This window comes from Nocardioides lianchengensis (assembly GCF_900101465.1).
Taxonomy (GTDB): domain Bacteria; phylum Actinomycetota; class Actinomycetes; order Propionibacteriales; family Nocardioidaceae; genus Nocardioides; species Nocardioides lianchengensis.
Genome location: NZ_FMZM01000009.1, coordinates 66358 through 122652, shown reverse-complemented (window position 1 = coordinate 122652; position 56295 = coordinate 66358). Strand labels below are relative to the sequence as shown.

51 protein-coding genes and 1 tRNA gene are annotated in these 56295 nt (G+C 72.4%); 42 read left to right on the top strand and 10 right to left on the bottom strand.

Annotation, left to right across the window (positions count from 1 at the left end; translation table 11 throughout):
- From BLT76_RS16900 to BLT76_RS16890, 3 genes are all read left to right on the top strand, one after another.
- The coding region (locus BLT76_RS16900) for an HNH endonuclease signature motif containing protein (protein ID WP_211753023.1) at positions 1–1118 on the top strand (1118 nt) is incomplete at its 5' end.
- A gap of 73 nt (positions 1119–1191) precedes the next feature.
- Positions 1192–1632, top strand: coding sequence for a MarR family winged helix-turn-helix transcriptional regulator (locus BLT76_RS16895; protein WP_090858745.1), 441 nt, complete (start codon positions 1192–1194; stop codon positions 1630–1632).
- Positions 1629–2225, top strand: coding sequence for a hypothetical protein (locus BLT76_RS16890; RefSeq protein WP_090858742.1), 597 nt, complete (start codon positions 1629–1631; stop codon positions 2223–2225). The genes BLT76_RS16895 and BLT76_RS16890 overlap by 4 nt, the downstream gene beginning before the upstream one ends.
- Here the strand turns inward: BLT76_RS16890 and BLT76_RS16885 are convergent.
- Positions 2218–3729, bottom strand: a complete 1512-nt coding sequence (locus BLT76_RS16885) for an FAD-dependent oxidoreductase (protein WP_090858739.1) — start codon at positions 3727–3729, stop codon at positions 2218–2220. The two genes, BLT76_RS16890 and BLT76_RS16885, sit on opposite strands and share 8 nt — an antisense overlap.
- Before the next feature lie 82 nt (positions 3730–3811).
- Here BLT76_RS16885 and hrpA point away from each other — a divergent pair, with 82 nt between their 5' ends.
- The 4 genes from hrpA to BLT76_RS16865 all read left to right on the top strand — a co-directional run bounded on the left by hrpA (position 3812) and on the right by BLT76_RS16865 (position 10253).
- On the top strand, positions 3812–7585 hold the full coding sequence (gene hrpA, locus BLT76_RS16880) for an ATP-dependent RNA helicase HrpA (RefSeq protein WP_090858736.1): 3774 nt from the start codon (positions 3812–3814) through the stop codon (positions 7583–7585).
- Between the two features lie 23 nt (positions 7586–7608).
- Entirely contained in the window at positions 7609–8196 is a 588-nt protein-coding gene (locus BLT76_RS16875; RefSeq protein ID WP_244509447.1) for a hypothetical protein, read from the top strand.
- A 135-nt stretch (positions 8197–8331) separates the two neighbouring features.
- A complete protein-coding gene (locus BLT76_RS16870) occupies positions 8332–8784 on the top strand; it encodes a type II toxin-antitoxin system PemK/MazF family toxin (RefSeq protein WP_090858733.1) in 453 nt (150 codons plus the stop codon).
- 74 nt (positions 8785–8858) lie between these two features.
- Positions 8859–10253, top strand: coding sequence for an ABC transporter substrate-binding protein (locus BLT76_RS16865; RefSeq protein WP_139175625.1), 1395 nt, complete (start codon positions 8859–8861; stop codon positions 10251–10253).
- 6 nt (positions 10254–10259) lie between these two features.
- Here BLT76_RS16865 and BLT76_RS16860 read toward each other — a convergent pair whose 3' ends face one another.
- Positions 10260–11564, bottom strand: coding sequence for an HRDC domain-containing protein (locus BLT76_RS16860; RefSeq protein WP_090858727.1), 1305 nt, complete (start codon positions 11562–11564; stop codon positions 10260–10262).
- On the bottom strand, positions 11564–12190 hold the full coding sequence (locus tag BLT76_RS16855) for a DUF3000 domain-containing protein (protein WP_090858723.1): 627 nt from the start codon (positions 12188–12190) through the stop codon (positions 11564–11566). The genes BLT76_RS16860 and BLT76_RS16855 overlap by 1 nt, the downstream gene beginning before the upstream one ends.
- Before the next feature lie 32 nt (positions 12191–12222).
- On the opposite strand from BLT76_RS16855, the gene hemE reads away from it, so the two are divergent.
- The gene (gene hemE, locus BLT76_RS16850) at positions 12223–13308 is read left to right on the top strand and encodes a uroporphyrinogen decarboxylase (RefSeq protein WP_373366989.1); all 1086 of its coding nucleotides are present in this window, start codon (positions 12223–12225) and stop codon (positions 13306–13308) included.
- 128 nt (positions 13309–13436) lie between these two features.
- Here hemE and BLT76_RS16845 read toward each other — a convergent pair whose 3' ends face one another.
- A complete protein-coding gene (locus tag BLT76_RS16845; protein WP_090858717.1) occupies positions 13437–14369 on the bottom strand; it encodes a DUF4349 domain-containing protein in 933 nt (310 codons plus the stop codon).
- Positions 14366–15301 carry a LysR family transcriptional regulator gene (locus BLT76_RS16840; RefSeq protein WP_170867107.1) on the bottom strand — a complete coding sequence of 312 codons (936 nt, stop codon included), beginning with the start codon at positions 15299–15301 and terminating at the stop codon, positions 14366–14368. Before BLT76_RS16840 ends, BLT76_RS16845 begins: the two co-directional genes overlap by 4 nt.
- Positions 15302–15398: 97 nt before the next feature.
- On the opposite strand from BLT76_RS16840, the gene BLT76_RS16830 reads away from it, so the two are divergent.
- The 8 genes from BLT76_RS16830 (at position 15399) to BLT76_RS16795 (ending at position 25119) form a co-directional block, all read left to right on the top strand.
- Complete coding sequence (locus BLT76_RS16830) at positions 15399–16418, top strand: acyl-CoA dehydrogenase family protein (protein WP_090858711.1); 1020 nt, start codon at positions 15399–15401, stop codon at positions 16416–16418.
- Positions 16419–16554: 136 nt separating this feature from the next.
- A complete protein-coding gene (sfnG, locus tag BLT76_RS16825) occupies positions 16555–17670 on the top strand; it encodes a dimethylsulfone monooxygenase SfnG (protein ID WP_090858708.1) in 1116 nt (371 codons plus the stop codon).
- On the top strand, positions 17667–18872 hold the full coding sequence (locus BLT76_RS16820) for an SfnB family sulfur acquisition oxidoreductase (protein ID WP_090858705.1): 1206 nt from the start codon (positions 17667–17669) through the stop codon (positions 18870–18872). Before sfnG ends, BLT76_RS16820 begins: the two co-directional genes overlap by 4 nt.
- Before the next feature lie 59 nt (positions 18873–18931).
- Entirely contained in the window at positions 18932–20095 is a 1164-nt protein-coding gene (locus tag BLT76_RS16815) for an LLM class flavin-dependent oxidoreductase (RefSeq protein ID WP_090858701.1), read from the top strand.
- The gene (locus BLT76_RS16810) at positions 20092–20619 is read left to right on the top strand and encodes a flavin reductase family protein (RefSeq protein WP_170867106.1); all 528 of its coding nucleotides are present in this window, start codon (positions 20092–20094) and stop codon (positions 20617–20619) included. Before BLT76_RS16815 ends, BLT76_RS16810 begins: the two co-directional genes overlap by 4 nt.
- A gap of 22 nt (positions 20620–20641) precedes the next feature.
- Entirely contained in the window at positions 20642–22009 is a 1368-nt protein-coding gene (gene hemG / locus BLT76_RS16805) for a protoporphyrinogen oxidase (protein ID WP_090858698.1), read from the top strand.
- A 52-nt stretch (positions 22010–22061) separates the two neighbouring features.
- Positions 22062–23495: an MFS transporter gene (locus BLT76_RS16800; protein WP_211753021.1), complete on the top strand. Its 1434-nt coding sequence runs from the start codon at positions 22062–22064 to the stop codon at positions 23493–23495.
- Positions 23496–23637: 142 nt separating this feature from the next.
- Complete coding sequence (locus BLT76_RS16795; RefSeq protein WP_090858695.1) at positions 23638–25119, top strand: Ig-like domain-containing protein; 1482 nt, start codon at positions 23638–23640, stop codon at positions 25117–25119.
- Here the strand turns inward: BLT76_RS16795 and BLT76_RS16790 are convergent.
- The gene (locus tag BLT76_RS16790) at positions 25098–25988 is read right to left on the bottom strand and encodes an AraC family transcriptional regulator (RefSeq protein WP_090858692.1); all 891 of its coding nucleotides are present in this window, start codon (positions 25986–25988) and stop codon (positions 25098–25100) included. The genes BLT76_RS16795 and BLT76_RS16790 overlap by 22 nt on opposite strands.
- Positions 25989–26094: 106 nt before the next feature.
- Between BLT76_RS16790 and hemQ the strand changes: the two genes are divergently transcribed.
- Both hemQ and BLT76_RS16780 read left to right on the top strand, forming a co-directional pair.
- Entirely contained in the window at positions 26095–26796 is a 702-nt protein-coding gene (hemQ, locus tag BLT76_RS16785; protein ID WP_090858689.1) for a hydrogen peroxide-dependent heme synthase, read from the top strand.
- Positions 26797–26937: 141 nt separating this feature from the next.
- Positions 26938–27579, top strand: a complete 642-nt coding sequence (locus BLT76_RS16780; protein ID WP_139175619.1) for a hypothetical protein — start codon at positions 26938–26940, stop codon at positions 27577–27579.
- A 47-nt stretch (positions 27580–27626) separates the two neighbouring features.
- Here BLT76_RS16780 and BLT76_RS16775 read toward each other — a convergent pair whose 3' ends face one another.
- Positions 27627–29399: an FAD-binding protein gene (locus BLT76_RS16775; protein ID WP_211753019.1), complete on the bottom strand. Its 1773-nt coding sequence runs from the start codon at positions 29397–29399 to the stop codon at positions 27627–27629.
- 137 nt (positions 29400–29536) lie between these two features.
- Here BLT76_RS16775 and BLT76_RS16770 point away from each other — a divergent pair, with 137 nt between their 5' ends.
- Positions 29537–30661 (top strand): response regulator transcription factor, encoded by a 1125-nt coding sequence (locus BLT76_RS16770; protein ID WP_090858683.1) that lies wholly within the window; start codon positions 29537–29539, stop codon positions 30659–30661.
- Positions 30662–30782: 121 nt separating this feature from the next.
- Here the strand turns inward: BLT76_RS16770 and msrB are convergent, their stop codons facing one another.
- Positions 30783–31187: a peptide-methionine (R)-S-oxide reductase MsrB gene (gene msrB / locus BLT76_RS16765; protein WP_090858681.1), complete on the bottom strand. Its 405-nt coding sequence runs from the start codon at positions 31185–31187 to the stop codon at positions 30783–30785.
- Between the two features lie 83 nt (positions 31188–31270).
- Between msrB and BLT76_RS16760 the strand changes: the two genes are divergently transcribed.
- The 5 genes from BLT76_RS16760 to BLT76_RS16740 all read left to right on the top strand — a co-directional run bounded on the left by BLT76_RS16760 (position 31271) and on the right by BLT76_RS16740 (position 35751).
- Positions 31271–32344 (top strand): ferredoxin reductase, encoded by a 1074-nt coding sequence (locus BLT76_RS16760; protein WP_090858678.1) that lies wholly within the window; start codon positions 31271–31273, stop codon positions 32342–32344.
- 72 nt (positions 32345–32416) lie between these two features.
- On the top strand, positions 32417–33634 hold the full coding sequence (locus BLT76_RS16755) for a fatty acid desaturase family protein (RefSeq protein ID WP_090858676.1): 1218 nt from the start codon (positions 32417–32419) through the stop codon (positions 33632–33634).
- A complete protein-coding gene (locus BLT76_RS16750; RefSeq protein WP_090858673.1) occupies positions 33631–33954 on the top strand; it encodes a hypothetical protein in 324 nt (107 codons plus the stop codon). Before BLT76_RS16755 ends, BLT76_RS16750 begins: the two co-directional genes overlap by 4 nt.
- Before the next feature lie 451 nt (positions 33955–34405).
- Entirely contained in the window at positions 34406–35491 is a 1086-nt protein-coding gene (locus BLT76_RS16745; RefSeq protein ID WP_090858670.1) for a DNA polymerase domain-containing protein, read from the top strand.
- 26 nt (positions 35492–35517) lie between these two features.
- Positions 35518–35751 carry a hypothetical protein gene (locus tag BLT76_RS16740; protein WP_139175617.1) on the top strand — a complete coding sequence of 78 codons (234 nt, stop codon included), beginning with the start codon at positions 35518–35520 and terminating at the stop codon, positions 35749–35751.
- A gap of 302 nt (positions 35752–36053) precedes the next feature.
- On the opposite strand, the gene BLT76_RS16735 is transcribed toward BLT76_RS16740, so the two are convergent.
- Together BLT76_RS16735 and BLT76_RS16730 are read right to left on the bottom strand one after the other, a co-directional pair.
- Complete coding sequence (locus BLT76_RS16735; protein ID WP_090858665.1) at positions 36054–36590, bottom strand: hypothetical protein; 537 nt, start codon at positions 36588–36590, stop codon at positions 36054–36056.
- A 10-nt stretch (positions 36591–36600) separates the two neighbouring features.
- Positions 36601–37695 (bottom strand): ATP-dependent DNA ligase, encoded by a 1095-nt coding sequence (locus BLT76_RS16730; RefSeq protein ID WP_090858661.1) that lies wholly within the window; start codon positions 37693–37695, stop codon positions 36601–36603.
- A gap of 96 nt (positions 37696–37791) precedes the next feature.
- Between BLT76_RS16730 and BLT76_RS16725 the strand changes: the two genes are divergently transcribed.
- The 18 genes from BLT76_RS16725 (at position 37792) to BLT76_RS16640 (ending at position 56220) form a co-directional block, all read left to right on the top strand.
- Positions 37792–37873, top strand: a tRNA-Gln gene (locus BLT76_RS16725).
- Between the two features lie 22 nt (positions 37874–37895).
- Positions 37896–38654 carry an SDR family NAD(P)-dependent oxidoreductase gene (locus BLT76_RS16720; RefSeq protein WP_090858658.1) on the top strand — a complete coding sequence of 253 codons (759 nt, stop codon included), beginning with the start codon at positions 37896–37898 and terminating at the stop codon, positions 38652–38654.
- Positions 38655–38712: 58 nt separating this feature from the next.
- Positions 38713–40188: a bifunctional UDP-N-acetylglucosamine diphosphorylase/glucosamine-1-phosphate N-acetyltransferase GlmU gene (gene glmU / locus BLT76_RS16715; RefSeq protein ID WP_090858655.1), complete on the top strand. Its 1476-nt coding sequence runs from the start codon at positions 38713–38715 to the stop codon at positions 40186–40188.
- 44 nt (positions 40189–40232) lie between these two features.
- Complete coding sequence (locus BLT76_RS16710) at positions 40233–41204, top strand: ribose-phosphate diphosphokinase (protein WP_090858654.1); 972 nt, start codon at positions 40233–40235, stop codon at positions 41202–41204.
- Between the two features lie 191 nt (positions 41205–41395).
- A complete protein-coding gene (locus BLT76_RS16705) occupies positions 41396–42067 on the top strand; it encodes a 50S ribosomal protein L25/general stress protein Ctc (protein WP_090858651.1) in 672 nt (223 codons plus the stop codon).
- Between the two features lie 38 nt (positions 42068–42105).
- Entirely contained in the window at positions 42106–42705 is a 600-nt protein-coding gene (gene pth, locus BLT76_RS16700; RefSeq protein WP_090859169.1) for an aminoacyl-tRNA hydrolase, read from the top strand.
- Between the two features lie 52 nt (positions 42706–42757).
- Positions 42758–43165 carry a hydrogenase gene (locus BLT76_RS16695; protein ID WP_090858648.1) on the top strand — a complete coding sequence of 136 codons (408 nt, stop codon included), beginning with the start codon at positions 42758–42760 and terminating at the stop codon, positions 43163–43165.
- 30 nt (positions 43166–43195) lie between these two features.
- Positions 43196–43993 (top strand): 3'(2'),5'-bisphosphate nucleotidase CysQ, encoded by a 798-nt coding sequence (locus BLT76_RS16690; RefSeq protein WP_090858645.1) that lies wholly within the window; start codon positions 43196–43198, stop codon positions 43991–43993.
- Positions 43990–44604, top strand: coding sequence for an HAD-IA family hydrolase (locus BLT76_RS16685; protein WP_090858642.1), 615 nt, complete (start codon positions 43990–43992; stop codon positions 44602–44604). The genes BLT76_RS16690 and BLT76_RS16685 overlap by 4 nt, the downstream gene beginning before the upstream one ends.
- 140 nt (positions 44605–44744) lie before the next feature.
- The gene (locus tag BLT76_RS16680) at positions 44745–45158 is read left to right on the top strand and encodes a VOC family protein (protein ID WP_090859166.1); all 414 of its coding nucleotides are present in this window, start codon (positions 44745–44747) and stop codon (positions 45156–45158) included.
- A gap of 212 nt (positions 45159–45370) precedes the next feature.
- The gene (gene pstC, locus BLT76_RS16675; protein WP_244509446.1) at positions 45371–46387 is read left to right on the top strand and encodes a phosphate ABC transporter permease subunit PstC; all 1017 of its coding nucleotides are present in this window, start codon (positions 45371–45373) and stop codon (positions 46385–46387) included.
- Positions 46387–47562 carry a phosphate ABC transporter permease PstA gene (pstA, locus tag BLT76_RS16670; protein ID WP_090858639.1) on the top strand — a complete coding sequence of 392 codons (1176 nt, stop codon included), beginning with the start codon at positions 46387–46389 and terminating at the stop codon, positions 47560–47562. Before pstC ends, pstA begins: the two co-directional genes overlap by 1 nt.
- A complete protein-coding gene (locus BLT76_RS16665; RefSeq protein ID WP_090858636.1) occupies positions 47559–49208 on the top strand; it encodes a phosphate ABC transporter substrate-binding protein PstS in 1650 nt (549 codons plus the stop codon). Before pstA ends, BLT76_RS16665 begins: the two co-directional genes overlap by 4 nt.
- Positions 49205–51820 carry a hypothetical protein gene (locus tag BLT76_RS16660; protein WP_090858633.1) on the top strand — a complete coding sequence of 872 codons (2616 nt, stop codon included), beginning with the start codon at positions 49205–49207 and terminating at the stop codon, positions 51818–51820. Before BLT76_RS16665 ends, BLT76_RS16660 begins: the two co-directional genes overlap by 4 nt.
- On the top strand, positions 51817–52788 hold the full coding sequence (locus BLT76_RS16655; protein WP_090858630.1) for a sortase: 972 nt from the start codon (positions 51817–51819) through the stop codon (positions 52786–52788). The genes BLT76_RS16660 and BLT76_RS16655 overlap by 4 nt, the downstream gene beginning before the upstream one ends.
- A gap of 125 nt (positions 52789–52913) precedes the next feature.
- Positions 52914–54536 (top strand): Ig-like domain repeat protein, encoded by a 1623-nt coding sequence (locus BLT76_RS16650; RefSeq protein ID WP_090858627.1) that lies wholly within the window; start codon positions 52914–52916, stop codon positions 54534–54536.
- A gap of 80 nt (positions 54537–54616) precedes the next feature.
- The gene (locus BLT76_RS16645; RefSeq protein WP_090858623.1) at positions 54617–55471 is read left to right on the top strand and encodes a phosphate ABC transporter ATP-binding protein; all 855 of its coding nucleotides are present in this window, start codon (positions 54617–54619) and stop codon (positions 55469–55471) included.
- Positions 55468–56220, top strand: a complete 753-nt coding sequence (locus tag BLT76_RS16640) for a lytic murein transglycosylase (protein WP_090858620.1) — start codon at positions 55468–55470, stop codon at positions 56218–56220. Before BLT76_RS16645 ends, BLT76_RS16640 begins: the two co-directional genes overlap by 4 nt.
- The last annotated feature ends 75 nt before the right edge of the window (positions 56221–56295 follow it).

Below are 56295 nucleotides of genomic sequence, written 5' to 3'. Positions count from 1 at the left end.
CCGACTCCCTGTCAGATGCCGCCGCCGTCTGGGTTCCCGGCTGCGAGGACGAGATGGCCATCGCCGGCCCCGGCGCACCGTTGATCGCCGAGTTCAGTGTGCTGGAGTTCTCCGCCGCACTCGGTCTCTCCTCCGACTCCGGTCGGATCTACCTCGGCCACGCCGTCGAGCTCGCCCACCGCCTGCCACGCGTCTACGAGCGCGTGCAGTCGTTGGACCTGCCGGTGTGGAAGGCCCGCCGCATCGCCGCCGAGACCATCGACCTCCCCGAAGACGGCGCCGAGTTCGTCGACACCCACGTCGCCTCAGTCGCGCACAAGATCTCCATCGCCCAACTCGACCGCACCATCGAAGAAGCCCGGGTCCGCTTCGACCTCGAGACCGCGGCCCAGCGGGCGCGGGATGCGGCCGAGGTGCGGCACTTCGACATCGAGACCCAGCAGGTCTCCTACGACGGTCACGTCGAAGTCCGCGGCACCCTCGACCTGGTCGATGCCCTCGACCTCGAGGACGCCATCGCCCGGGGTGCGTCCCACCTCGGCACCATCGCAGACGGGTTGTCACTCGACGCGCGTCGCTCGATCGCGGTCGGTGACCTTGCCCGACGCCAGCTCGCCCTGGACCTGAACGCCGAACCGGACCCGGACCGCCAACGCCCCCGCCAGGTCGTGGTGCACGTGCATCTCGCCGACGCGGCCATCGCCCGCGTCGAGAACACCGGCACCCTGATCTCGGTGGAGCAGGTCAAGGGCTGGTGCCAGGACAGAGACAGCCAGGTCGTCATCAAGCCCGTCATCGACCTCGCCGGTCACGTGCACGTGGATGCCTACGAAGTCCCCGACCGGTTGAAGGAACGCCAAGCGCTGCTCCAGCACTCCTGCGTGTTCCCGTGGTGCCGACGCCGCGCCAGGTCGTGCGACCACGACCACAGCGACCCAGCCGCCAACGGCGGCAGCACGTGCGACTGCAACATCGCACCCCTGTGCCGACGACATCACCGCGCCAAGACACATACGCGGTGGCGCTACGACAAGATCGACGACACCACCTTCATCTGGCGATCACCCAACGGACTGACGTTCGTCCGCGACCACACCGGCACCACCCCGCAGCCCTGACGGCCAGCCCGATCAGGGCCACGGGCGCGCTCAGAGCTAGATACTTCAGTTCATAGTGAAGTAGACTCACGATATGCCGGACGCCCCGACCGCCGCTCTCGACCTGGTCCTTGAGCTCACCGTGCTGCTCGGCGAGGACATGCGCCGCGGCCTGGGGGAGCTCGGGCTGACCGAGACCAAGGCGCACCTCGTCTTCGCCGTCCAGCACGCCGGGCCGTCCACCCAGCGGGTCCTGGCCGACATGCTGGGCGTCACGCCGCGGACGGTCACCACCCTGGTCGACGAGCTCGGCGCTGCGGGGGTGGTCACGCGGGAGTCGCACCCGACCGACCGGCGGGCGACGCTCGTGACGCTGACCGAGGACGGGGCGGCCCTGGGCGCCGGGCTGGTGGCCGGGCAGCGGGAGCTCGCCGGCCGACTCTTCGCCGGCCTCGACGAAGACCTGCCCGCCTTCACGCGGGTCCTCGGCGAGGTCGTCGCACGGCTCCGCGCGCTGACGGAGGAGTCGGCATGAGGCGGGTCCGGGACCTCGTGGTGCTGGTCGTCCGCCTCGAGCTCCAGATGTACGGCGGCCTGCTCCGACTCGTCCGCCGCCGGCCCGACGTGCCGCCGGGGACGACACCCGTCCGCTACGTCGGCGCCGTCGCGGCGCTGCTCTGGGGCATCACGATCGTCTCGGCGGTCGAGCTCGTGGTCCTGCACCTGATCATCCCGTGGCACGCCGTGCGACTGGCCGCCGACGTGGTCGGGATCTGGGGTCTGGCCTGGTGCCTCGGGATGACCGCGTGCCACTACGTCTACCCGCACCTGCTCGACGACGCCGGCCTCCGCCTGCGTACGGCGAAGCGCACGCCCGCGGTCGAGGTGCCCTGGTCGCAGGTCGCCGCCGTCGTCGTCGCCGAGAAAGGGCGTGAGTCGTCGCGCAGCCTGCAGGTCGAGGACGGCGTCCTGCACGTCGTCGTCGGCAGTCGCACCAACGTCACGCTCCGGCTCGCCGCGCCGCTGGTGGTCGAGGTCCGCGGGGCGTCGTACGGCGTCGGCGAGGTGCGCTTCTTCGCCGACGAGCCGCGCGAGGTCGTCGCGGCGATCCGCGAACGGGTCAGCTGAGCAGGTCCCGCACGGCGAGCGACGCGAAGACCATCGCGCTGCCCAGGGGGGCGCCGGGGCCGGGGTAGACGCCGCCGAAGAGCGAGGCGGCCGAGTTGGACGACGCGTAGAGGCCGTCGATGGCCGAGCCGTCGGGGCGCAGCACCCGGCCGGCTGGGTCGGTGACCAGGCCGCCCTTGGTGCCGAGGTCGGAGAGGACGAAGCGGGCGGCGAAGTACGGCGCCTGGTCGCACGGCACCAGCGCGGTGCCCGGTCCGCCGGTGAAGAAGGTGTCGTACTCGTCCTCCCCGCGCCCGAAGTCCTCGTCGACGCCGTCGGCGCAGAGCTTGTTGAACCGCTCGACCGACGCGACGAGGTCGGCGGCGGGCAGCCCGGTCGCGGCGGCCAGGTCCTCGAGGGTGTCGGCCCGGACCCACGTCCCGGCGGCCAGGTGCTCGGCCGGGTCGCCCTCGGGCATCGCGATCGCCGGCAGCCGGCCGCCCTCGCGGGAGTCGAAGACGAACCACGACGGGATGCGGTCCTCGGAGGCGGCCATCTCCCGGCCGAACCGGTCGTAGGGCAGGCACTCGTTGGCGTAGCGGCGGCCGTTCGCGTCGACCATCAGGCCGCTGCGGAAGCCGAGTGTGAACGACCCGCCCCCGTCCGGCTGCTCCAGCCCCGGGCAGAACCAGCCCACCCCGCTGAAGTCGCCGGCCGCCCCGAGGGCCAGTCCGGCCTCGATCGGCTCACCGGTGTTCGTGTCGCGCGGGGCCATCGTCCACGCCACCTCCCCAGGTACGGCGTGGGCCGCGCGCAGGGCCGCGTTCCCCTCGAACCCACCGGCCGCGACGAGCACGCCCCGCGAGGCGTGCAGGACGACCGGCCCCTCCGGGGTCATGGCGGCCACGCCGACGACCCGGTCGCCGGAGTCGTCCAGCACGAAGCCGGTGACCGGCAGGTGGGTGCGCAGCTCGCCCCCGGCCTCGACGTACAGCGCCGCGAGCCGGGCGATCAGCGCCTGCCCGCCGCTCAGCGTGTTGCGCCCGCCCTCGCCGGCCCGGTCGCGCTCGACCGGCGGGCGCACCAGCGCCGCGACCTCGGCCGGCAGCTCGCCGCGCTTGATGCTGACCGGCTGGATGGAGCGGCCCATGGGGACCCGCCCGGGGGCGTCGTAGTACTCCGCGAACGGCAGCCACTCGAAGGGCAGGCCCGCCTCCTCCAGTGAGGCGACCAGCTCGGGGGAGTGCGCCAGGAAGGCCTCGACCTTCGCGGCGTCGGGGGAGGAGAGGATCGCGCCGAGGTAGGACCGCGCCCCCTCGGTCGAGTCGCCGATCCCGGCCCGCTGCTGCACGGCGCTGCCGGGGAGCCAGCAGGCGCCTCCCGAGTACGCCGAGGTGCCGCCGATCAGGTCGGTCTTCTCGACGACCACCGTCCGCAGGCCCGCCCGGGCCGCGAGCAGCGCCCCCGTCATCGCCCCGCCGCCGGACCCGACCACGACCACGTCGTACTGCTGCGTCTCGCTCACGGGCTGAATCTAGAACAGGTTCTAGTCGAGGGGAACCCGGCGGCGCGAAACCGCTGGCGCGGCCTGGGATGATGGTCGGGCTGTGAAGATCACCTACCCGTCCGAGCTGCCGGTCAGCCAGCGTCGCGACGACATCGCCGAGGCCATCCGGGACCACCAGGTCGTGATCGTGGCCGGCGAGACCGGCTCCGGCAAGACCACCCAGCTGCCGAAGATCTGCCTCGAGCTCGGCCGCGGCGAGAAGGCACTGATCGGCCACACCCAGCCGCGCCGGATCGCCGCGCGGTCGGTCGCGGAGCGGATCGCCAGCGAGCTCGGCACCGAGCTGGGTGGCGCGGACGGGGTGGTCGGCTACCAGGTCCGGTTCACCGACCGCACGTCGCGGGCGACCCGGGTCAAGCTGATGACCGACGGCATCCTGCTGGCCGAGCTCCAGCGCGACCGGGACCTGAAGAAGTACGACACGATCATCATCGACGAGGCCCACGAGCGCAGCCTCAACATCGACTTCCTGCTCGGCTACCTGAAGCGGCTGCTGCCCCGGCGTCCCGACCTGAAGCTGATCATCACCAGTGCGACCATCGACGTCGACCGGTTCGCGCAGCACTTCGACGCCCCCGTCGTCGAGGTCTCCGGGCGCACCTTCCCCGTCGAGGTCCGCTACCGGCCGCTGATGGAGCTGCCCGATGAGGACGACGAGGGGGAGGCCGTCGTCCGCGACCAGACCGAGGCGATCGTCGAGGCGGTCAAGGAGCTGGCGCAGGAGGGGCCGGGCGACGTGCTCGTCTTCCTGCCCGGCGAGCGCGAGATCCGCGACACCGCCGAGGCGCTCAGCGACCTGCCGCGCACCGAGATCCTGCCGCTCTACTCCCGCCTCTCCGCCGCCGAGCAGCACCGGGTCTTCTCCTCCCACGGCAACGCCACCCGCCGGGTCGTGCTGTCCACCAACGTCGCCGAGACGTCGCTGACCGTCCCCGGGATCCGGTACGTCGTCGACACCGGCGTGGCCCGCATCTCGCGCTACTCGCTGCGCACCAAGGTCCAGCGGCTGCCGATCGAGCCGATCAGCCAGGCCTCGGCCAACCAGCGCTCCGGCCGCTGCGGCCGCGTCGAGGCCGGCATCGCGATCCGGCTCTACTCCGAGGAGGACTTCGAGGGCCGCCCGGAGTTCACCGACCCCGAGATCCTGCGCACCAACCTGGCCAGCGTCATCCTGCAGATGGCCTCGCTCGGCCTCGGCGACCTGGCCCGGTTCCCGTTCGTCGAGCCGCCCGACAAGCGCAACGTGCAGTCCGGCGTCCAGCTGCTCGAGGAGCTCGGCGCGCTCCGGGAGGGCCGGCTGTCGAAGCTCGGCCGGCGGCTGGCCCGGCTGCCGATCGACCCGCGGCTGGCGCGGATGATCCTGGAGGCCGAGCGGCTCGGCTGCGTCCGCGAGGTCATCGTGATCGCCGCCGCACTGTCGCTGCAGGACCCGCGCGAACGGCCCGAGGAGCAGCGCGCCCAGGCCGACCAGCTGCACGCCCGGTTCAAGCACGAGACCAGCGACTTCCTCACCCTGCTCAACCTGTGGCGGCACCTGAAGGAGCAGCAGCGCGAGCTCTCCGGCAGCGCGTTCCGTCGGATGTGCAAGGCCGAGTTCCTCAACTACCTGCGGGTCCGGGAGTGGCAGGACTTCGAGTCCCAGCTCCGCCAGGTCTGCAAGGAGATGGGTCTCGATACACCCCGCTCGTCCCTCGCGGGGCCCTCGACCACCGAAGGCGGCGCGGCGTACGACGCGGACGGCATCCACCAGGCCCTGCTGTCCGGCCTGCTCAGCCACATCGGCCTCCTGGAGGAGGTCGACAAGGGCAAGGGCAGCCCGGGTGGTCGCCGCCCGATGCGCGAGTACCTCGGCGCCCGCGGCGCCCGGTTCGCGATCTTCCCGGGCAGCGGTCTGGCCAGGAAGAACCCACAGTTCCTGATGGCCGGCGAGCTCGTCGAGACCAGCCGGCTCTGGGCCCGCCAGAACGCCGCGATCAAGCCCGAGTGGGCCGAGAGGCTCGCCGGCGACCTGGTCAAGCGCACCTACAGCGAGCCGCACTGGTCCAAGAAGCGCGCGTCCGTGATGGCCCACGAGCGGGCCACGCTGTACGGCGTACCCCTGATCGCCGACCGGCTGATCTCCTACGGCCGGGTCGACCGCGAGCTGTCGCGCGAGCTGTTCATCCGGCACGCCCTCGTCTACGGGGAGTGGCACACCCGCCACCGGTTCATGGCCGAGAACCAGCGGCTCCTCGAGGAGGCCGCCGAGCTGGAGCACCGCGCCCGGCGCCGCGACATCGTGGTCGACGAGCACACCCTGTTCGACTTCTACGACGCCCGTGTCGGCCGCGAGGTCGTCAGCGGCGCCCACTTCGACCAGTGGTGGAAGCAGACCCGCCGCGAGCAGCCCGACCTGCTGACCTTCGACCCCGCGATGCTGACCCACGACACGGTCGAGGAGGTCGCCGCGGGCGACTACCCGCAGCAGTGGGAGGCCGAGGGCCTGACCTTCCCGATCAGCTATCACTTCGAGCCGGGCGCGGCCGAGGACGGGCTGACCATCGACGTCCCCGTCGCGACCCTCAACCGGGTCGAGGCCGACGACTTCTCCTGGAACGTCCCGGGCCTGCGGCACGAGCTGGTCACCGGGCTGATCCGCAGCCTCCCCAAGAACCTCCGGGTGAGCTTCGTGCCCGCGCCCGACAAGGCGCGGGAGTTCCTCGCAAGCGTCCCGGCGGGGGAGGAGCCGCTGCTGGACGCCCTGGAGCGCTGGTGCCGCTCGACCGCCGGCGTCGTCGTCCCGCGGGTGGCCTGGGACTGGACCAAGATGCCCGAGCACCTGCGGCCGACGTACCGCGTGGTTGACGACAGCGGGCGCGAGCAGGCCCGGGGCAAGGACCTCGAGGCGCTCAAGGAGCCGCTGCGCCCGAAGTTCGCGCAGGCCATGGCCGAGGTCGCCACCCAGAGCGGGCTGGCCCGCACCGGCGAGACGACCTGGGCCTTCGGCACCGTCGAGCGCTCGTTCACCCAGAAGCGGGCCGGCCACGAGGTGCAGGCCCACCCGGCGCTGGTCGACGAGGGCACCACGGTCGGGCTGCAGGTCTTCGGCTCCGCCGAGGAGCAGGAGGCGCGGCACCGGCTCGGCGTCCGGCGGCTGCTGCTCCTGGAGACCCGGTCGCCGGTCAAGGCGATCCTCGACAGACTCTCCAACACCGAGAAGCTCGGGCTCGCGGGGTCGCCGTACCCGACGGTCGCCGAGCTGCTCGAGGACTGCCGGTCCGCGGTGGTCGGCGCGGTCGTCGACGCCCGACCGCCCGTCCGCGACGAGCAGGCGTACGCCGCCCTCCGCGCCGAGGCGGCCCGGGACCAGGAGGCCGCGCTGCGCGGGCTGCTGGCCGACGTGATCCGGGTGCTGGACGCGTGGCGGCAGGCCGAGAAGGCGCTCAGCGGGCGGGCGGAGATGCACCAGCTGCCGGCACTCTCGGACATGAAGGCGCAGCTGGCCCGCCTGATCCACCGGGGCTTCGTCGGGGAGGCCGGGCCGACCCAGCTGCGGCGGTACCCGACGTACCTCGCGGCGCTCCAGCAGCGTCGCGCGCGGCTCGACGAGGGTGGCCAGGCGGCCGCCCGCGACCGGCAGCTGGCCGACCGGGTCGGGGACCTGCAGGAGGCCTACCTCCACCAGCTCGCGGCCCTCCCCGAGGGCCGCCCGCCGGGCGAGCGACTGCGGCAGGTGCGGTGGATGCTGGAGGAGTACCGCGTCTCGCTGTGGGCCCAGCAGCTCGGCACCCCGGCGCCGGTCAGCGACCAGCGGATCCGCAAGGCGCTCGGCTGACGGTGGCGTCGTAGCCTGACCGCATGTCCGAGCGCCGCCACCACCGCCCGATGAAGCCGGGTGACCGGTACTTCGACGACCTGGTCGGCGGCACCGACCCGGCACTGGTCAGCGAGGCCGCCGACCGGGCCGCGACCCTGCTGGTGCGCGGGGCCCGGGCGAGCGGTGACGACGCGGTCGCGGAGCGGCTGCTGCACCTCGCCGAGACCGAGGGCATCGAGACCATCGCCGAGGTCTGGGCCGGGTCGCCGGCCGACTCGCTGGCCGGGTGCCTGTGGCGGCTCTTCGTCCTCCGGTCGTGGGTGTACGCCGACCCGGTGGCCGCCGCGCGGGAGTTCGAGGAGGGCCGCGGCCGGGCCCAGGTGGCGCGGGTGGTGGCCGGCGTCGCCGACCCGCCCGGTCCCGAGCAGCTGAAGGCCATGGTCGACCAGGTGCTGCGCGGCATCGTCGAGGGCGACTTCGCCGACGTCCTGTTCCGCGGGGCGGCCTTCGCCCGGGTCGTGGCCGCCGGCCGGGCGAGCGGCGACGACGGCGACCTGCGCCGGATGCTGCTGGTCTCGGAGCAACTGGAGGCGGCGGGCCACCTGGAGCTCGAGCACCGACTCTCTTAGATCCACCTGGCCCCGGCCGTTAGACTCAAGGAGAGCACGTCGGGCCGTGGCAGCCCCGGGTCCCAAAATAAGCCGCTACGAGCGGCCACGCGCCGTGAGGCGCTCCCGGTCCGGCGTGTTCTCTAGGCTCGGGGCATGCGTCGCCTCCTCGCCCGTCTCCTGCCCAGCCGTCGGTCCACCCCGGCGGCGGCCCGCCGGCCCGCCGGTGGCGACCAGCTCGGCTACGACCCCCGACCCGACGGGAACCCCGACCCGGGCGAGGTCGTGTGGGCCTGGGTCGCCTACGAGGACGACCCGCGCCAGGGCAAGGACCGCCCGGTGCTGGTCATCGGCCGGCGCGGGGACCGCCTCCTCGGCCTGATGCTCACCAGTAAGGACCACGACCGTGACGCGGCCGACGAGGCCCGCTACGGCCGGCACTGGATGGACGTCGGGTCCGGTGGCTGGGACCGGCAGCGGCGCCCGAGCGAGGTCCGCCTGGACCGGCTCCTGGTGCTGGAGCCGGCCGTGGTGCGCCGCGAGGGCGCGGCCCTCGACCGTGCGGTCTTCGACAGCGTGATCAACGCCGCTCTCCCGTTCCTCGGTTGAGGAGCGCAACCGTTGGCGCTCGGTCGGTAGGGTGTGCCCGGCGTGAGTGGACGGGTGTGACGGAGAGGGTGCGGGTGACTGCGAGGCGTGTACGACGGGTCCTGGCGGCCGGTCTGGCCCTGGGGGTCGCCCTCGGGCTGGCCGCGTGCGACACGGAGTCCGGCCCCGACGTCGGCCCGTCGCCGGCCCCCACCACCGCCGCGGTCGAGAAGAGCCGGCTGACCTTCGGGGTCTGGGGCAGCGAGGCCGAGGTCGCGTCGTACCAGGAGATGGTCGACGCCTACAACGCCACCTCCGAGCTGACCCAGGTCAAGGTCCTGGCCTACCCCGACAACACCGCCCTGGAGGCCGCGGTCCGCGCTGGCGGACGCAAGGCGCCCGACGTCTTCCTCGCCGACCGCGACGACCTGGTCTGGCTGCGCGACGAGGACCTCAACGTCCCCGTCGACGAGATGCTGGACGAGCGGGGCGTCGAGTTCGGCGACCAGTACTCCCGCGCCGCGCTCGAGGCCTTCTCGGACGACCGCCGGCTGCAGTGCATGCCCTACTCCATCTCGCCGATGGTGATCTTCTACAACACCCGGCTCGTCAACTTCGAGCGGATGGCCGCGCGCGGCCTCAACGTGCCGTCGTCGGCCGAGAACGCCCGCTGGTCGTTCGACCAGTTCGAGGAGGCGGCCCGCTTCGCCGCCCGACGCCCCCGCAACAAGGGCGTCCACGTCGACCCGACCGCCCACAGCCTCGCGCCGTTCCTCTACTCCGGCGGGGGGAAGCTCTTCGACGACGAGGAGGAGCCCACCTCCTTCGCGTTCTCCGACGAGAGCTCGCGCGAGGCGCTGACCCGCACGCTGGAGGTGCTGCGCGACCCGACGGTCACCCTCTCCGACCAGCAGCTGGCGCGTCGTACGCCGCTGGAGTGGTTCGAGCGGGGCCGGCTCGGCATGATCGAGGGCTACCGCTCGATGGTGCCCGAGCTCCGCGAGGTCGAGGGCCTGGACTTCGACGTGATGCCGATGCCGACGCTCGACTCGCCCGCCACGATCGGCGAGATCACCGGCGCCTGCATCGGGAACGGCGGCGACAACGTGCCGGCGGCCGCCGACTTCCTGGTCTACGCGCTCTCGACCGACGCGGTCCGCACGGTCGCCCGGTCGGGCTACATCGTGCCGGTCAACCAGGCGGTCGCCCTGACCGACGACTTCCTCCAGCCCGACCGCCAGCCCGAGCACGCCGCGGTCTTCACGTCCAGCGTCGGCGACCTGCAGGTCCTCCCGCGCCTCGACGTGTGGCCGGCCCTCGACCAGTCCGTCGCGCCGCTGCTCGACGAGATGTTCACCGTCCCGGTCCTCGACGACCTCGACGACCTCACGAGCCGCATCGACGAGGCCTCCCGGACGGTGCTGGACCCGGAGGAGCCCGAGGAGTCCGACGGCACCGAGAGCCCGGCCGACCCGGAGTCGACGGACTAGTCGGCGCTAGTCCGACTCGACCTCGGCCGGGGCGGCCGGCGGCTCCTCGTCGCCACGCAGGATCGCGTCGACGATCACCGGACCGGTCAGGTCGACCTGCCAGCGTCGGGCGCCGAGCGCGGTGAGCGCGGCGTCGACCTCCGTGGCGAGCTGCTCAGGGACGCGGCTGCTCGGCGGCGTCCAGAGCGTACGGCGCAGGAAGTCGGGGGTGAGCAGGTTCTCGACCGGCAGGTGGTGCTGCTCGGCCAGGGCGGCCATGGCCTCGCGCGCGATCACCAGGCGGCGGGCGGCGACGGGGTCCTTCTCGGCCCAGGCGCGCGGCAGCGGCGGTCCGTCGCCCCGCGGCGAGCGGGTCGGCAGGTCGCGCTCCTCGAGCTCGGCCACCTTGCGCAGCGCGGCGACCCACTTCGACGAGTAGCGCTCGGCACCGCGGCCGTGGAAGCCCTTGGTGGCCAGCAGCGCGGCCCGGTCCTCGGGCAGCGCCTGCGCGGCGGCGACGATCGCGGCGTCGGGGATGATCCGGCCGGGCGTCACGTCGCGCTGCTCGGCGAGCTCGTCGCGGGTGGTCCACAGCTCGCGGACGGCGCCCAGCCCGCGGCGGCCGCGGACCCGGTGCATGCCGGAGGTACGACGCCACGCGTCGACGCGCGGGGTCGGCTCGAAGAAGCGCAGGTGGTCGAACTCCTGGCGCGCCCACTCCGCCTTGCCGGCCTCGTCGAGCTCGCGGCCGAGGGCCTCGCGCAGCTCGGCGAGCACCTCGACGTCGAGCGCGGCGTACTCGAGCCAGGGCGCGGGCAGCGGCCGGGTCGACCAGTCGACCGCCGAGTGCTCCTTCTTCATCCGGAAGCCGAGCACCGTCTCCACCAGCGTGGCCAGCCCGACCCGCGGGTGGCCGAGCAACCGGCCGGCGAGCTCGGTGTCGAAGAGGGCGTCGGGGTGCAGGCCGATCTCGGCCAGGCAGGGGAGGTCCTGGGTGGCGGCGTGCAGGATCCACTCGGTGCCGGCCAGGGCCTCCTGCAGCGGGGCCATGTCGAGCCCGATCGGGTCGACCAGGGCGGTGCCGGCGCCCTCACGGCGCAGCTGCACGAGGTAGGCACGGTTGGAGTAGCGGTAGCCCGACGCGCGCTCGGCGTCGATCGCGACCGGGCCGCTGCCAGCGGCGAGCAGCCGGCAGTAGTCGGCCAGTGCGGGCGGCGTGTCGATGACGGGCGGCAGGCCGTCCCGCAGGGTCAGCAGGGGTGCCGGCTCGGCTTCGGGCTCCACCGGGGCCTCGGGACCGGGCTCCGGTGTGGGGTCGACGGGGTCGGTCATCAGCGGGTCGAGCCCCGCTGCCCCCGCCGGCTCGGCATCACGGCGACCCCCTCGGGCACCGGCGGCAGACCGACGGCGGTGCACAGCAGCTCGCCCCAGGCCTCGACGTGCGGGGCCAGGTCGAGCGGAGCGTCGCCGACGGCGACCGGCGTCCAGGAGGCGCGGATCTCGATCTGGGCGGTGCCGTCCTCGTCGGACATCCCGCCGAAGCTCTCGGTCGCGACCCGCGTGACCGTCCCGGAGACGGCGGCGTACGACGCCCCGTGGCCGGTGAGCGCGTCGGTGAGCCAGGACCAGCCCACGTCGGCGAGCATCGGGTCGGTGATCAGGTCCACCTCGATCTCGGCCCGCGCATAGGCCACGCACCGGAAGGTGCCGTCCCAGGCGTCGTTGCCGGCGGGGTCGTGGAGCAGGATCAGCCGGCCGGTGCCGAGGTCGGTGTCGTCGACGGTGACGTCGGCCGACAGTGCGGCGGCGTGCGGGGCGATCCGCTGCGGTGCCGGCATCTCCTCGCAGAGCACCTCGGGCCGCAGCCGGGCGGCCTGCATGGTGCTCACGGCGGCGCGGAAATCCGGGGGGCTGCCTGCCGCACCCGTGTCCGGGTGCGTCTCCTGACGCACGACCATGGCTCCACAGTAGGTCCGCCTCGCTCGAACCGATGTGCGAACACGCCGGGACAGGTGTCACCCTTGCGGTCGTGAGCACCGATCAGCCCCACCCCGACCTCGCTGCGAGCGCCTTCCTGAAGGCGGCCCGGGGGGAGCCGGTGCCCCACACGCCGGTCTGGTTCATGCGCCAGGCGGGCCGCTCGCTGCCCGAGTACCTCAAGCTCCGCGAGGGCGTCGGGATGCTCGAGTCCTGCATGGACCCGTCGCTCGTCGTGGAGATCACGATGCAGCCTGTGCGGCGCTACGGCGTCGACGCCGCCATCTTCTTCTCCGACATCGTGCTGCCGCTGAAGGCGGTCGGCGTCGACCTCGACATCAAGCCCGGCATCGGCCCGGTCGTGGCCGACCCGGTGCGCACCCTGGCCGACGTCGAGGCGATCCCGGACCTCACGCCCGAGCACGTCCCGTTCATCACCGAGGCGGTCCGCGGCCTGGTGGGCGAGCTCGGCGGCACGCCGCTCATCGGCTTCGCGGGCGCGCCATTCACCGTGGCGTCGTACCTCGTCGAGGGCGGGCCGTCCAAGGAGCACGCGAAGACCAAGGCGATGATGTTCGGCGCCCCCGACGTGTGGGACGCGCTGATGCACAAGATCGCCGGCATCGCGGCGACGTACCTCGAGGTCCAGGTCGCGGCCGGGGCCTCCGCCGTCCAGCTCTTCGACTCGTGGGCCGGGGCGCTGACGCCCGGCGACTACCGCGAGCACGTGATGCCGCACTCCGCCCGGGTGCTCGAGCGGGCCGGCGCACTGGGCGTCCCGCGCATCCATTTCGGGGTCGGCACCAGCAACCTGCTCGGCCCGATGGGCGAGGCCGGCGCCGACGTCGTGGGCGTCGACTGGCGCACCCCGCTGGCCTCCGCGATCCCGCAGGTCGGCGACCGCGGCGTGCAGGGCAACCTCGACCCGACCCTGGTCTTCGCCCCGACCGAGGTGATGACCGCCCGCGCCGCCGAGATCATCGAGGCCGGCCGCGCGGCGAAGGGTCACATCTTCAACCTCGGTCACGGCGTGATCCCGTCCACCGACCCCGACCAGCTCGCACGGCTGACGGAGTTCGTCCAGACCTACGAGGGCTGAGCTCGTCGGCGCCAGAGAGTTTCATCGGCTGGCCGACAGACCTCACGCCGGGACGACAAAGGTTCATCGTCCAGGGAAGAGTTTCATCGGCCAGCCGATGAAACTCTCATCGGCCCGATCCGGCCGGCCTAGGCCGCGGGCGCGGTCGGCGGTGCGGCCGGGCGGCGGCGCAGCCGCCGCAGCAGCGGGACACCGGGTACGGCGAGGACGAGCAGCACCAGGGTCCACGGCAGCACCGCGCCGAGGAAGGTGGCGAAGCCGACGCCGAACGTCCTCAGCGCGTCCCAGCCGGCGTCGAGCCCGGTGAGGAAGCCGGCCTCGTTCTGCTCCCTCTCGTCCGCGGCCGTCTTCTTCTCGGTGCGCTCGACCGAGACGGAGATCGTCGACATCGAGGTCTGCGAGGCCAGCACCGTCTGCTTCCGCTCCAGAGCGGCGAGGTCGGCCTGGCGCTGGGAGAGCTGGGCCTCGATGCTCACGATGTCGCGGATGCTCTCGGCGCGGTCCAGCAGGAGGGCGATCCTCTCGATGCTGCGGCGCTGGACCCGGACCCGGACGTCCACGTCGAGGACCTCGGTCGTGACGTCCTTGCTGTCGGCGCCGGACGAGACCAGGGTGGCGGTCCCCTTCAGCGCCTGCATCGCCTCGTCGAAGCGGGCCGAGGGCACGCGGAGCACCATCTGCGACCGCACGAGCGCGCCCTTCCGGTCGGTCTCGGCCTGGTCGGTCTCGACCCGGCCCGCCACCGTGTCGACCACCCGGCGGACGGCGAGGACGGCCTGGGCGACGTCCTTGCTGCGGAGCGTGACGTCGCCGGTCGAGATCACCGAGCGCGCCTCGGCCTCGGGGGCGGTCTGCGACACGACGTCCGCGCGCGCCGGGTCGGCGGCGCTGTCCTCGTCGTACGCCGTCAGAGCCTCGGGCTCGGCCGGCGCCTCGGAGGCCGACTCGTCGTACTGGGCGCTCGCGCCGGCCGAGTCGCCGCCCCCGTCGCCGTCCGAGGACGAGCAGGCGGTGAGGGCGAGGAGCGCGGTGGCGGCGACGGCGGCGAGGGTGCGTCTCATGCGGTCTCGGACGCCACCGGGGGAGAGGTGGTTCCGTCCTGCGTGCGGGCCCGGGCGACCAGGGCGGCGGCCAGGTCGCGCACCGGCTGCGGGACGTGCTGCTGTCGGCGCTGCCGCAGCACGAGCGTCACGGCGGTGCTGTCGTGTCGCAGCGGACGATGGGTGATCAGGCCGGCCCGCTCCAGGGGATCGCCGGCGACGCTGTAGTGGGGGAGCACGGTGACCCCGAGACCCTCGGCGACCATGGTCTTGCCGAGCTCGGCCCCGTCGGTCGTGTAGGAGATCTCGGGCATGTCGACGCCGAAGAGCCGGTGTGCGAAGCGGTGCATGAGGTAGCCGGCCCGCATCGCCACGAAAGGCTCGGTGCGCAGCTGCTCGGTCGTCACCTCCTCGTACGACGCCAGCGGGTGGCCGGCCGGCAGCACCGCCACCGGGCGTCCGTGCACCAGGCCGAGGTCGACCAGGTCGGGCGGGGTGTCGTCGCCGGCGAGCACGTTGACCAGGCCGAGGTCGAGGGCTCCCTCCCGAAGCCCCTGGTCGATCTCGCCCTGCTGGATGTTGAGGACCTCGGCGGTGCGGCCGGGGTGGGCGGCCCGGAAGTCGCGGACGGCGGGGACCAGCACGGTCGAGGTCGCCGCGCTCACCGTGCCGACCCGGACCACGTGGTGGCCGGCGGCCTGGTCGCCCGCGGCGGTGCGCAGCCGGTCGACGGCCTCCAGGACCTCGACCATGTTCTGCAGCAGCTCGCGGCCGCGGCGGCTGATCCGGGCTCCGGAGCGACGTCGGTCGAGCAGGATCACGCCGAGCTCGCGCTCCAGCTTGGAGACCGCCTCGCTGAGGGCGGGCTGGGAGACGTGGAGGCTCTCGCTCGCCTTGCGGAGCGAGCCGTACTGGGTGACGGCGGCGATGTACTCGAGCTGCTCGATGCGCACGGACTGCCTCTTGCTCTCTGCATTAAGTCTAGTAAATTGGTTGAGAAAGTTTGTGAAGTTCAGGATTCTACTGCTCCACCACCAGGAGGGGTCGGCCATGACCACCCAGTCGGCCCGGCACGTGCCGGACCTGTCCATCTCGACCGCGCCCGTCACCGGCGAGGGGTGGGTCGCGCGCGCGTGCGCCGTCGCCACCCAGCTCGCCGTCGGCGCGATCGGGTGTGACCAGGTCGCGCCCGCGCCGGACGCCGAGGTGCGGCTGCTGAAGGACTCGGGCCTGGTCGGACTGCTCGGGCCCGAGGAGTACGGCGGCGGCGGGCAGACCTGGTCGACCGCGCTCCGAGTCGTCCGGGCCGTCGCGGCTGCCGACAGCGTGGTCGCCCAGCTGCTCGGCTACCACTACCTGTGGGCGGCGACCCGGGATGCGGCCACCCTGGCCCGCCTGACGCAGGAGAACCTGCTCGTCACGGGCGCCCTCGACCCGCGCGCGGTCGGTCTGCGGGCCCGTGAGGTCGGCGACGACCTGGTGCTCCTGGGTGCCGCCTCGTTCCCGGCGGGTGGCTGCGCCAGCGACCGGGCCGTGCTGGTCGGCGTCGTCGACGGCAGTGGGCGGCGGGTCGCCACGGTCGTCCCCACCGACCAGGCCGCGATTTACTTCCTCGGTGCGCCGGGCGAGGCGGGTCGCGCGGAGGTCGGGGATGCCCTGGTCGACGGGGTGCGGGTAGGGGTGGGCGCGTCCGACGAGGAGTCCGAGCGACTCTTCCCACTCGTGCAGCTGCTCTTCGCCCACCTCTACCTCGGCCTCGTCGATGGTGCGCTCGCGACGGCCGCGGCGGGCGTCCGGGACCTCCCGGACCGCCGGTACGCCGTGCTCGCCGCGTCGTCCGAGCTGCGTGGCCGCCTCGCGGTCGCCGAGGCGCTCGTCGAGCGGGCGGTCGGGTTGCTCGGCGGGGATCGCGACCCCGAGCTGACGGCCTCGGCCGGTGCGGCTCGTCGGGTCGCCCTCGACCTGGGTCTCGAGGTCGGCGTCGCGCTCGATGTGTTGGTCGACGGTCCCGAGGCCTGGTGGCGCGGCCTGCACGCCCGACGACGACACGATCCGGCCGCTCGGGAGTGAAGGGCGGGCGGGGTGATCGGTTTCGCCGATCACCCCGTCGCCATGCTCTGCCGCGCCGTGAGCCGTCTTGCCTTGCATCGAACGTCAATGTCCATCAAGGTTATGAACATAAGTGGTCAAGTGGAGGAGTCGCCCGATGAACGCAGCGAACGAACCGGTCCGTGAGCCCCTCAAGTTCGCGTACTGGGTGCCCAACGTCAGTGGCGGGCTCGTCGTCAGCAAGATCGAGCAGCGCACCGACTGGGGCTACGACTACAACAAGCAGCTGGCCCAGCTCGCCGAGGTGAACGGGTTCGAGTACGCCCTGTCGCAGGTGCGCTACATCGCGTCGTACGGCGCGGCCTACCAGCACGAGTCGACCAGCATCAGCCTCGCCATCGCGTTGGCGACCGAGCGGCTGAAGGTGATCGCCGCCGTCCACCCCGGTCTGTGGCAGCCCGGGGTGCTCGCCAAGCTGGTCGCCAGCGCCGACGTGATGACCGGGGGCCGGATGGCCGTCAACGTCGTCAGCGGCTGGTTCAAGGACGAGTTCACCAAGCTCGGCGAGCCGTGGCTCGAGCACGGGGAGCGCTACCGCCGCTCCGAGGAGTTCATCCGCTACCTGCGCGAGATCTGGACCTCCGAGCAGGCCGAGTACTCCGGCGACTTCTACCGGCTCCACGACTTCGACCTGAAGCCGAAGCCGGTCGCCGCCGAGGGTCGCCCGCACCCGGAGATCTTCATGGGCGGCAACTCCACCGACGCCCGCGGGATGGGTGGCCGGGTCGCCGACTGGTACTTCATGAACGGCAACACCCCCGAGGGGATCTCCGAGCAGGTCAGCGATGTCGGCGAGGTCGCCCAGGTCCACGGACGGTCGGTCCGCTTCGGCGTGAACGGCTTCGTGGTGGCCCGCGACACCGAGGCCGAGGCCCGCGACGTGCTGCGCGAGATCATCGACAAGGCCGACCGGGAGGCCGTCGAGGGCTTCGGCTCGGCCGTCAAGCAGGCCGGGCAGGCGACCGGGGACAAGAAGGGCATGTGGCAGGACTCCGAGTTCGCCGACCTCGTCCAGTACAACGACGGCTTCCGCACCGGCCTGGTCGGCACGCCCGAGCAGATCGCCGAGCGGATGCTCGAGTACAAGCGGCGCGGCGTCCACCTCATCCTCTGCGGCTTCCTGCACTACCTGGAGGACGTCGAGTACTTCGGCACCCACGTCCTCCCGATCGTCCGCGAGCTCGAGGCCGCCGAGCTGGAGCGGGTGGGATGACGACGCTGGTCACGCCCGGCACCGTCCCCGTCCTCGACGCCGAACGGGCGGTCGAGGAGGCGGCGCGGCTCGGTGCCGCGCTGGCCGTCGACGCCGCGGAGCGCGACGCCCACCGCCTGCTGCCCGCGGAGGAGCTCGACGTCCTGTCGCGCTCCGGCCTGCTCGCGATCACCGTCCCTCAGGAGTACGGCGGTGCCGGGCTCGGCGCGGGCACGGTGGCCCAGGTCCTGCGCCTGCTGGCGGCCGGCGACCCCAGCGTGGCCCAGATCCCGCAGAGCCACTTCGTCTACGTCGGGGTGCTGCGCCACCAGGGCACCAGCGCCCAGCAGGCCTTCTTCCTCGGCGAGGTGCTGGCCGGCCGACGCCTCGGCAACGCCCAGTCCGAGATCGGGACGAAGCACGTCCGCGACTTCCGCACCACTCTGCGCCCGGCCGGCGAGGACCGCTGGGTGCTCGACGGGGTCAAGGGGTACAGCACCGGCGCTCTCTTCGCCGACTGGATCCCGGTGCTCGCGCACCTCGGGGAGGACGGACCGATGCACGTGGCCTGGGTCGACCGCCACGCCGACGGCGTGAGCGTCCTCGACGACTGGGACGGGCTCGGCCAGCGCACGACCGCGAGCGGCACGGTCCGACTCGAGGGCGTGAGCGTCCACGCGTCGCGGATCACGCCGTACCACCTGACCTTCGAGGGTCCACAGACCTTCGGCGCCTTCGCCCAGCTGCTGCACGCCGCGATCGACACCGGCATCGCCCGGGCCGCGCTCAGCGAGGCCGCGCACTTCGTGACCACCCGCAGTCGGCCCTACCCCGACGCCGGGGTCGACCGGGCCGCCGACGACCCGCTCGTCGTCCAGGCCTTCGGCGAGATGGAGCTGGAGGTGCGCGCGGCGGAGGCGCTGCTCGCCGAGGCCGGGCTGGCCGTCGAGGACGCCGACCGCGACCTGGGGCCCGAGAGCGCGGGCGAGGCCAGCCTCGCCGTGGCCGCCGCGCGTGCCGCCGGGGCCCGGGCCGCCGTCGGGGTGAGCAGCCGGCTCTTCGAGGTCGCCGGCACCCGCTCCGCGCTGGCGTCGCTCAACCTCGACCGGCACTGGCGCAACGCCCGCACCCACACCCTGCACGACCCGGCCGCCTGGAAGGTCCAGCACCTCGGCCGGTACGCCGTGGACGGGACCCTCCCGCCCAACCACGGCCAGTTCTGAGTCTCGATGCGCCCGCTCGTTCCTCACGGGCTACTCGACCACCGGAAGGAAAGAAACGTATGAGCCACCTGAAGTTCCACTGGTTCCTGCCCACCAACGGCGGCGACGGACGCAACGTCGTCGGCGGCGGCCACGGGGCCGACGTGATCGGCTCGGGTCGGCCGGCCTCGGTGGCCTACCTCGGCCAGATCGCCCGCAGCGCCGAGCAGCTGGGCTTCGAGGCCGCGCTGACCCCGACCGGCGCGTGGTGCGAGGACGCCTGGATCTCGACGGCGATGCTCAGCTCGCTCTCCGAGCGGCTGAAGTTCCTGGTGGCCTTCCGCCCCGGGCTGACGGCGCCGTACCTCGCGGCCCAGATGGCGGGCAGCTTCCAGAACCTCTCCGGGGGCCGGCTGCTGCTCAACGTCGTCACCGGCGGGGAGAGCCACGAGCAGCGGATGTTCGGTGACTTCCTCGACAAGGACGGCCGCTACGCGCGCTGCGACGAGTTCCTGGAGGTCGTGCGCCGGCTCTGGACCGGCGAGACGGTCGACTTCGAGGGCGAGCACTTCCGGGTCGAGGACGCCGTCCTCAGCCAGATCCCGGACCCGCTGCCGCTCATCTACTTCGGCGGCTCGTCGCCGGCCGCGCTCGACGTCGCCGCCAAGCACGCCGACGTCTACCTCACCTGGGGCGAGCCGCCGGCCGCCGTCGCCGAGAAGATCGCCCGGGTCCGCGAGAAGGCGGTCGAGCAGGGCCGCGAGCTGCGCTTCGGCATCCGGCTGCACACCATCGCCCGCGACACCTCCGCGGCCGCCTGGGCCGAGGCCGACCGGCTGCTCGAGAACATCTCGGAGGAGGACATCGCCCGGGTCCAGGCCGGTCTGAAGCGCTCGGAGTCCGAGGGTCAGCGTCGGATGCTGGAGCTCAACCAGGGCAGCAAGGACGGCCTCGAGATCCACCCCAACCTCTGGGCCGGTGTCGGCCTGGTCCGTGGGGGCGCGGGGACGGCCATGGTCGGCAGCCACGCCGAGATCGCCGACCTCGTCGAGCAGTACGCCGAGGTCGGCATCGAGGAGTTCGTGCTCTCGGGCTACCCCCACCTCGAGGAGTCCTACTGGTTCGGCGAGGGCGTGCTGCCCGAGCTGACCCGCCGCGGCCTCTGGGAGCACCCCGCGCCCGCGACCGGCGCCACCGCCTCGGTGCCGTTCGGCGCCCCGGCCCGGAAGACGGCCGCGTCGTGAATCGGCCCGTCGCGGCCGTCGCCCACGAGCTCATCACCAACCAGGACCTCGACCCCACCCGGCTCCGGGAGGCCTTCGGGATCTTCCCGAGCGGGGTGGTGGCCGTCGCGGCCGAGGTCGACGGCGCCCTGACCGGGCTCGCCGCCAGCTCCTTCACCTCGGTGAGCCTGGAGCCGCCGCTGGTGTCCTTCTCGATCGCCAACAGCTCCAAGACCTGGCCCGACCTGCGCCGGGCCAGCCACCTCGGCGTGACGATCCTGGCCGACCACCACGGCCCGCTCTGCCGTCAGCTCGCCGGACCGGTCGCGCAGCGCTTCGACGGCGTACCGGTCAGCGTGAGCGGGGAGGGTGCGGTCACCCTCGACGAGGGGCTGGCCCGCTTCGACTGCACGATCTACCGCGAGGTCGAGGCCGGCGACCACACGATCGTGCTGCTGGAGCTGCACGCGGTCGAGCACGCCGACACCTCGCTGCCGCTGGTCTTCCACCGCAGCGGCTTCGGACGGCTCTCCGACACCGCCTGACCCCGGGGCATAGCCTCGGAGCGTGAGTCCTCGCACCGTCGTCGTCGGGGCCGGCATCGCCGGCCTCACCGCCGCCCGCGACCTGGTGGCCGCGGGCCACGAGGTCGTCGTGCTGGAGGCCACCGACCGCGTCGGTGGCAAGCTCCGCCGCGAGCCGGTCGCCGGCGTCACGGTCGACGTCGGCGCCGAGGCGATGCTGCACCGACGCTCCGAGGGCGTCGACCTGGCCCGCGCGGTCGGGCTGAGCGTCGAGCACCCGGCGGTCGTCTCCTCGCGGATCTGGTCGCGGGGAGCGCTGCGGCCCCTCCCGCGCTCGCTGATGGGCGTGCCGCTCGACCTCGACGCGCTCGCCGCCTCCGAGGTGCTCAGCCCCGAGGGGCTGGCCCGGGTCCGGCAGGAGCCATCGCTGCCCCCGGAGCCCGCGGCGGCGTTCGACGAGGACCTGACGGTCGGCGACCTGGTCGACCGGCGGTTCGGGGCCGAGGTCACCGACCGGCTCGTGGAGCCCCTGCTCGGCGGCGTGTACGCCGGCCAGGCCCGCCGGATCTCGGCCCGCGCGGCCGTGCCGCAGCTGCTCGCGCTGGCCCGCCGCGGGTCCGTGCTCGAGCGGGCCGCGGCCCTGCCGCCGTCGTACGACGGGCCGGTCTTCGCGGGCCTGCCTGGGGGGATGGGGTCGCTGCCGGAGGCGGTGGCGGCCGGCCTGGACGTCCGCACCGGCGTGACCGTGCGGGCCCTGGAGCGCACGCCCACCGGCTTCCGGCTCGTCACCGGCCCGACGACCGACCCGGTCGCCGTCGAGGCCGGCGCGGTCGTGCTCGCGACGCCGGCCGCGCCGAGCGCCCGGCTGCTGGCGGACGTGGCGCCGGCCGCGGCGGCCGAGCTGGCCGCGATCGAGGCGGCGTCGATGGTGGTGGTGACCTTCGCGTTCCGGGCCGCCGACGCGGGGCACCTGGACGACCTTGACTCGTCCGGCTTCCTGGTGCCGCCGGTCGAGGGGCGCCGGATCAAGGCGTCGACCTTCTCCTTCGCCAAGTGGGGCTGGGTGCGTGAGGCCGGTCGCGAGGCCGGACTGCTGTTCCTGCGGACCTCGCTCGGGCGGCACGGCGAGGAGGTCGCGCTCCAGGCGAGCGACGAGGAGCTGGTCGCGTGGTCGCTCGCCGACCTGGCCGACGCCACCGGCCTGCGGGCCGTGCCCGTCGACGTGCACGTGCAGCGGTGGGGCGGCGGGCTGCCGCAGTACGCCCTCGGGCACCTCGACCGGGTCGCGCGGGCCCGTGCGGCGGTGGCCGCCGTCCCCGGCCTGGCCGTGTGCGGAGCGTCGTACGACGGGGTGGGGATCCCGGCCGTGATCGGGTCGGCGCGGGCCGCGGTGGCGCAGATCACCGGCTGACCGGGGAATGCCGGCGGATGGTTGACGGTTGCAACGGTCCGTGACTTCTGCTTTGGATCGACGGACCGACTACCGGATCACCTTCGTGGTGCTACTGCTGGGAGTGGCGTCGTTCTCGCTGCTCCAGTCGATGGTGAACCCGGTGCTGCCGACCATCGCGCGCGAGCTCGAGACCGACCAGGCGACCGCGACCTGGGTGCTCACGGCGTACCTGCTCTCCGCCTCGGTCTTCACCCCGATCATCGGCCGGGTCGGCGACAAGGTCGGCAAGGAGAAGATGCTCGTCTTCGCCCTGTCCGCCCTCGCGGTCGGCTCCCTTGTCGCCGCGCTCGCGCCGTCCATCGGCGTGCTGATCGCCGCCCGTGCGGTGCAGGGGATCGGCGGCGGCGTGCTGCCGCTGACCTTCGGGATCATCCGCGACGAGTTCCCGCGCGAGAAGGTCGCGGGCGCGGTCGGCGTCTCCGGCGCGCTGCTCGCCGTCGGCGGTGGCATCGGCCTGGTCCTCGCCGGCCCGCTGGTCGACGCGCTGAGCTACCACTGGCTGTTCTGGCTGCCGATGATCATCACCGTGCTCGCCGCGGTCGCGGCCGCCGTACTCGTGCCGGAGTCGCCGGAGCGCACCCCGGGTCGCATCAACGTCGGCTCGGCGCTGCTGCTCTCGGCCTGGCTGGTCGCGCTGCTGCTCGGCGTCAGCCAGGGTCACAGCTGGGGCTGGGGCTCGGTCGAGGTCGTCGCCCTGTTCGTGGCCGCTGCGGTGCTGCTGCCGGTCTGGGTGCTGGCCGAGGCCCGCAGCGCAGACCCGCTCGTGGACATGAAGATGATGCGGATCCCCACGGTGTGGACCGTCAACCTGGTCGCCCTGCTCTTCGGCATGGGGATGTACAGCATGTTCGCCTTCCTACCGGCCTTCCTGCAGGTGCCCGAGGCGGCCGGCTACGGCTTCGGTGCCTCGGTGACCGAGTCCGGCCTGCTCCTGCTGCCCCAGACCGTCGCGACCTTCCTGGCCGGGCTGCTCTCTGGCCGGCTGGCCGGCCGCTACGGCTCCAAGCCACTGCTGTTCGTCGGCGCTGCGCTCACCGCGCTCGGCACCCTCGGCCTGGTCCTCGCCCACGACCAGGTCTGGCAGGTCGTCGTCGAGACCACGATCCTCGGCTTCGCCTTCGGCCTGGCCTTCGCGGCGATGTCGAACCTGGTCGTCGAGGCCGTGCCGCAGTCCCAGACCGGTGTCGCCAGCGGCATGAACGCCAACATCCGCACCGTCGGCGGCGCGATCGGCAGCGCCGTGCTCGCCACCGTCGTCACCTCCGGCGCCCGCCCCGACGGGATCCCCGTCGAGGCCGGCTACACCCACGGCTTCGCCGTCCTGGTCGGTACGGCGACGCTCGCCGCGATCGTGGCCCTCTTCGTCCCGGTCGTGCGCGCCCGGACCCACGTCGTCCCCGGCCCGCAGGCCGAAGCGGAGGCCGAGCTGGCCGCCGCCCGGTAGCCCGGGTCCTCGTCGAGCGACGCGAGATGGCTCCTCAGGACGCCCTGGGCGAGCCATCTGGCGTCACTCGACAGGCGGGCGTGACCAGTAAGGACCTCTAGTAAGGTGAGGCTCACCTAACTCGTCCGTCCTCGGAGGATCCATGCGTCCCACCCGTACGGCCGCCGCGCTCACCGCGCTGGTGGCCGCCACCGCCGCCCTGTCCGTCACCGCCACACCGGCCCAGGCGGCGGAGGTCTCCGTCTCAGGCGTGCAGTTCCGGTGGGGCTTCAACCACGAGTCCAACAACCGCGGCGCGGCCCCGGGCACGTTCAACCTGTTCTCGGCCGGCAAGCTCGGGAACCCCGGGTCCTCCCAGCTGCTGTCGAACGCCAACGAGGGCACCACCTGGGCGGGCGGCCAGGCCGCCGGCTGGAAGCCCCGGCTGGGCAACGTCCACATCGAGAAGCTGCGGGCCGACGGCGGCTACGCCCCGGCGACCTGGGCCGGGACGAAGACCGACAAGGACGGCGTGAGCCTTGCGCCGTACTCGAGCAGCACCAAGTTCTCCGAGCACCAGGTCGTGATCGACAACGGCACGGGCACGCTCGACGCCGAGGCGGACTCCGCCGACATCAGCTGGGACGGCGACTTCACGGTCGTCTACTACTCCGGCTACACGTTCTTCTACGTCAGCGACCCGACCCTGACCGTCGAGGACGGCGTCGGCACGGTGACCGCGACGCTGGGCGGCTACGGCACCGACATGGACGACATGTCGCAGTGGGTCCAGCTGCCCGACACCCAGGTCACCCTGGCCACGCTGTCCGGCGTCGACGTGACGGCCGAGGGCCTGGTCGCCACGCCGGCCTACCGCGAGGTCGTGTACGACGCGCCCGCCCAGGGCGTCCAGCAGGTCCGCACCGGTGACTGGTGGGGCTCGTTCCCGACCAGCTTCGCGAACTTCCAGCAGCTGACCGGCCAGGGCGCGTACTGGTACTCCTCCGGGGGGTCGGTCGACAAGAACAAGCTGGCGCTCCCGCTGACCGTCGACACCACCCCGGGCCCCCACGAGGAGGCGCCGCGGGCCGCGTCGACGCTCGGCGTCTCGGCCCCGGCCACGGCGTACGGCCGCGCGAGCCGCGTCACCGTCGCGGTCACGCCCGCGACCGCGACCGGCACCGTCGCCCTGACCGGAGTGGGCGGTGCCCTGACCGCGCCGGTCGCGGGTGGTCGCGCGACCTTCGCGCTGCCCGCCACCCTGCGCCCGGGCCGCTACGCGCTGACGGCGTCGTACGCCGGCGACGATCGGCTGCTCGCCACCTCGTCGGCCGGCGCGCTGACCGTCGCCAAGGCGGGCGTCGCCAAGCCCCGGCTGAAGGTCACCACCAAGCCGACCCGCCGCAAGCGCGGCCAGCTGCTGGTCACCGTCGCGTCGGCGACGCCCGCCGCCGCGAGCGGCCGGGTCACGCTGAAGCTCGTGTCCGGGAAGGCCCGCAAGACGGTCAGGGCCACGCTGGCGCGCGGCCGGGCGACGGTCCGCCTCCCGAAGCTGGCGAAGGGGAAGTGGAAGGTCGCCGTGACGTACGCCGGCTCCGCGACGCACGCGTCCGCGGCGAAGGGCTACACGGTCCGCGTGCGCTGAGCGGACTCCACGGGCAGCCACAGCTCGGTCGTGGCGGTGCTGAAGTCGTCGGCGCGCTCCAGCACCGCCACCACCTCCGGCCCGGGACGCAGCCGCCAGGGGTTCGACGGGAACCAGCTGGTCGCGGTCGCGGCCCAGGTCTCCTGCAGCGCCGCGGGGTAGGGCCCGCTGGTCCGGAAGACCGCCCAGGTCCCGGCGGCGACCTCGATCGCGTCGAGGTCGTCCGGGACCTCGCCGTCGCGGGCGACACCGTGCAGGTAGGTCAGCTGCGACCCCTCGGTCCGGTCCGGGTCGAGGTCGTCGCTGACCGCCAGCAACCCCGCGGGCTCGCGGTCGGACAGCTCCTGCAGTCGGACGTGCTCCTCGGCCGTGATGCTGCCGACGAACGCCTGGATGGCGGGGTTGACGCCGGCGTGGACCAGCGGCACGCGCGCGGCCCGGCCGACCAGCCGGAACGCGTCGGACTCGACGATGCGGGTGTCCATGGGGGTGCTCCCTTCGACGCTCAGGGCGAACCCGAGCCGTGGTTGTGTGCGGAGGGGCCCGCCGTCACGTCGTACGTCGGACGGACCGGCGCCGTGCACCGAGCGGAACGCCCGGCCGAACGCCTCGGTCGAGCCGTACCCGTGCCGCACCGCGATCGTCAGCAGGTCCTCGCTCCCGGCCACGACGGCGCCCGCGGCGACCGTCATCCGGCGCCGGCGGACGTACTCCGACAGCGGCATCCCGGCCAGGGCCGAGAACATCCGGCGCAGGTGGTGCTCGGTGGTCGCGAGGTCCCGGGCGAGCACGGCGACGTCCAGGTCGCCGGTGTCCGTCGTGAGGTGCTCCTCGACCACCGCGACGACCCGGTTCAGCTCGGCGATCACGGCCGCCTCCTCTCTGTCCGGACCAGCGTCACCGATCCGCGGGACCTACGTCCCGATCATCCGTGCCCGCTCCGGTCGGGCGGGAGGGGCGGGGCAGAATGGGGCCATGACGTCGAACGCCGCCCGGGTCAAGGAGATCAACGCCTCCATCCGCTACACGATGTGGTCGGTCTTCCGGCTCGACTCCGTGCTGGGGGAGGACGCCGACCGGGCCGCCGAGGCCGCCGAGGTCGAGAAGCTGTACGCCGAGCTCGCCGAGGCCGACGTCGTCGTCCGCGGCACCTACGACGTGAGCGGCCTGCGCGCCGACGCCGATGTGATGATCTGGGTGCACGCGACGACCTCGGAGGAGCTGCAGGCGGCCTACCACCGGTTCCGTCGTACGGCGTTCGGCCGCCGGCTCGCGCCCGTCTGGTCCCAGATGGCGCTGCACCGGCCGGCGGAGTTCAACAAGAGCCACGTCCCGGCCTTCCTCAGCGACGAGGAGCCGAAGCGGCACGTCAGCGTCTACCCGTTCGTCCGTTCCTACGAGTGGTACCTCCTTGAGGACGCCGACCGCCGCCGGATGCTCGCCGACCACGGCAAGATGGCCCGCGACTACGCCGACGTCCGCGCCAACACCGTGGCCAGCTTCTCGCTCGGCGACTACGAGTGGATCCTGGCCTTCGAGGCCGACGAGCTCTACCGCATCGTCGACCTGATGCGGCACCTGCGCGGCTCCGAGGCCCGCCGGCACGTCCGCGAGGAGGTGCCGTTCTACACCGGCGCCCTCACCCCCATCGCCGACCTGGTCCACCTGCTGCCCTGACGGGGACGCGCCAGCGGACCCGTCGTCGGTGGTCGAGCGAGCGCTCTGACTGAGCTTGCGAAGTCAGAAGGTGCGTGTCGAGACCAGGGGACCAGCACCGTTTCCACGGAACCTTCCATCGCCGGAGCCCGTCCGAGGCGCATGAGGATCTTCGTGGCCCTGGCCGCCCTGCTGCTGACCCTGACCGGACTGACTGCCTGCGGCTCCGACGGGGACGACACCGTCGCCGACCCGGGCGCCTCCGGTGGCTCGACGAGCGACGCGTCCGCCGTCCCGTCCGAGGCTCCGCTGCCGGCCGGTGCGGTCCGCACCGCCAACCTGGCGACGGTGATGGACACCGGGACGCCGGAGCTGTGCCTCGGCCCGGTGGCGGAGTCGTACCCGCCGCAGTGCGGCGGCCCCGCGATCACCAACTGGGACTGGACGACGCACGGGCAGGAGATGTTCGAGGAGCAGGACGGCACCCGCTGGGGGACCTACTCCGTCACCGGCAGCTGGGACGGCACGGCCTTCGAGGTCACCGACGCCGTCCCCGGCCCGCTCTACGACCCGGCCCCGCTGGAGCCGAGCGCGACCCCGACCCCCGAGCAGGACTACTCCGCGGGGGAGCTGGAGGGCATCCGCACCGAGGTGGAGCAGCTGCCCGGCGCCCAGGGCGCCTACGTGGGCGAGGGGCAGGTCACCGTCGAGGTGATGTACGACGACGGCTCACTCCAGGAGTGGGCCGACGAGGAGTACGGCGCGGGTGTCGTGCTGGTCACCGCACTCCTCGTCGACGCCTGACCGGGTCCCGGAAGGGGGGGGACAGCCGGGCCCGGCCGGTCAGGGGTTCAGACCGGGTGGTTGGCGACCATCACGCCGGTCGGGTCGAGCTGCTCGCGCAGCTGCGCGAGACGCACCCAGTCCTCGCCGTCGTAGAACGCGCTCGTGTCGACCCGGCTCTCGGCGAAGGTCGGCACCAGGCTGGCCGTCGACCAGGGCGCCATCGCCGCGACCACGCCGCGGGCGGCGGCCCGGCCGGCGACCGCGGCCTCGGGGAACGGGGCGACCGCGACGCAGAACAGGGCGTACTCACCGGGCACGTGCGACACCGCACCGCCGCCCGCGACCGGTCGCGCGAAGGCGCCACCGAGGTGCCGCAGCTCGGCGAACATCAGCCCGCTGGCCGTCCCTGGTCCGACCTGGCCGAGGAAGGCGTCGACCGCGGCGTCGGTCAGCTCCCCGAGCACGCGGTGGTCGGAGACCGCGGGGGTCGGGGCGGGGGGATCCAGGTGGACCTGCAGGAGCGCCGACGACGGGATCCGGCCGAAGGTGTCCATCTCGGGCGCGAGCGCGCGCAGCGGCGCCAGCACCTCGGCGGCCCGGTCGTCGTCCTCCAGCACCGCGCCGTCGACGATGACCAGGTCGCGGCCGCTGAGGAACGGCGGCAGCTCCGGCAGCGGAGGGAAGCTCATCACCCGCAGGCTGGTCGTGGCCGACTCCGGCGCCTCGCGGGACCAGGCGGCCCAGGCGCGGACCACCTCGGGAGCCCGCTCGCGGTCCCAGAGCAGCATGCCGGCGTACACGTCGGCGTAGGGGAGCAGGTCGAGCTCGAGCCCGACCACCACGCCGAGGTTGCCGCCCCCGCCGCGGACGGCCCAGTAGAGGTCGGCGTGCTCCGTGGCGTCGGCGTGCACGAGCGCGCCGTCCGCGGTGACGACGTCGACCGCCCGGACCGAGTTGGCGGCGACGCCGTGCGTGCGCCCGTAGAACGAGAGCCCGCCCGAGAGGGCGTAGCCGGCGACGGCGACGTCGGGGGCGCTGCCGTGCAGCGCCGTCAGGCCGTACGGCGCCGCCGCGGCCACGACGTCCTGCCACAGCGTGCCGCCCACGACCGACGCGGTCCGCGCCGCGGCGTCGATGCTCACACCGGTCAGCGACGAGAGACGGACGACGACGACCTCGGAGAGGTCCTGCTCGGCCAGCGCCGAGGCGCCGTGGCCGGTGCTCTGCGGGGCGACCCGGAGGCCGGCCGCGGCGGCGGCCCGGACGACCGAGGCGACCTCGGCGACCGAGGTGGGGATGGCGACGGCGGCAGGACGCTGGTCGGCGGCGAGGTTCCAGGCCTGTCGCGCGACGTCGTACCCGGGGTCGCCGGGGAGGTGGACCTCGCAGGCCCCGCGCAGGGTGGCGGCGGAGGAGGAGGGGGTGGTGATGGTCATCAGGTTTCCTTCGTTCGACTTCCGGCCCAGGAGCCGGGACAGGCGTGACAGATACGCCCGGGGCGGGCGGCTGGATGCGTGGTCTGGACCACAGGTCTCCCGGAGCACGGCCTCGAGGGCCACCTGCATCCCCGGGAGGGGGAGGTCGCGGGCGACGACGGTGATCGCCGGGTCGGCCCCGGTCGTGCGGAGCCGCTCGTCGAGCACGTCCAGGACGCCGGTGGCCCCGGCGGGGTCGGCGGCCAGGACGCGGAGCGCGGCCAGGTCGGCCGGGCGGCGGCCCTGCTCGTCGAGAGCGGCCTCGAGACGGACCAGCGAGAGCGCGAGCTGGGCGGCCAGGTCGTCCTCGTGGAGCAGCCGGCCGGCGTCGTCCACGGGTCCGGTGAGGGGGATCGTCGTCATGCCGAGAAGCCTCGGGCCGGCCGGGACCCGCCGACCATCCCGTGCCGGCGGGGACTTCCCGGTCGACGGGCCTGGTGGTCCAGCCCACCCAGAAATCTGGGATGTGCGGGCGGGCCGGTCGCGCCGACACTGCTGTCATGCCCCGAGGACTGACCGCCGAGCGCGTCCGCCAGGACGTCGAGGTGCTGTCCCGTGGCGGCCTGGACCTGGAGACCTTCCTGGAGGAGGCTGCCGAGTCGGTGCGCCGTGCGGTCCCGTGGGAGGCCGCCTGTCTGGCCACCCACGACCCGGGGACCCACCTGCTGACCAGTGCGCGGAAGTACGGCGGCCTGCGCGACGTCGACAGCCACGACCAGGAGTTCGCGCTGATCGAGTACGGCGCGGTCGAGCCGACCGGGTTCTACGAGATCGCCGCGGCCGAGCGGCCCGCGGCCGGCGTGCATCTCACCCACGACGGCGAGATCGAGCGCTCGGTCCGGATGAGCTCGTTCATGGTCCCGCACTTCGGGTTCGGCGACGAGGCGCGCCTGCTCTTCCGCGAGAACGGACGGGCCTGGGGAGCGATGGCGCTCTTCCGCGGCAGCGACGACACCGCCTTCGCGGCCGAGGACGTCGCCTATCTCGCGTCCCTGTCAAAGCTGTTCGCCCGGGGCGTCCGCGGCGGACTGCTGGCGCGGATGGCCACGACCTCGCCGCCGGCCCAGCAGGGCCCGGTGGTGCTCATCGTCGGCACCGACGACCGGGTCCTGCAGATGAGCGCCGGGGCCGAGGACCGGATCCGCGGGCTGCGGGTCGGCGACGGCTCGTGCGACCCGACCAGCGTCGTGGGTGCGGTCGTGGGCGCGGCCCGCCGTTACGCCCGGGGCGAGTCCGTCGTACCCCCGCGGGCGCGGGTGCGCGGCGAGTCCGGCATGTGGCTGGTCGTGCACGCGTCACCGCTGAGCGGAGCCGGCGACCGGGAGGGGGAGGTGGTGGTCACGATCGAGGAGGCCCGGCCGCCCGAGATCGTCGCCCTGGTCGTCGCCGCCTTCGACCTCACCCAGCGCGAGCGCGACGTCACGCAGCTGGTGCTGCAGGGTGTCGACACCAAGGAGATCGCGGCGACGCTGCACGTCTCGACGTACACCGTCCAGGACCACCTGAAGTCGGTCTTCGACAAGGCCGACGTCCGCAGTCGCCGCGAACTGATCTCGCGGATCTACTTCGACCAGTACGTCCCGCGGATGGGCTCGGAGCTCAGCCCGTCCGGCTGGTACGCGTGAGGTCTCGATACGCCCCGCTCGTTCCTCGCGGGGCTACTCGACCAACGAGTTGGTCCTACGGTCGAGGAGTTCGTTGGTCTCTCTCGCGAGCGCCAGCGAGCGTATCGAGACCCCGGCGGGATCAGGCCGGCTCGACCGGCTCCAGGGTCAGGCTGATCGAGTTGATGCAGTAGCGGTCGCCGGTGGGCGTGCCGTAGCCGTCGGGGAAGACGTGGCCCAAGTGGGAGCCGCAGTTGGCGCACCGGACCTCCACCCGCTTCATGCCGTGCGAGACGTCCTCGATGTACTCGATCGTGTCGGTGATCGGCTGGTAGAAGCTCGGCCAGCCGCAGCCCGAGTGGAACTTGGTGTCCGACTCGAAGAGCTTGGTCTGGCAGGCCTTGCAGCGGTAGACGCCGGTCGTCTCGGTGTCGGTGTACTCGCCGGTGAAGGCGCGCTCGGTGCCGGCCTGGCGCAGCACGGCGTACTCGTCGGGGGAGAGCTGCTCGCGCCACTCGGCGTCGGTCTTCTCCACGTCATAACCCATGCCTCCAGCCTACGGCGGCACACCAGCGCGCCTCACCCGTCCGGGGCGTTGACGCATTCAGAGAACAAGTGTTCACTGAGCCGATGGCCAGCACCGTTCCGTGGGACCGCGTCCGGGGCCTCGGGTCCAAGCTGACGACGCCGTTGGACCCCGACGACTACCTCCGCCTCCTCAACCCCTTGTGGACCAGCCGCGAGCTGCGCGGTCGGGTCGAGAAGGTCGTTCCGGAGACCGACGACGCCGCGACGCTGGTGATCCGGCCGGGCTGGGGGTGGCGCTACGACCACCGCCCCGGGCAGTACGTCGGGATCGGCGTCCAGGTCGACGGCAGGTTCCAGTGGCGCTCGTACTCCGTGAGCTCACCGCCGAAGCGCTCCGGGCGGACTATCGCGATCACCGTGCGCGCGATGCCCGAGGGGCTGCTCTCGGCGCACCTCGTGAAGGGGCTCGAACCGGGGACCATCGTCCGGCTGGCCCTCCCCGAGGGCGACTTCGTGCTGCCCGACCCGCCGCCGCCGAGGCTGCTGTTCCTGGTCGGCGGGAGCGGGATCACGCCGGTGATGGCGATGCTGCGCACCCTCGACCGGCGCGGCACGATGCCCGACGTCGTCCTGCACTACTCCTCGCCCACGCCCGACCGGATGATCTTCCGCGACGAGCTGACCCGGCTCGAGGAGCAGCACGAGGGGCTGACCGTGCACCGCCTGCACACCGACACCGACGGGATGCTCGACCTCGGCGAGATCGAGGCGTTCTGCGACGATTGGGCCGACCGCGACACCTGGGCCTGCGGGCCCGGGCCGATGCTCGACGCGATCACCGAGCACTGGGAGGGAGCGGGGCTGGAGGAGCGGCTGCACCTCGAGCGGTTCTCCCTCCAGCTCGGCGGCGAGGGCGGGGAGGGCGGCACCCTCACCTTCCGCAACTCCAACAAGAGCGTCGAGGTCGACGGGGCCACCACGGTCCTGGAGGCCGGCGAGGAGGCCGGTGTCGGCATGCCCTACGGCTGCCGGATGGGCATCTGCCACACCTGCACGGTCACCCTCGTCTCCGGCACGGTGCGCGACCTGCGCAACGGCGACGAGTTCGGCCAGCCCAACGAGCAGGTGCAGACCTGCGTCACCGCCGCCGTCGGCGACTGCACGCTCGACATCTAGCCCCACCGGTGGTGGAGGAGGTCGCGCAGCGACCGTCTCGACACCCCGTGAGACGAAAGGAGACCTGACGCCATGGCGATCAGCGACGTCCAGGAGTACACCCACCTCACCGACGAGGAGGTGGAGCAGATCGGTCGTGAGCTCGACGCGATCCGCGCGGAGATCGAGGACTCGCGCGGCGCGAAGGACGCGGCCTACATCAACCGGATGATCAAGGTGCAGCGCGGGCTGGCCGCCGCGGGCCGGGTCTCGATGCTCGCGGGCACCTGGGGCGCGCGCTGGGCGCCGCGGGCCGAGAAGCCGGCGGTCGCGGCGGGCGCCGTACTGCTGGGACTGGCCAAGATCCTCGAGAACATGGAGATCGGCCACAACGTCATGCACGGCCAGTGGGACTGGATGAACGACCCCGAGATCCACTCCTCGAACTGGGAGTGGGACACCGCCCAGCCGGCCGAGCAGTGGAAGCACAGCCACAACTACGTGCACCACCAGTTCACCAACGTGCTCGGCTACGACAACGACATCGGCTACGGCATCCTGCGGATGGCCCGCGAGCAGAAGTGGTCGCCGTTCAACCTCGGCCAGCCGGTCTACAACGCCGCACTCGCCACGCTCTTCCAGTGGGGCGTCGCGTTGCACGACCTCGACATCGAGCGGATCCGCAAGGGCGAGAAGGACCCGAAGGAGATGAAGCGCCAGCTCGGGCAGATCTTCCGCAAGGGCCGCAACCAGATCGTCAAGGACTACGTCGTCTACCCGGCGCTGTCCGGTCCGCGCTGGAAGCAGGTCATGGTCGCCAACGCGACGGCCAACCTGAGCCGGAACCTGTGGTCCTACGTGATCATCTTCTGCGGCCACTTCCCCGATGGTGCGATGCACTTCACCGAGGAGGAGATCGAGGACGAGACCCGCGCGGAGTGGTACCTGCGCCAAGTCCTCGGCGCCGCCAACTTCCAGGGCGGCCCGCTGCTGCACATCCTGTCCGGCAACCTCGGCTTCCAGATCGAGCACCACCTGTTCCCCGACCTCCCGTCCAACCGGTACGCCGAGATCTCGGTGCGGGTGCGCGAGCTCTGCGACAAGTACGACCTGCCCTACACGACCGGCCCGCTGCACCGGCAGTACGGCCAGGCGCTGCGCACGATCATCAAGCTCTCGGTGCCGAACTCGTGGACGTCGAGCGACCAGCCCGAGCCGCCCACCCCGTCCCGCGACCGCAAGCGGAGGTCGGACGCCGAGCGGCCGCCCCGTCGTACGGAACTGGGCGGCTGGATGCGGCGGGCGTCGTGAGCGCCGTCGTCGACGACGTCGGCGCCAAGCGTTGGGTGACCCAGTGCGCGCTCAGCCGGATCTGCGGGATCTGCGCCGAGCCGCTCGGCCGGCCGGTCGCGTTCCTGGGCACACCCGACGAGATCGCCCACAACGCCCTGCACCTGCCGCCCATGCACGCCGGCTGCGCCGACGCCCATCGTCGTACGACGGCCGCCGACCCGGCCTGGCAGGTCGTCCTCACCGCCGGCTTCGAGTTCGTCCGCGCCGCCAAGGAGGACGACGACCGCCGCCCCACCTTCCAGCCCAACTCGCTGCTGCCCGCCGACTCCGGTGGTTGAGGTCGCTGGTGGGCTGCGGGGGTTTCGACACGCTCACCCGCTAGCGCGGCCTCGCTGCTCAACCACCGGCGGGTGGCGGCGCCGGTGCTACCGGTCGTACCGGCGGTGCTGCCGGTGGTTGAGCAGGTCGCGCAGCGACCGTGTCGAAACCCGGTGACTTGAGAGGCGTGGGTGGTCGAGGTCGCTGGTGGGCTGCGGGGGTTTCGACACGCTCACCCGCTAGCGCGGCCTCGCTGCTCAACCACCGGCTGGTGGCGCCGCCGGTGCTACCGGTCGTACCGGCGGTGCCGCCGGTGGTTGAGCAGGTCGCGCAGCGACCGTGTCGAAACCCCTGCACCCGAGAAGCAGCCTCGGTCGGGGTCGGCGGTTGGCAGGACGGGTTTCGACACGCTCAGGACTTCGTCCTTCACTGCTCGACCACCGGAGGGGCGCGACGGCCTAGGGTCGGGGCATGGCGAAGGCTCCGGCGGCAGAGGTCGAGGCGGGCGGTCGCGCCGTCCGCGTGTCGAGTCCGGACCGGGTGATCTACGAGGCGACCGAGCGGACGCCCGAGGTGACCAAGCTGATGGTCGCGGAGTACTTCGCGAGCGTCGAGGACGGCCTGATGCGGGCCCTGCGCGACCGGCCGACCGCGCTGGAGCGGTGGACGTCGGGGGTGCGCCCGGGCATGAAGCTGGCGACCGGGCCCCAGGACAAGGACGCCGACGCGTTCTACCAGAAGCGGGTGCCGAAAGGCGCGCCCGACTACCTGGAGACCGTCGGCATCACCTTCCCGTCCGGCCGGACCGCCGAGGAGATCTGCCCGACGGAGATCGCCGTACCGGTCTGGTGCGCCCACATGGGCACGCTCACCTTCCATCCCTGGCCGGTACGACGAGCCGACGTCGACCGGCCCGACGAGCTGCGGATCGACCTCGATCCCCAGCCCGGGACCAGCTTCGGCGACGCGGTCCGGGTGGCCGGCGTCGCGAAGGAGCTGCTGGAGGAGCTGGGGATGGTCGGCTACCCGAAGACCTCCGGCAACCGCGGCGTGCACGTCTTCGTCCGGATCGAGCCGCGCTGGGAGTTCGTCGACGTGCGCCACGCGGCCATCGCCTTCGGCCGCGCGCTCGCCGCGCGCGACGACGGGGTGACCGTCGAGTGGTGGAAGGAGGAGCGCGGGGAGCGGATCTTCGTCGACTTCAACCAGAACAACCGCGACCGGACGATGGCCTCGGCGTACTCGCTGCGACCGATCCCGGGCGCGCCGGTCTCGACGCCGGTGACCTGGGCCGAGCTGGCCGAGCTGACCGGCCCCCAGGACCTCAACCTGTTCACGGTCCCCGAGCGGCTCGCCGACAGCGGCGACGCCTGGGCGGCGATCGACGACACGGCGTACTCCCTCCAGCCGCTGCTGGACCTGTGGGAGGAGCAGGGGGCGGTCGAGCTCAACTTCCCGCCCGACTACCCCAAGATGCCGGGCGAGCCGCCGCGGGTCCAGCCGAGCAAGAAGGTCGCGGAGCACTGGGACGAGGACGGCAACCGCGTCGAGTCGTGAACGGGTCGGGTGGGTACTCCCCGGCCATGGCTGTCTACGACTCCGACCTGCAGGCCGCGGTGGACGCGACGTCCGTCGCCAAGGACGCACGCGCGACCGAGGACCTGGTGGGCTACCTGCGCGACCAGCTCGCCGAGCGCGAGATCGAGACCTCCGACGAGGAGTGGCTGCAGCGGACGGTCGCGGCGATCGAGGCGGACCCGAACTACATGATCGAGGACGAGCCGAGCGACTACGTGTCCCCGAAGCGCGAGGTCTGAACGACCCCCGAAATGCAGAAGGCCCGCCTGGCGCTGCTCGGGACAGCGCCGGGCGGGTTGCTCCTGGCGAAAGTCACTCGGTCCCCCCGAACCGTGGAAGTTCCCCCCGGAATTCCATGGACTCTCGACCCTTGCGGGTCCGGTACGCCAGCGCTCCCCCCGAAGCTCCGACCATCCGGTTCATCAGCTCGTACTCGTGTGTCCAGGCCTTGCTGATAGGTAGAACTCTAGGGATCCGTGCTCCACGGAAGATCCACACGACCTCCAGCGTTCGGTAACAGACTCGGTCACAGCGGCGGGCGTCAGAGCCCGCTGACGCCCTCGCCGCCGCCGGCCTGCTCGTCGAAGTTCTCGTGCTCGAGCAGGTGCAGGACGGGTACGCCGATCTTGCGGCGGGCCTGCGAGGTCCAGTCGAGGTGGAAGAACTCGGCCACCACGTGCGGGCGGGTCAGGATGATCGCCTCGCGGCCGTCGACCTCCTTGATCTTGGCGGCCAACGCCTCGATCGGCGGGCCGGGGACGACCTGGCCGGTCGCGTCGGCGCCCGCGGCCGTCAGCGCGGCGAGCGTGTCCTTCAGGTCGGTCGTCGAGCGGTCCTCGCACTCCTGGCGCACCGCCTCGAGGTCGACGTCGGACATCGCCACGGCGGGGGAGGCCATCAGCTCGCCGGCCGAGAGCGAGCCCATCGCGGCCTCGATCCGGGCGGCGGCGTCCTCCAGCGGCAGCAGCACGTGGTAGGTCACCGGCTCGTCGAGACCCTCGTGCAGGGACCGCACCTGGGCGGCGTCGGCCTGGGTGAGCGCCTGCTCCACGAGCAGCACCACGTCGTAGTCGTTCATGCCTCCGACTCTAGTCCTGCGGGTCCCCGCTGAGGACCTCGCGGAGGTCGTAGCCGACCGGCTCCTCCAGCTGGTCGTAGCGGCACGACCCCGCGTCGCGGTCGGGCCGCCACCGCTTGAAGTGGGCGGTGTGGCGGAACCGGCGGCCCTCCATGTGGTCGTACTTCACCTCCAGGACCCGCTCGGGGCGCAGCGGCGTGAACGACAGGTCCTTGCCCTGGCTCCAGCGGCTCTGGGTGCCGGGCACCCGGTCGGGGTTGGCGGTGAGGAACTCCTGCCAGTGGCCCCACGGGTGCTCCTCGATCGGGCACACCAGCGGCTGCAGCTCGTCGTACAGCTCGGCGCGACGGGTCGCGGTGAAGCTGGCGCTGACCCCGACGTGCTGGAGGCCGTCCTCGGTCTGCAGCCCCAGCAGCAGGCTGCCGATCAGCGGCCGCTCGGGGGTGCTGGTCTTGTGCTCGCGGTAGCCGGCCAGCACCACGTCGGCGGTGCGCTCGTGCTTGATCTTCAGCATCGTCCGCCCGTTCGGGGAGTACGGCGCTCCCAGCGGCTTGGCCATCACCCCGTCGAGTCCGGCCCCCTCGAAGCGGGTGAACCACTCGCCGGCCTCGGCCGGGTCGGTGGTGGTGCGGGTGAGGTGGCACGGTCCGGAGAGGCCCGCCAGCGCCTGCTCCAGCGCGGCCCGCCGCTCGGCGAACGGGCGGTCGGCGTACGACGTGTCGCCCAGGGCGAGCAGGTCGAAGGCGACGAAGCCCGCGGGGGTCTTCTCGCTGAGCATCTCGATGCGCGACGCGGCGGGGTGGATCCGCTCCTGCAGCACCTCGAACTCGAGCCGCCGGTCGATGGCGACGAACAGCTCGCCGTCGAGCACGCACCGCTCCGGCAGCTGCTCCCGCATCGCCGCGACGACCTCGGGGAAGTAGCGGGTCAGCGGCTTGGTGTTGCGCGACGCCAGCTCGATCTCGTCGCCGTCGCGGAAGACCAGGCAGCGGAAGCCGTCCCACTTGGGCTCGAAGCTCAGGCCGCCGTGCTTCGCCGGGTCGGGGATCCCGGACACGGACTTGGCGAGCATCGGCTGGACGGGCGGCATCACGGGCAGGTCCACCCTCGCAACCTAGCCGCCCGCGCCGACGGCCGGTGCGGCTCGAACCAGGTCGCATGACGCCAGTCCCACTGGGCGGGCCTATCGTGTTCCCCGCATTCCCCGGTTGGTCTGCCGGCAGGGCCCGCCTGACTTTGAATCAGGACTAGCGACGTAGGTTCGACTCCTACCCGGGGAGCCAGAGGCGCACTAGGTTGCCGCGCATGTCCTCCGCGAGCTTCGCCGGCCGAGTCGTCCTCGTCACCGGGGCGTCGTCCGGCCTCGGCGCGGCGTGCGTCCGGCGCTTCGCCGCTGCCGGCGCGAGCGTGTACGCCGCCGCGCGTGACCAGGCCCGGCTCGCCGAGGTCGCCGCGTCCTGCGCCGAGCTGCCCGGCGAGGTGGCCTTCGGGCCGCTCGACGTCGCCGTGCCGGCGTCGTGCCGGGAGGCGGTGGCGGCGGCCGTCGAGGTGTTCGGGCGGCTCGACGTCCTCGTCAACAACGCGGGGCGCCACGACTTCCGGCTGACCGCGGAGGTGACGGAGGAGCAGTGGGCCCACGACGTCGCCGTGAACCTCGGCGGTGCCTTCTTCTGCTCGCAGGCCGCGATCCCGCACCTGCTCGAGACGGCCGGCAACATCGTCAACGTCGCCTCGGTCGCCGGGGTCGTGGGGGAGGCGTACTCGGCGGCGTACACCGCGGCCAAGCACGGCGTGGTCGGGCTGACCAAGGCCCTCGCGGTCGAGCACGTGAAGGCGCCGCTGCGGGTGAACTGCGTCTGCCCGGGCGGCATGGACACCCCGCAGGTGCACACGATCGAGGTGCCGGAGGGGGCCGACTTCGAGCTGGTCATGCGGATCTCGGCCGCGCGCGGCTTCATGAGCGCCGACAGCGTGGCCGCGGTCGTGGCCTTCCTCGCCTCCGACGACGCCGCCGCCGTGCACGGCAGCGTCCAGGTCGTCGACCACGGGCACCTCGCGGGCTGAGGCCCCGTCACCTGGGCCCTCTACAGTGAGTCGGTCGCCGAACCTGGAGGAAAGTCGCGTGCCCACTGACCTGACCGTCGTCGTCCTCGCCGCCGGGGGCGGCACCCGGATGCGGTCGAAGACCCCCAAGGTCCTGCACCAGGTGGCGGGCCGGAGCATGGTCGGGCACGTCCTGACCGCCGTGCAGGCGCTCGAGCCGCGCCGGGTCGTGGCCGTGGTCGGACACCAGCGCGAGCTGGTCGGGCCGCACGTCGAGGAGCAGCTGCCCGGGGTGGTGCTGGCGGTCCAGGAGGACCAGCTCGGCACCGGCCACGCGCTGCTGGTGGCGATGGCGGCCGCCGGCGCGACGTCCGGCACCGTCGTCGTGGCGTACGGCGACACCCCGCTGCTGGCGGGGGAGTCCCTGCAGCAGTTCGCGGCCGAGCACGAGGCGGCCCAGCGGGCGGTCAGCATCCTCAGCGGTGTCGTGGACGACCCGTTCGGCTACGGCCGGGTGGTGCGCGACGCCGAGGGCGACGTCGTCGCGGTCGTGGAGGAGAAGGACGCCGACGCCGACCAGCGTGAGATCCGCGAGATCAACTCCGGCATCTACGCGCTCGACGCGGCCTTCCTGGCCGACGCGCTCCCGCGGATCGGCAACGACAACGCCAAGGGCGAGTACTACCTGACCGACGTCGTCCACCTGGCCCGCGAGGCCGGCCTGACCGTCGGCGCCCACGTCCTCGAGGACGTCCGCCAGACCGAGGGCGCCAACGACCGGGCGCAGCTGGCCGAGCTCGGGGCCGAGCTGAACCGCCGGATCCTCGACCGCTGGATGCGCGCGGGCGTCACCGTCATGGACCCGGCCACCACCTGGGTCGACGCCGACGTCGTGCTCGCCCAGGACGTCACCCTGCTGCCCGGCGTCCAGCTCCTCGGCGCGACCGTCGTCGGCGAGGACGCCGTCGTCGGGCCGGACACCACGCTGAAGGACTGCGAGATCGGCGCCGGAGCCCGCGTCGTCCGCACCCACGGCGAGCTGGCGGTCGTCGCGCAGGGCGCCACGGTCGGGCCGTTCTCCTACCTGCGCCCCGGCACCCACCTGGGCGCCGACGGCAAGATCGGCGCCTTCGTCGAGACCAAGAACGCCCGGATCGGCGAGGGGGCCAAGGTCCCGCACCTCTCGTACGTCGGGGACGCCGAGATCGGCGAGGGCACCAACATCGGCGCCGGCACGATCTTCGCCAACTACGACGGCGTCGCCAAGCACCGCACCACCGTCGGCCGGCACGCGCGGACCGGGTCCAACAACACGTTCGTGGCGCCGGTCCACATCGGCGACGGCGCGTCGACGGCCGGCGGCACCGTCGTACGCCGCGACGTGCCGCCGGGTGCGCTCGCGGTCAGCAGCGGGCCCCAGCGCAACATCCCCGGCTGGGCCCAGACGCGTCGTTCCGGTACCCCTCAGGCGGCTGCCGCCGAGGCGGCGGGAGACGCGTCTCACAACGACGACCCCGGAGTTGGGGACCCGGGGTCCGCAGGGGCAGAATCCTAGAAGTTCCCTCCCTCCGGCGACCCAGGAGCAGCACCGTGACCGGAATGAAGAAGACCACCGAGAAGAACCTGATGGTCTTCAGCGGACGGGCCCACCCCGAGCTGTCGGAGGAGGTCGCGACGCTGCTCGGCGTCGACCTGGTCCCGACCTCGGCGTACGAGTTCGCGAACTCGGAGATCTACGTCCGCTACGAGGAGTCGGTCCGCGGCTGCGACGCCTTCGTGATCCAGAGCCACACGGCTCCGATCAACGAGTGGATCATGGAGCACCTGATCATGGTCGACGCCCTGAAGCGGGCGAGCGCCAAGCGGATCACCGTGGTGCTGCCGTTCTACGGCTACGCGCGCCAGGACAAGAAGCACCGCGGCCGCGAGCCGATCTCGGCGCGGCTGATGGCCGACCTGTTCAAGACGGCCGGCGCCGACCGGCTGATCGCGGTCGACCTGCACGCCGACCAGATCCAGGGCTACTTCGACGGCCCGGTCGACCACCTGATGGCGCTGCCGATCCTGACCGACTACGTCAAGGAGCACTACGGCCGCGAGCAGCTCTGCGTGGTCTCCCCGGACGCCGGCCGGATCAAGGTCGCCGAGCGCTGGTCGGCCAAGCTCGGCGGCGTGCCGCTGGCGTTCATCCACAAGTCCCGCCGCACCGACCGGCCCAACGAGACGGTCGCCAACCGCGTCGTCGGCGAGGTCGCCGGCAAGATGTGCGTGCTGACCGACGACATGATCGACACCGGCGGCACCATCGTGAAGGCCGCCGAGGCGCTGATGAACGACGGCGCCGCGGGCGTGATCATCGCCGCGACCCACGCGATCCTCTCCGACCCCGCCGTCGACCGGCTGAAGAACTGTCCGGCCGTCGAGGTGATCGTCACCAACACGCTGCCGATCTCGCCGGACCGCGAGTTCGACAAGCTGACGACGCTGTCGATCGCGCCCCTGGTCGCCCGGGCGATCCGCGAGGTGTTCGAGGACGGCTCGGTCACCTCGATGTTCGACGGGCACGCCTGACGCGCGCCCGGCCGCGGATTTCGCCGCGGCCCGTCGTACTGGCTAGACTCCTGCGGTTGCCTCGGCGAGGGAGCGGCGGTCCGCACGGATCGGACCGCTCCGTGATCGACAGGGCTGGACTCCTCCGGGATGCGCCGAGCCGTCGAGCCGAGGCCCCCGACGCCGAGAAGCCAGCACCGAGGAGAACCAGCATGTCCGAGAAGATCACCGCCGAGACCCGCACCGAGTTCGGCAAGGGTGCCGCGCGCCGCATCCGCCGCGACAACAAGATCCCGGCCGTCCTCTACGGGCACGGCAACGAGCCGGTCCACGTGACCCTGCCGGGCCACGCCACGATGATGGCCCTCAAGCACGGCGGCGCCAACGCGCTCCTCGAGCTCGAGATCGACGGCAAGAGCACGCTCGGCCTGACCAAGCAGGTCCAGGTCGACCCGATCCGCCGGGTCATCGAGCACATCGACTTCGTCGTCGTCGTCAAGGGCGAGAAGGTCACCGTGCAGGTGCCCGTGCTCCTCGTCGGCGAGGCCGGCCCCGACACCCTCGTGGTCACCGACACCACCGAGATCGAGCTCGAGGCCGAGGCGACCCACATCCCCGAGTCCATCGAGGTCTCGATCGAGGGCCTGCCCGCCGGCACCCAGATCCTGGCGTCCGACCTGACCCTGCCGTCCGGCTCCACGCTGACGCTCGACCCCGAGACGCTGATCGTCAACATCACCGAGCAGGTCTCCGCCGAGGCCCTCGAGGCCGAGCTGGAGGAGGCCGAGGCCGAGGCCGGCATCGAGCGCGACGAGGCCGACAACGACGTCGACGAGGTCGGCGCCGAGGAGTCCTCGGACGAGGCGTCCGCCACCGAGGAGTGACCTTCCGCTTCCTCGCACGACGAAAGGCCCGGGACGCCGTGACCGACTCCAGCACGCCTGTGTGGCTGGTCGTCGGCCTCGGCAATCCCGGGCCTTCGTACGCCGGCCACCGCCACAACATCGGCTACCTCGTCAACGACGAGCTGGCCAGCCGGATGCGCGGCTCGTTCCGCGCCCACAAGTCCGGCCGCTCCGACGTGGTCGAGGGCCGGCTCGGCGCGCCCGGCAGCGATGCCCCGCGCGTCGTCCTGGCCCGCCCCCGCTCCTACATGAACGAGGTCGGCGGGTCGGTCAAGGCGCTGGCGACCTTCTACAAGGTGCCGCCGGAGCGGATCATCGCGATCCACGACGAGCTCGACATCCCGTTCGACACGATGCGGGTCAAGCTCGGCGGCGGCGACAACGGCCACAACGGCCTGAAGTCGATGCGCTCCTCGCTCGGCACCGGCGACTTCCACCGGGTGCGGGTCGGCATCGGCCGGCCCCCGGGTCGCCAGGAGGTCGCCGACTTCGTGCTGTCGAACTACTCCACGACCGAGCGCAAGGTCGTGCCGTTCACCGTCGACACCGCCGCCGACGCGGTCGAGTCGCTGATCGCCGAGGGACTCGAGCGGACCCAGCAGCGCTTCAACTCCTAGTCCCCTTCGTAGGGGATGGCGGCAGGCCCCACGCGTCCTAGCGTGCACAGGCATGCAGGACGCGCTGATCGTGCTGGGGCTGGTGCTGTTCCTGCTCGGCCTGCTGACGGGCCTCGCCGTACCCGCTCACCGGAACCCACGGATGGCCGTCGCCAGCCACCTGCAGGGGGTGACCAACGGTCCGTTCCTCGTGTTGGTGGGCCTGCTGTGGCCCTGGCTCGACCTGCCCCGGTCCGGGGAGGTCGCGGCGTTGGGCCTGCTGGTCTACGGCGCCTACGCGAATTGGCTGGCGACCCAGCTCGGCGCGCTGTGGGGTGCCGGGCGCCGGTTCGCCCCGGGAGCGGCCGGCGAGCACCGCGCAGCTCCCGGGCGCGAGCGGGTGGTCGACCTGCTGCTCGTCACGCTGGCGCCCGCGATGCTCGCCGGGACCGTCCTCCTGGTGGTGGGCATCCTCCGCTGAACGGCGGCGCGCCCCGTTAGGCTCACGGCCGTGACCTTCGACCCCGGTACGCCGCCCCCCGCCGCCGCGCACGACGACCACGTCCTGTCCGCCTGGCTGGCCGAGGCCGCCGGCGGGCGGCTGCTCGAGGTGCGTCAGGAGGGCCTGGAGGGCCGGGCGCTCAAGGACGCCGGCGACGCCGCCGCCCACGAGCTGCTGATGGCGCTGGTCGCCGAGCACCGCCCCGGCGACGCCGTGCTCTCCGAGGAGGGCAAGGACGACAAGGTCCGGCTCACCGCCGACCGGGTGTGGATCATCGACCCGCTCGACGGCACCCGCGAGTTCTCCGAGCCGCCGCGCGACGACTGGGCCGTGCACGTCGCGCTCTGGGAGCGCGGTCCGGCCGACCTCACGGCCGGTGCGGTCGCGCAGCCGGCGCTGGGGGAGACCTTCGTGACCGGCGACGGAGCGCCCGTCGTACCTCCGCGGGCGGAGGGGCGGCCGCGGATCGCGGTGTCCCGGAGCCGGCCGCCGGAGTTCGTCACCGTGCTGGCCGGCGAGATCGACGCCGAGCTGGTGGCGATGGGCTCGGCCGGGGTGAAGGTGATGTCGGTGGTCCGCGACCTGACCGACGCCTACGTCCACGCCGGCGGGCAGTACGAGTGGGACTCCGCGGCCCCGGTCGCCGTCGCCCGCGCCGCCGGTCTGTTCACCTCGCGCATCGACGGCCGCCCGCTGGAGTACAACCAGGACGACGTCTACCTGCCCGACCTGATCGTCTGCCGCCCCGAGCTGGCCGACACGATCGTCGACTTCGTCCGCCGCCACGGCGTGACCTCCGCCGGATGACCTCGACGATCCGGCACCTGCTCCTGGACGCCGACGAGGTGCTCCAGCACCCGGGCGTGCCCGGCGAGGCCGCGGGACCGTACGCCGAGCTGATCACCGCCGAGCTGATCGCCGACCTCGGCGCCCTCAACGCGCCGGCGATGCGCGGCGACATCGACTTCTTCGTCGAGTTCGGCCGGCTCGCGCGGCAGCACGGGGTCGACGTCGACCCCGCCGACCTGTTCCCGCTGATGTGGCGCTCGATCGTCGTCGACCCGACCTCGACCGCCCTGGTCGACGCGCTCCTGGCCGCCGGGTACGGCGTCCATCTCGGCACCAACCAGGAGCACCACCGCGGTCGCTACATGCGCGAGACCCTCGGCTTCGACGAGGACCGCTTCGGCGTCGCCGTCTACTCCTGCGAGATCGGCCTGGCCAAGCCCGACCCGGCGTACTTCGAGAAGGCGGTGGCCATGATCGGCGCCCCCTCCGACGAGGTGCTCTTCGTCGACGACAAGCAGGAGAACGTCGACGGCGCCCGGGTGGCCGGCCTGCACGCCGAGCGGTGGGAGCTCGCCGAGGGGCACGAGCGGCTCTACGGGCTGCTGGCCGGGCACGGGGTGCGCTGGTAGGGGCCGCCCGCAAAGGTTCATCGGCTGGCCGATGAACCTCACGCCGGGACGACGAAGGTTCATCGTCCAGGCTCCAGGTTCATCGGCCAGCCGATGAAACTCTCTTGAGCCCGACCCCGCCCCTCAGCACAGTGGGCGCCATGACCGCGTTCATCTCGCACACGACCATCGACTGCCGCAACGCCTACGAGCTCTCGGAGTGGTGGAAGCCCGTCCTCGGGTACGTCGACATCGACGGCGACCCGAACGAGCCGGGCCATGAGGAGTGCATGATCCGGGACCCCGAGACCGGTCATCAGCTGCTGTTCATCGAGGTCCCCGACGAGAAGGTCGTCAAGAACCGCCTGCACCTGGACCTCGCTCCGCGCGAGGGAACCCGCGACGAGGAGCTGGCGGTGCTCCTGGAGCACGGCGCGACGGTGCTCGCCGACCTCCGCGGGAAGTACGGACCGGGCTCCGGATGGGTGACCCTGGCCGACCCCGAGGGCAACGAGTTCTGCATCCTCCGCTCGGAGGCCGAGCGCGCCGCCGCGCCACCCGTAGTTCACCCCTGATCCATCTCCCCAGGACCGCCCTGCTCGGGCGGGACTAGGTGCGAGTAGTCCGTTCGGACTAGGCGTTTTCCGTTCGTCTGGCCTGTTCGGGAAAGGCCGCTGGGCTGTTCTCCCGGCGTTCACGCGAGAAGACGTTTTCGTTCCGCAGAGGTCCTGACACTCAGGGCGGCTCGGCGATCGCCGAGCCCGTCCTACCGAGTCATGGATCCCAGGTGACCACGCTTCCCGTGCACGACGACCGCGGCAACCTCGCGGTCACGCCCCGCAAGATCTCCCGCAAGGCCACCGGCGCCGACGCGGTGTTCGAGTGGTCCTCGCGGGCCATCGGCGCCTCCGTCCTCGTCATCACCGGCGGCGTCGGCCTGTTCCTCGGCTGGCAGGGCTACCCGACCATCAAGCGCTACGGCTTCAGCTTCTTCACCGAGGAGCAGTGGCTGCCCGACGAGGATCGGATCGGGATCGCCGGCGTCCTGGCCGGCACCTTCTCCGTGGCCTTCGTCGCGATGGTCATCGCCTTCCCGCTCGCCCTGCTGACCGCCCTCTACATCAGCGAGTACGCCCCGGCCGGCGCGAAGTCGTTCCTGGTCTCGATGGTCGACCTGATGGCCGCCGTGCCCTCCATCGTCTACGGCATCTGGGGCTACTTCCTGATCATGCCGTACGCCGCCGAGCTCGCTCGCTGGCTGGAGTCGAACGCCGGCTGGCTGCCGTTCCTGCAGGTCCGTGGGGCCGACCCGGACGCGGCGTACTGGGACGCCTCGCGCTACTACTCGAGCGCCTTCTGCGCGGGCATCGCGGTGTCGATGATGGTGATGCCGATGGCCTGCGCCGTCATGCGCCAAGTGTTCTCGCAGACCCCTCCCGGTGAGAAGGAGGCCGCGCTCGCGCTCGGAGCCACCCGCTGGGGCATGATCCGCAGCGTCGTGCTGCCCTTCGGTCGCGGCGGCATCATCGGCGGCACCATGCTCGCGCTGGGCCGCGCGCTCGGCGAGACCATCGCCGTCGCCCTGATCCTCTCCGTGGCCTTCGAGGTCAAGTGGAACCTCCTGGAGACCGGGAGCTCGACCATCAGCTCGCTGATCGCCAACCGCTTCGGTGAGGCGAGCGCCAGCCAGCTTTCCGCGCTGCTCGCCGCCGGCTTCGTGCTGTTCCTCATCACCCTGCTCGTGAACACGGCCGCGGCCGTGATCGTCAACCGCAGCCGCTCGGGCGCCGGGACGGACGCCTGATGACGCTCTTCCAGGACGAGGTCGAGGCCACCCCGACCCGCGGTACGACGTACCTGCCGGTCCTCGACGACGACGCGCCCCCGGCGCAGCCCCGCACCTCGCTCGGCCGGCCCAGCCCGGAGGAGAGCATCCTCGCCTGGGGCACCTGGGCCGCGGCGCTCGGGCTGGCCTGGCTGGTGACCCAGCGGCTGCTGCCGCTGGCCGGTGTGCCGTGGTTCGTGGTCGTGTTCTTCGTCTGCGGCCTGCTGATGTCGGCGGTGACCGGAGCGATGCACGGGGGCCTGATCGAGGTCCGCGACCGGGTCGCCGGCTCGATGGTGACCGGGGGAGCGGTGCTGGTCGGCGCGGCCCTGGTCAGCACCATCGGCTACATCTTCTACCGCGGCTGGGAGCCGCTGCTGCACGCCAACTTCTTCCTCGAGGACATGTCGGGCGTCGGGCCGTCGGACCCGTTCACCGAGGGCGGCGTGCTGCACGCGATCGTCGGCACGATCGTCCAGCTGTCCATCGCGGTCGCGATCACCCTGCCGCTCGGCATCGGCACGGCCGTCTTCATGACCGAGGTGGGCGGGAAGTTCGCCAAGGTCGTGCGGACCGTCGTCGAGGCGATGACCGCGCTGCCCTCGATCGTGGCCGGCCTCTTCATCTACAGCGTCTTCATCGTCGCGCTCGGCTACCCCCGCTCGGGACTCGCGGCCGGCCTCGCGCTCGGCGTGATGATGCTGCCGATCATCGCCCGCGCCTCCGACGTCGTCCTCCGGGTCGTCCCGGGCGGCCTGCGCGAGGCCAGCCTGGCCCTGGGCGCGAGCCGCTGGAAGACCGTCTGGCACGTGGTGCTGCCCACCGCGCGGCCCGGCCTCGCCACCGCGCTGATCCTCGGCATCGCCCGCGGAGCCGGCGAGACCAGCCCGGTGCTGCTCACCTCGGGTGCCGCCGCCTTCGTGGTCGCCAACCCCACGGACGGCGTGATGAACAGCCTCCCGCTGTTCATCTACACCAACGTCCGCAGCGGCCAGGGGACCGCCGAGGACCGGGCCTTCGCGGCCGCCGCCGTACTCCTGATCCTCGTCCTCGCGCTCTTCGTCGTCGCCCGTCTTCTCGCCCGGCCGCGGGGCGGCAAGCCATCCCTGCGCGCCCGTCTGTTCGCTCGTCGTCCTCCGGAGGTCCGTTCGTGAACCGCCCGTCCACCCGTCACCGCAGCATCCGTGCGGTCATCGCGATCCTGATCGCGCTGGGGTGCACCTTCAGCACGCCCGGCACCGCCGCGGCCGCCACCTACGCCCAGATCGAGGGCACCGGATCCACCTGGTCCGACCTGATCGTCCAGCAGTGGATCGCCGACGTGAACTCCAACGGCATGCAGGTCGTCTACACCGGCGGCGGTTCGTCGAAGGGCCGCAAGGACTTCTCGCTGAAGAGCACCGACTTCGCGATCTCCGAGATCCCCTACCAGGGCAAGGACGAGCAGGGCAACGCCGACACCAGCGCAGGCCGCGAGTACGCCTACCTGCCGATCGTCGCGGGCGGCACCGCCTTCACCTACCAGCTCAACATCGGCAACCAGAAGGTCCGCAACCTGCGGCTGTCGGGCGAGACGCTGACGAAGATCTTCACCAACGAGATCACCAGCTGGGACGACCCGGCGATCACCAAGGACAACAACGGTCGCTCGTTCCCCAAGCTGCCGATCACCCCGGTGGTCCGCTCCGACGGCTCCGGTACGACGGCGCAGTTCACCACCTGGATGGACAAGGCCCACCCCGGTCCGTGGCGCAAGTTCTTCGGCAAGTCCGGGCTCACGTCGTACTTCCCCCGCAAGGGACGCGCGGTGAGCCAGGCCGGCTCCGACCAGGTCATGAACTACATCGCCAGCAGCGCGGGCAACGGCACCATCGGGTACGTCGAGTACGCCTACCCGCTCGACAAGGACTACCCGGTCGTCAAGGTCGAGAACGCCGCCGGCTACTTCGTCGAGCCGACGGAGTACAACACCGCCGTCGCGCTGACCAAGGCCAAGATCAACCAGGACAAGAGCAGCCCGCTCTACCTGACGCAGATCCTGGACGGGGTCTACACCAACAAGGACCCGCGGGCGTACCCGATCTCGTCGTACTCCTACATGATCATCCCCACCGGGAAGACCGACACCCGGATGACCACGGCGAAGCGGCAGACCATCGCCGACTTCATGTTCTACTCGCTGTGCGCGGGGCAGTCGAAGGCCGGCCCGTACGGCTACAGCCCGCTGCCGCTCAACCTCGTCCAGGCCGGGTTCCAGCAGCTGGCCAAGCTGAAGACCGCGGACCCGAAGGTCGAGGTCACCAACCGCGACGTGAAGTCGTGCAACAACCCGACCTTCGACGGCAAGAACCTCAACAAGAACCTGCTGGCCGAGAAGGCCCCGCAGCCGGAGGCGTGCGACAAGACCGGCGCCGGCCCGTGCGGCACGGAGACCGGCCAGGGCGGCGCCAAGCCGGCCGACACCCCGAGCCAGGCCCCGGCCGCCGGCGGTGGCGGGGCCCAGACCCCGGCTGCCGGTGGCGGTGCCACGGCCGCGCCGGGTGACGCCCCGACCGACGCCGCCGTTCCCGGGACCGACCCCGCGGCCGGCGACCCCGGCGTCGTCACCGACGACGGCTCCGGCACCACGACCGACACCGCGGTCTTCGCGAGCGCCACCGAGCTCGAGGCGTCCCGCCCGGCCGACAACGCGCCGTTCGGCTGGCTGGCCGTCGGGCTGCTGGTCGCGCTCGTCGTCCTGCCCGGGGTGTACGCCGCCTCGCTGCGCCGCCGTCCCGGTACGACGGGGGCCCGCCGATGAGCGCCCTCTCCGCCTGGTGGTCCGAGCGCAGCAAGCGGCCGTTGGCCGTGGCCGGCGTCGCGCTCGTCGGAGCGGCCCTGCTGACGTGGGCGCCGGTCGGTGCCTCCGCGGCCGACGAGCCGGTCGTCGTCGGCCGCTCGGCCGCGGCCAAGCCGGCGTACTCGCAGACCAAAAGGCTGGAGCGGGTCTTCGTCAACGCCGCGGGGGAGCGCGAGGTCCAGATCCAGAACGACGTCACGGTGACCGCCGACCAGACACGGAACCTGCGGGGCCGTCAGCGGATCAACATCGCCTGGAAGGGTGCCCAGCCCAGCGGTGGCCGCGCGAGCAGCCCGTACGGCGAGAAGGGGATGGCCCAGGAGTACCCGGTCGTCGTCCTGCAGTGCCGCGGTGTCGACAGCGCGAGCGTCGCGGCTGCTCAGCGACTGACCCCGGAGACCTGCTGGACGGCCACCAACCTCCAGCGGTCCCAGGTGGCGGTCTCGCGCGGGGCGGCGGTCTGGACCAAGGACCTCGACGCCTCGGCCGACTACCGCCAGCCGTTCTCCGGCATCGACCCCAACCCGGCGTCCTGCAAGAGCGCCGTCGTTCCCGACCTCTGGACCCGGCTGACGCCGTTCCGGCCGCTGAAGGGCACCGCCTTCCCCGCGTGCTCGTCCGACACCATGCCGCCCGAGGCGGCCGTCGGCGCAGCGTTCCCGCCGGCCGAGGTGGCGGCCTTCACCGATACCGAGGGCAACGGCTCGATCCAGTTCGAGGTCCGCAGCGACGTCGAGAACGAGTCGCTCGGGTGCAGCAACAAGGTGAAGTGCGCCGTGGTGGTGATCCCGATCGTCGGCCTCAGCTGCGCGCAGGAGGAGAGTCCGGCGACGCCGGTCGACCAGGCCTGCCGTCGGGGCGGCCAGCACCTCCCGGGCTCCAGCAACTTCGCCGGCCAGGGCGTCGACGCGGCGGTCTCGCCGTCGTACTGGTGGTCGCCGTCGAACTGGAAGCACCGGTTCACCGTCCCGATCACCTTCGGCCTGCCGCCGAACACCTGCGACGTCCTCGACTCGCGCCCGGCGACCGGCTTCTACGGCTCCGAGCTGCTCGCGCAGGCCGGCCTCCAGTGGGCGCCGGCGTACTGCCTGGACAAGAAGCGGTTCAAGTTCCAGCACAACCAGATGTCCGACGAGGCCGGGTTCAACCTGATGGAGAAGGGCGGCGGTGCCGCCGCCATCGTCTCCTCCGCGCACGAGCGCAAGGGCGACGACCCGGTGGGCTACGCACCGACCGCGGTCACCGGCTTCGGCATCGGCTACGTCATCGACCGTCCGAACAACGCCGGTGAGTACGAGCGCCTGCGGCTGAACCCGCGCCTGCTCGCGAAGCTGCTCACCCAGTCCTACCTGGGCTCCGACCTCGGGCGTGACCACCCCGGCATCAAGGAGAACCCGCTCGGGTTGATGAGCGACCCGGAGTTCACGAAGCTCAACCCCGGCCTGAAGCTCGACTCCCAGGAGACGGGCGCGACGCTGCTCGGCCTGGCGAACGCCTCCGACGTCGTCGAGCAGCTGACGGCCTACATCGCGGCCGACGAGGCCGCCATGGCCTTCGTCAACGGCAAGGCCGACCCATGGGGCATGAAGGTCAACCCGGCCTACCGCAAGGTCTCCCTGCCCCGGTCCAGCTGGCCCCTGCTCGACGAGTACATCCCCAAGACTGGCAGCACCTGCCGCCAGCAGAACCCGGCGGTCTACTTCAGCCAGCTGGCCGCCCCGGTCCCGACGATGCGTCGCATCAGCGAGTCGCTCCTCGACGCCTGGCCGAACGTGCAGACCAAGTGCGAGTACGACGCCCCGACCGCGCTCTACAAGGTGGGCCGGGTCGACCGGCAGTCGTACGGCGCCCGCTTCATGCTCGGGCTCGTCAGCCTGGGTGACGCCGCTCGCTTCGGCATCCGCACCGCCGCGTTGCAGGCCAAGGGCGGCTCGTACGTCGCGGCCACGGACGCCTCGCTGGGCGCGGCCGTGAAGCTCGCCGAGCGGGAGAAGAGGTACGGCGCCTTCGAGATCAGCCAGCAGGATCTGCGTCGCTCCACGAGGGCCTACCCGGGGACGATGGTCGTCTACACCGCCGCCCGGCTCCGCAACGCGGGTCAGGAGGACGCCGACAAGGTCGCCCAGTTCATCCGGGTCTCGATCACCGAGGGTCAGCGGCCCGGCAGCGGGAACGGCCAGCTCCCGGGCGGGTTCCTCCCGATCACCAAGCGGGGGGTGACCGCCGAGCTGTACGCGGCGGCGCAGGAGGTCGCGACCGCGGTCGAGAAGCAGCGGCCGGCCCCGACGCCGAAGCCGAGCGGGACCCCGTCGTCGACCCCGAGCACCGCTGCGCCCGCCGTCGACGCCGCCGACCCGCCGGCCGCCGCGCCGACGGGGGTGGCACCCAGCGCCGCACCCTCGGCCGTGCCGACGGTGTCGGCCACGACCGCCCCGGTGGCGACCGATCCGACCGCGTCGATCAGCTCCGGTACGGCGAGCCGGGTGATGCCGACGCTGCTGCTCATCGGCCTGCTCGGGATCGCGCTCGCCAGCCTGCTGCGGTTCGTCGTACAGGGACCGAGGCGGCGATGACGACGACGATGTCCGGACCGGACAGCCCGGTGACCGAGCCCACCCCGTCGTCGGCGCCGCAGCGGCGGGCCGACAGCAAGCCTCCCCGACCCCCGCGGGCTCCTCGCCCAGCACGGGCCGCCCGTCCCCAGGACGCCAAGGTCGCCGGTGTGTCCTCCGCCGTCACGATGGTCGCGCTGGTCACCTGCTGGGTCTTCCTGCAGATGCTGGTGCTGGGCGGGCTCTCCCACGAGCGGTCCCAGGACCTGCTCTACCGCGACTTCAGGGGCCAGCTGGCCAACCTGACCGCCCCGATGGGCGACCAGCCGATCGACCCGGGCACTCCGGTGGCGCTGGTCCAGGTGCCGGCGATCGGGATGGACGAGGTCGTCGTGGAGGGCACCGCGTCCGGCGACCTGCTCGCCGGACCGGGACACGTGCGCAGCTCGGTGCTGCCCGGCCAGGACGGCGAGTCGGTGCTCATGGGCCGGGGCGCGTCGTACGGCGCCCCGTTCGGCGAGATCGGCGACCTCCAGGCGGGCGATCCGATCACGGTGACCGTGGGCCAGGGTGTCAAGACGTTCACCGTCCTCGGCGTGCGCCGGGCCGGCGACCCCGAGCCCCAGCCACGTCCGGCCGGCACCGCCCGGCTGACCCTGATCAGCGCGGAGGGCGAGGGGCGGCTCGCCGCGCTCAGCCCCGGCGAGGTCGTGTACGTCGACGCCGAGGCGCCGGAGGCCTTCGGGGCACCGGCCGGCCGGCCGGCCGGCGTCCCGGCCGCCGAGAAGCCGATGGCCACCGATCGGTCGTCCGCGCTCCCGCTGCTCTCCCTCTGCCTGGCCCTGCTGCTCGCGCTGACCCTCGCGGTCGTCGCGGCGCGGCAGCGCTACTCCGCCGTCCTCGTGTGGGTGGTGGCGACCCCGGTCGCCCTCGCCCTCGCCTGGCAGACGACCGACGTGGTGATGCGGCTCCTGCCCAACCTCGTCTGAACGACAGACGGCGACCACGCCAACTCCAGACCAAACCGACCGCGGCAGCGGGACATCCGTCCCACGATCGAGCCGCAACCCAACCAGGCCGCACCGCGGCCGACATCGAGAAGGAAATCCAACTGATGCACGCACGCAAGCTGCTCGCCGGCCTGGCCACCGCTGCGGTGGCCGTGTCGGGGATCGCCCTGACTGCCGCACCGGCCTCGGCCGTCTACACCAAGCACGAGCTCGACCCGAGCTTCACGCCCGTCTCGGCGGACCTGATCGGCGGCGGCTCGGACACCACGATGGGTTCGGTGCACTACGTCGCGGAGGCGTTCAACTCGGCCTTCCCGAACGCCGGGTTCAAGGTCGCCAGCTACGCGGCCCAGCCGCAGCCGGCCGCCCCCGCCCCGGCCAACACGATCAGCCTGCCCTCGACCCCGACCGCCACGGTGATCAACCGTCCGAACGGCTCCGGCGGTGGCAAGGGCCTGCTCTACGGCGCCAACAACCAGGTCGAGCTCGACTTCGCCCGGTCGTCCTCCGGCCTGAACGACAACGAGAAGGCCGCCGGCCTGCGCCTCTACCCGTTCGGCCTCGACACCCTCCGCATCGCGGTCTCGGGCAGCGTGGCGTCCAACGCCCCGGCGTCGCTCACGCCCGCGCAGATCGTGGACATCTACGAGGGTGACATCACCAACTGGAACCAGCTCCCCGGCGGCAAGGCCGGCGTCATCGCGCCGAAGGTCCCGCAGGGCGGCTCTGGCACCCGCGACTTCTTCCTGGCCCAGCTGAAGGCCATCAAGGGCAGCGACGTGACCCTGGCCGGCACGGTCGTCGAGGTGCAGGAGCACGACGACACGACCGTCAAGAACAACCCGAACGCCGTGGCGCCGTTCTCGCTCGGCCGCGCGGAGCTCCTGAAGGGCAGCCTCCGCCTCACCAGCGACGCCGCGGGCACCGGCTGGAAGGCCGACCGTGCGGTCTACAACGTCGTGCGGCAGTCCTCGCTGACCGACCCGAAGGTCCAGGCGGTCTTCGGCGAGGACGGCTTCTTCTGCTCGACCGCGGCCCGGCCGTTCATCGAGCAGGGCGGCCTCAAGCAGCTCGCCACCGAGGCCAAGGGCGGCGAGTGCGGTCTGCCGACCCAGAGCTCGACCAGCAACTTCACGCTGAACCAGGCCGTCGTGACCTCGGTCCGCCTGTCGGTCGCCAGCACCACCGCTCGCTCCGCCAAGCTCACCGCCGTGGTCTCCGGCTCGACCGCCCCGCGCGGCACCGTGACCTTCTACGACGGCGCGAAGGTGCTGCGCGCCGGCGTCGCCCTCATCTCGGGTCAGGCCACGACCACCGTCGCCGGTCTGGCCCCGGGCAACCGCAGCTACCGCGCCGAGTTCGTCCCGGCCGCCGGCTCGGTCTTCGAGCCCTCGCAGGCCACCGGTGCCGGTCGGGTGAAGACCTCCTCCGTCCTGAAGGTCGTCCTCCCGAAGAAGGCTGCCAAGGCCGGCAAGGCCGTCCGCGGCACCGCCACCGTCACCCTCGCCGGCGTGTCGGCGAAGGCGACCGGCACGATCAAGGTCACCAAGGGCAGCAAGACCATCGCCTCCGGCAAGCTGGTCAACGGCAAGGCGAAGCTCACCCTGAAGAAGGGCCTGAAGGCGGGCAAGAACAAGCTGCGCGTCGTCTGGGCCGGTGACGCGAACAGCGTCGGCTCGGTCAAGGCCGTCACCGTCAAGGTGGCGAAGGCCAAGAAGAAGAAGTGATTCCCGGCCGGGCCCGGGACGCGCACTCCGCGTCCCGGGCCCGGACCCGCTCCCCGTCGTACCAACCCTGAGAGAACCCGATGAGCACGCTGCCCGAGGCCCCGACCACCCAGATCCCCGCCGTCGAGGACGCGTACGTCGCCGTGCCGCCCACTCGGCCGCTCGCCGCGCTGGACGCCCGCGAGATCACCGCCTGGTTCGGTGAGCGCAAGGTGCTCGACCGGGTCTCGCTGAACATGCCCGCCGGCCAGATCACGGCCCTCATCGGCCCCTCCGGCTGCGGCAAGTCGACCTTCCTGCGCATCCTCAACCGCATGCACGAGCTGGTGCCGTCGGCCCAGCTCGCGGGCGAGGTGCTGCTCGACGGCGACGACATCTACGACCCGCAGCGCAAGCTCACCGACGCGCGGCGCAGCATCGGCATGGTGTTCCAGAAGCCCAATCCGTTCCCCGCGATGTCCATCCGCGAGAACGTGCTCGCCGGCCTCAAGCTCACCGGCGCCAAGGCGTCCAAGTCCGACCGCGACGCACTCGTCGAGTACTGCCTGGTCCGTGGTGGCCTCTGGAACGAGGTCAAGGACCGCCTCGACGCCCCCGGCGGCGGCCTCTCCGGCGGTCAGCAGCAGCGGCTCTGCATCGCCCGCTCCCTGGCCATCAAGCCCCGCGTGCTGCTGATGGACGAGCCCTGCTCGGCCCTCGACCCGACGTCGACCCGGGTCATCGAGGAGACCATGCTCGAGCTGGCGAAGGAGGTCACCATCGTCATCGTGACCCACAACATGCAGCAGGCCGCGCGGGTGTCGAACACCTGCGCCTTCTTCCTCGCCGCCCAGGGCACCCCCGGCGTCATCGTCGAGCACGGGGATACTGCTGCCATGTTCTCCAACCCGCAGGACCAGCGCACGAACGACTACGTCAACGGTCGTTTCGGGTGAGTCCTGCTCGACTCATCGGCCTGCTGGCGGCCCTGTTGGTCGCCGTGGCCGGGCTCGGCTACCTCGCCTCGCTCACCCTGCTCGCGCCGGCCGAGATCGACGTATCGCAGCAGCAGGCGTACGTCGCCGCGCCCGTCCCGGCCGAGGCGGCGGCCCCGGTCGCGCCCGCGGGGGAGCCCGTCGGAGTCCCGGTCGTCGACGCGGGCTGGCTCGCCACCAACGCCGAGGCCTCGGGCGTCCCCGAGCCGGCGCTGCGCGCCTACGCCACGGCCCAGCTGCGGGTCGACAAGTCCTGCTCGCTGGGCTGGACGACGCTCGCCGGCATCGGCTGGGTGGAGTCCCAGCACGGCACGATCGGCGACCGGGTCCTCCAGGCCGACGGCCACTCCTCCTCGCGCATCCTCGGTCCGGCCCTCGACGGGTCCGGCAGCTTCGCCGCGATCCCCGCGACGCCCGAGAGCACGATGTGGCACGGCAACGACCGGTGGGACCACGCGGTCGGCCCGATGCAGTTCATCCCCACCACCTGGGACATCTGGGGCTCCGATGGCGACGGTGACGGGGTCAGCGACCCTAACGACCTCGACGACGCCGCCTACGCCGCCGCCCGCTACCTCTGCGCCGACGGCCACGACCTCACCACCGGCCAGGGCTGGGCGGACGCGATCTTCTCCTACAACCACGCGCAGACCTACGTCGACGCCGTCCACTCCGCCGCCACGGCATACGCCGAGCGCACCTCGCGCTGATTCGCCCGACCTTGCCCCCGGTGGTCGAGCAGTGAAGGACGAAGTCCTGAGCGCCCGTCGAGACCCCCGCAGCCA

Coding starts and splice junctions, on each gene's coding strand:
- BLT76_RS16735 (WP_090858665.1), bottom strand. CDS start 36,590: ATGAACGACTACGACGTGGTGCTGCTCGTGGAGCAGGCGCTCACCCAG.
- BLT76_RS16855 (WP_090858723.1), bottom strand. CDS start 12,190: ATGGTCGTGCGTCAGGAGACGCACCCGGACACGGGTGCGGCAGGCAGC.
- BLT76_RS16695 (WP_090858648.1), top strand. CDS start 42,758: ATGCAGGACGCGCTGATCGTGCTGGGGCTGGTGCTGTTCCTGCTCGGC.
- BLT76_RS16770 (WP_090858683.1), top strand. CDS start 29,537: ATGCCCCGAGGACTGACCGCCGAGCGCGTCCGCCAGGACGTCGAGGTG.
- BLT76_RS16705 (WP_090858651.1), top strand. CDS start 41,396: ATGTCCGAGAAGATCACCGCCGAGACCCGCACCGAGTTCGGCAAGGGT.
- hemQ (WP_090858689.1), top strand. CDS start 26,095: ATGACGTCGAACGCCGCCCGGGTCAAGGAGATCAACGCCTCCATCCGC.
- BLT76_RS16680 (WP_090859166.1), top strand. CDS start 44,745: ATGACCGCGTTCATCTCGCACACGACCATCGACTGCCGCAACGCCTAC.
- BLT76_RS16870 (WP_090858733.1), top strand. CDS start 8,332: ATGCGTCGCCTCCTCGCCCGTCTCCTGCCCAGCCGTCGGTCCACCCCG.
- BLT76_RS16795 (WP_090858695.1), top strand. CDS start 23,638: ATGCGTCCCACCCGTACGGCCGCCGCGCTCACCGCGCTGGTGGCCGCC.
- BLT76_RS16755 (WP_090858676.1), top strand. CDS start 32,417: ATGGCGATCAGCGACGTCCAGGAGTACACCCACCTCACCGACGAGGAG.
- BLT76_RS16740 (WP_139175617.1), top strand. CDS start 35,518: ATGGCTGTCTACGACTCCGACCTGCAGGCCGCGGTGGACGCGACGTCC.
- BLT76_RS16760 (WP_090858678.1), top strand. CDS start 31,271: ATGGCCAGCACCGTTCCGTGGGACCGCGTCCGGGGCCTCGGGTCCAAG.
- BLT76_RS16775 (WP_211753019.1), bottom strand. CDS start 29,399: ATGACGACGATCCCCCTCACCGGACCCGTGGACGACGCCGGCCGGCTG.
- BLT76_RS16860 (WP_090858727.1), bottom strand. CDS start 11,564: ATGACCGACCCCGTCGACCCCACACCGGAGCCCGGTCCCGAGGCCCCG.
- BLT76_RS16895 (WP_090858745.1), top strand. CDS start 1,192: ATGCCGGACGCCCCGACCGCCGCTCTCGACCTGGTCCTTGAGCTCACC.
- sfnG (WP_090858708.1), top strand. CDS start 16,555: ATGAACGCAGCGAACGAACCGGTCCGTGAGCCCCTCAAGTTCGCGTAC.
- BLT76_RS16655 (WP_090858630.1), top strand. CDS start 51,817: ATGACGACGACGATGTCCGGACCGGACAGCCCGGTGACCGAGCCCACC.
- hemE (WP_373366989.1), top strand. CDS start 12,223: ATGTGCGAACACGCCGGGACAGGTGTCACCCTTGCGGTCGTGAGCACC.
- BLT76_RS16830 (WP_090858711.1), top strand. CDS start 15,399: ATGACCACCCAGTCGGCCCGGCACGTGCCGGACCTGTCCATCTCGACC.
- BLT76_RS16820 (WP_090858705.1), top strand. CDS start 17,667: ATGACGACGCTGGTCACGCCCGGCACCGTCCCCGTCCTCGACGCCGAA.
- msrB (WP_090858681.1), bottom strand. CDS start 31,187: ATGGGTTATGACGTGGAGAAGACCGACGCCGAGTGGCGCGAGCAGCTC.
- BLT76_RS16685 (WP_090858642.1), top strand. CDS start 43,990: ATGACCTCGACGATCCGGCACCTGCTCCTGGACGCCGACGAGGTGCTC.
- pstA (WP_090858639.1), top strand. CDS start 46,387: ATGACGCTCTTCCAGGACGAGGTCGAGGCCACCCCGACCCGCGGTACG.
- BLT76_RS16890 (WP_090858742.1), top strand. CDS start 1,629: ATGAGGCGGGTCCGGGACCTCGTGGTGCTGGTCGTCCGCCTCGAGCTC.
- BLT76_RS16720 (WP_090858658.1), top strand. CDS start 37,896: ATGTCCTCCGCGAGCTTCGCCGGCCGAGTCGTCCTCGTCACCGGGGCG.
- BLT76_RS16645 (WP_090858623.1), top strand. CDS start 54,617: ATGAGCACGCTGCCCGAGGCCCCGACCACCCAGATCCCCGCCGTCGAG.
- BLT76_RS16745 (WP_090858670.1), top strand. CDS start 34,406: ATGGCGAAGGCTCCGGCGGCAGAGGTCGAGGCGGGCGGTCGCGCCGTC.
- BLT76_RS16875 (WP_244509447.1), top strand. CDS start 7,609: ATGTCCGAGCGCCGCCACCACCGCCCGATGAAGCCGGGTGACCGGTAC.
- BLT76_RS16845 (WP_090858717.1), bottom strand. CDS start 14,369: ATGAGACGCACCCTCGCCGCCGTCGCCGCCACCGCGCTCCTCGCCCTC.
- BLT76_RS16815 (WP_090858701.1), top strand. CDS start 18,932: ATGAGCCACCTGAAGTTCCACTGGTTCCTGCCCACCAACGGCGGCGAC.
- BLT76_RS16710 (WP_090858654.1), top strand. CDS start 40,233: ATGAAGAAGACCACCGAGAAGAACCTGATGGTCTTCAGCGGACGGGCC.
- BLT76_RS16650 (WP_090858627.1), top strand. CDS start 52,914: ATGCACGCACGCAAGCTGCTCGCCGGCCTGGCCACCGCTGCGGTGGCC.
- BLT76_RS16780 (WP_139175619.1), top strand. CDS start 26,938: ATGAGGATCTTCGTGGCCCTGGCCGCCCTGCTGCTGACCCTGACCGGA.
- BLT76_RS16660 (WP_090858633.1), top strand. CDS start 49,205: ATGAGCGCCCTCTCCGCCTGGTGGTCCGAGCGCAGCAAGCGGCCGTTG.